Annotated in this window: 49 protein-coding genes and 1 tRNA gene; 30 read left to right on the forward strand and 20 right to left on the reverse strand. The window is 43.3% G+C overall.

Going from position 1 to position 57,671, the window contains the following annotated elements; translation table 11 throughout:
• The 3 genes from MSG34_RS00005 to MSG34_RS00015 all read right to left on the reverse strand — a co-directional run bounded on the left by MSG34_RS00005 (window position 1) and on the right by MSG34_RS00015 (window position 3,386).
• Window positions 1-74 (reverse strand) — tRNA-Cys (locus MSG34_RS00005).
• 199 nt (window positions 75-273) lie between these two features.
• Complete coding sequence (viaA, locus tag MSG34_RS00010; RefSeq protein WP_248335916.1) at window positions 274-1,719, reverse strand: ATPase RavA stimulator ViaA; 1,446 nt, start codon at window positions 1,717-1,719, stop codon at window positions 274-276.
• Window positions 1,720-1,730: 11 nt separating this feature from the next.
• Entirely contained in the window at window positions 1,731-3,386 is a 1,656-nt protein-coding gene (locus MSG34_RS00015) for an ATPase RavA domain-containing protein (protein WP_017067123.1), read from the reverse strand.
• 288 nt (window positions 3,387-3,674) lie between these two features.
• Here MSG34_RS00015 and MSG34_RS00020 point away from each other — a divergent pair, with 288 nt between their 5' ends.
• The 12 genes from MSG34_RS00020 to MSG34_RS00075 all read left to right on the forward strand — a co-directional run bounded on the left by MSG34_RS00020 (window position 3,675) and on the right by MSG34_RS00075 (window position 15,830).
• Window positions 3,675-4,190, forward strand: coding sequence for an NUDIX hydrolase (locus MSG34_RS00020; protein WP_050648378.1), 516 nt, complete (start codon window positions 3,675-3,677; stop codon window positions 4,188-4,190).
• 39 nt (window positions 4,191-4,229) lie between these two features.
• Window positions 4,230-5,234: a low-specificity L-threonine aldolase gene (gene ltaE, locus MSG34_RS00025; protein ID WP_048613482.1), complete on the forward strand. Its 1,005-nt coding sequence runs from the start codon at window positions 4,230-4,232 to the stop codon at window positions 5,232-5,234.
• A 790-nt stretch (window positions 5,235-6,024) separates the two neighbouring features.
• Entirely contained in the window at window positions 6,025-6,552 is a 528-nt protein-coding gene (locus MSG34_RS00030) for a hypothetical protein (RefSeq protein ID WP_248335917.1), read from the forward strand.
• 77 nt (window positions 6,553-6,629) lie between these two features.
• The gene (locus MSG34_RS00035; RefSeq protein ID WP_048615316.1) at window positions 6,630-7,127 is read left to right on the forward strand and encodes a hypothetical protein; all 498 of its coding nucleotides are present in this window, start codon (window positions 6,630-6,632) and stop codon (window positions 7,125-7,127) included.
• Window positions 7,128-7,222: 95 nt separating this feature from the next.
• Window positions 7,223-7,948, forward strand: a complete 726-nt coding sequence (locus MSG34_RS00040) for a molecular chaperone (RefSeq protein ID WP_248335918.1) — start codon at window positions 7,223-7,225, stop codon at window positions 7,946-7,948.
• A gap of 2 nt (window positions 7,949-7,950) precedes the next feature.
• Window positions 7,951-8,637, forward strand: coding sequence for a molecular chaperone (locus MSG34_RS00045; protein WP_248335919.1), 687 nt, complete (start codon window positions 7,951-7,953; stop codon window positions 8,635-8,637).
• 91 nt (window positions 8,638-8,728) lie between these two features.
• Complete coding sequence (locus MSG34_RS00050) at window positions 8,729-11,113, forward strand: fimbria/pilus outer membrane usher protein (RefSeq protein WP_248336491.1); 2,385 nt, start codon at window positions 8,729-8,731, stop codon at window positions 11,111-11,113.
• Window positions 11,103-11,984 (forward strand): hypothetical protein, encoded by an 882-nt coding sequence (locus MSG34_RS00055; RefSeq protein WP_248335920.1) that lies wholly within the window; start codon window positions 11,103-11,105, stop codon window positions 11,982-11,984. The genes MSG34_RS00050 and MSG34_RS00055 overlap by 11 nt, the downstream gene beginning before the upstream one ends.
• Before the next feature lie 95 nt (window positions 11,985-12,079).
• Window positions 12,080-12,769 carry a response regulator transcription factor gene (locus MSG34_RS00060; RefSeq protein WP_248335921.1) on the forward strand — a complete coding sequence of 230 codons (690 nt, stop codon included), beginning with the start codon at window positions 12,080-12,082 and terminating at the stop codon, window positions 12,767-12,769.
• Window positions 12,770-13,104: 335 nt separating this feature from the next.
• Window positions 13,105-13,419: a cytochrome c gene (locus MSG34_RS00065; protein ID WP_248335922.1), complete on the forward strand. Its 315-nt coding sequence runs from the start codon at window positions 13,105-13,107 to the stop codon at window positions 13,417-13,419.
• A 167-nt stretch (window positions 13,420-13,586) separates the two neighbouring features.
• On the forward strand, window positions 13,587-14,522 hold the full coding sequence (gene ylqF / locus MSG34_RS00070; protein WP_029405588.1) for a ribosome biogenesis GTPase YlqF: 936 nt from the start codon (window positions 13,587-13,589) through the stop codon (window positions 14,520-14,522).
• A 282-nt stretch (window positions 14,523-14,804) separates the two neighbouring features.
• Window positions 14,805-15,830 (forward strand): GGDEF domain-containing protein, encoded by a 1,026-nt coding sequence (locus tag MSG34_RS00075; protein WP_248335923.1) that lies wholly within the window; start codon window positions 14,805-14,807, stop codon window positions 15,828-15,830.
• 178 nt (window positions 15,831-16,008) lie between these two features.
• Here the strand turns inward: MSG34_RS00075 and MSG34_RS00080 are convergent, their stop codons facing one another.
• Window positions 16,009-16,554, reverse strand: coding sequence for a GNAT family N-acetyltransferase (locus MSG34_RS00080; protein ID WP_048613495.1), 546 nt, complete (start codon window positions 16,552-16,554; stop codon window positions 16,009-16,011).
• Window positions 16,555-16,720: 166 nt separating this feature from the next.
• Here MSG34_RS00080 and MSG34_RS00085 point away from each other — a divergent pair, with 166 nt between their 5' ends.
• Together MSG34_RS00085 and MSG34_RS00090 are read left to right on the forward strand one after the other, a co-directional pair.
• Window positions 16,721-17,863 carry a fatty acid desaturase gene (locus tag MSG34_RS00085; RefSeq protein WP_050620701.1) on the forward strand — a complete coding sequence of 381 codons (1,143 nt, stop codon included), beginning with the start codon at window positions 16,721-16,723 and terminating at the stop codon, window positions 17,861-17,863.
• Window positions 17,864-18,100: 237 nt separating this feature from the next.
• A complete protein-coding gene (locus tag MSG34_RS00090) occupies window positions 18,101-18,391 on the forward strand; it encodes a putative quinol monooxygenase (protein ID WP_048615323.1) in 291 nt (96 codons plus the stop codon).
• 230 nt (window positions 18,392-18,621) lie between these two features.
• On the opposite strand, the gene manA is transcribed toward MSG34_RS00090, so the two are convergent.
• The 4 genes from manA to mngA all read right to left on the reverse strand — a co-directional run bounded on the left by manA (window position 18,622) and on the right by mngA (window position 25,849).
• Window positions 18,622-19,809: a mannose-6-phosphate isomerase, class I gene (manA, locus tag MSG34_RS00095; RefSeq protein ID WP_248335924.1), complete on the reverse strand. Its 1,188-nt coding sequence runs from the start codon at window positions 19,807-19,809 to the stop codon at window positions 18,622-18,624.
• Window positions 19,810-19,811: 2 nt separating this feature from the next.
• A complete protein-coding gene (locus MSG34_RS00100) occupies window positions 19,812-20,978 on the reverse strand; it encodes a glycerate kinase (protein ID WP_248335925.1) in 1,167 nt (388 codons plus the stop codon).
• A gap of 45 nt (window positions 20,979-21,023) precedes the next feature.
• Complete coding sequence (gene mngB / locus MSG34_RS00105) at window positions 21,024-23,678, reverse strand: mannosylglycerate hydrolase (protein WP_248335926.1); 2,655 nt, start codon at window positions 23,676-23,678, stop codon at window positions 21,024-21,026.
• 236 nt (window positions 23,679-23,914) lie between these two features.
• A complete protein-coding gene (mngA, locus tag MSG34_RS00110) occupies window positions 23,915-25,849 on the reverse strand; it encodes a PTS 2-O-a-mannosyl-D-glycerate transporter subunit IIABC (protein WP_054545553.1) in 1,935 nt (644 codons plus the stop codon).
• Between the two features lie 317 nt (window positions 25,850-26,166).
• Between mngA and MSG34_RS00115 the strand changes: the two genes are divergently transcribed.
• The 4 genes from MSG34_RS00115 to MSG34_RS00130 all read left to right on the forward strand — a co-directional run bounded on the left by MSG34_RS00115 (window position 26,167) and on the right by MSG34_RS00130 (window position 30,114).
• Window positions 26,167-26,883, forward strand: a complete 717-nt coding sequence (locus MSG34_RS00115; protein WP_009845448.1) for a GntR family transcriptional regulator — start codon at window positions 26,167-26,169, stop codon at window positions 26,881-26,883.
• A gap of 232 nt (window positions 26,884-27,115) precedes the next feature.
• Window positions 27,116-28,012 carry a hypothetical protein gene (locus MSG34_RS00120; protein WP_248335927.1) on the forward strand — a complete coding sequence of 299 codons (897 nt, stop codon included), beginning with the start codon at window positions 27,116-27,118 and terminating at the stop codon, window positions 28,010-28,012.
• A 190-nt stretch (window positions 28,013-28,202) separates the two neighbouring features.
• Window positions 28,203-28,967 carry a DUF481 domain-containing protein gene (locus MSG34_RS00125; RefSeq protein WP_248336492.1) on the forward strand — a complete coding sequence of 255 codons (765 nt, stop codon included), beginning with the start codon at window positions 28,203-28,205 and terminating at the stop codon, window positions 28,965-28,967.
• Window positions 28,968-29,202: 235 nt separating this feature from the next.
• The gene (locus MSG34_RS00130) at window positions 29,203-30,114 is read left to right on the forward strand and encodes a 2OG-Fe(II) oxygenase (protein WP_248335928.1); all 912 of its coding nucleotides are present in this window, start codon (window positions 29,203-29,205) and stop codon (window positions 30,112-30,114) included.
• 96 nt (window positions 30,115-30,210) lie between these two features.
• On the opposite strand, the gene MSG34_RS00135 is transcribed toward MSG34_RS00130, so the two are convergent.
• From MSG34_RS00135 to MSG34_RS00150, 4 genes are all read right to left on the reverse strand, one after another.
• Complete coding sequence (locus tag MSG34_RS00135) at window positions 30,211-33,288, reverse strand: efflux RND transporter permease subunit (protein WP_248335929.1); 3,078 nt, start codon at window positions 33,286-33,288, stop codon at window positions 30,211-30,213.
• Entirely contained in the window at window positions 33,275-34,612 is a 1,338-nt protein-coding gene (locus MSG34_RS00140) for an efflux RND transporter periplasmic adaptor subunit (protein ID WP_248335930.1), read from the reverse strand. Before MSG34_RS00140 ends, MSG34_RS00135 begins: the two co-directional genes overlap by 14 nt.
• Before the next feature lie 194 nt (window positions 34,613-34,806).
• Complete coding sequence (locus MSG34_RS00145) at window positions 34,807-36,000, reverse strand: outer membrane protein transport protein (RefSeq protein ID WP_248335931.1); 1,194 nt, start codon at window positions 35,998-36,000, stop codon at window positions 34,807-34,809.
• Window positions 35,990-38,215: a lipase gene (locus tag MSG34_RS00150; RefSeq protein ID WP_248335932.1), complete on the reverse strand. Its 2,226-nt coding sequence runs from the start codon at window positions 38,213-38,215 to the stop codon at window positions 35,990-35,992. The genes MSG34_RS00145 and MSG34_RS00150 overlap by 11 nt, the downstream gene beginning before the upstream one ends.
• A 358-nt stretch (window positions 38,216-38,573) precedes the next feature.
• Between MSG34_RS00150 and MSG34_RS00155 the strand changes: the two genes are divergently transcribed.
• The 3 genes from MSG34_RS00155 to dcuC all read left to right on the forward strand — a co-directional run bounded on the left by MSG34_RS00155 (window position 38,574) and on the right by dcuC (window position 41,609).
• A complete protein-coding gene (locus tag MSG34_RS00155; protein WP_122081016.1) occupies window positions 38,574-39,278 on the forward strand; it encodes a winged helix-turn-helix domain-containing protein in 705 nt (234 codons plus the stop codon).
• Window positions 39,271-39,777, forward strand: coding sequence for a hypothetical protein (locus MSG34_RS00160; RefSeq protein WP_248335933.1), 507 nt, complete (start codon window positions 39,271-39,273; stop codon window positions 39,775-39,777). Before MSG34_RS00155 ends, MSG34_RS00160 begins: the two co-directional genes overlap by 8 nt.
• 464 nt (window positions 39,778-40,241) lie before the next feature.
• On the forward strand, window positions 40,242-41,609 hold the full coding sequence (dcuC, locus tag MSG34_RS00165; RefSeq protein WP_009845449.1) for an anaerobic C4-dicarboxylate transporter DcuC: 1,368 nt from the start codon (window positions 40,242-40,244) through the stop codon (window positions 41,607-41,609).
• Window positions 41,610-41,778: 169 nt separating this feature from the next.
• On the opposite strand, the gene MSG34_RS00170 is transcribed toward dcuC, so the two are convergent.
• Together MSG34_RS00170 and narQ are read right to left on the reverse strand one after the other, a co-directional pair.
• Window positions 41,779-42,411 (reverse strand): response regulator, encoded by a 633-nt coding sequence (locus tag MSG34_RS00170; protein WP_008219279.1) that lies wholly within the window; start codon window positions 42,409-42,411, stop codon window positions 41,779-41,781.
• Window positions 42,398-44,128 carry a nitrate/nitrite two-component system sensor histidine kinase NarQ gene (gene narQ / locus MSG34_RS00175; RefSeq protein WP_248335934.1) on the reverse strand — a complete coding sequence of 577 codons (1,731 nt, stop codon included), beginning with the start codon at window positions 44,126-44,128 and terminating at the stop codon, window positions 42,398-42,400. The genes MSG34_RS00170 and narQ overlap by 14 nt, the downstream gene beginning before the upstream one ends.
• A 253-nt stretch (window positions 44,129-44,381) precedes the next feature.
• On the opposite strand from narQ, the gene napF reads away from it, so the two are divergent.
• The 6 genes from napF to MSG34_RS00205 all read left to right on the forward strand — a co-directional run bounded on the left by napF (window position 44,382) and on the right by MSG34_RS00205 (window position 49,023).
• Window positions 44,382-44,861, forward strand: a complete 480-nt coding sequence (gene napF / locus MSG34_RS00180; RefSeq protein WP_048606369.1) for a ferredoxin-type protein NapF — start codon at window positions 44,382-44,384, stop codon at window positions 44,859-44,861.
• Window positions 44,862-44,884: 23 nt separating this feature from the next.
• Complete coding sequence (locus MSG34_RS00185) at window positions 44,885-45,190, forward strand: chaperone NapD (protein ID WP_019824440.1); 306 nt, start codon at window positions 44,885-44,887, stop codon at window positions 45,188-45,190.
• Window positions 45,187-47,676 carry a periplasmic nitrate reductase subunit alpha gene (napA, locus tag MSG34_RS00190; protein ID WP_248335935.1) on the forward strand — a complete coding sequence of 830 codons (2,490 nt, stop codon included), beginning with the start codon at window positions 45,187-45,189 and terminating at the stop codon, window positions 47,674-47,676. The genes MSG34_RS00185 and napA overlap by 4 nt, the downstream gene beginning before the upstream one ends.
• 125 nt (window positions 47,677-47,801) lie before the next feature.
• On the forward strand, window positions 47,802-48,263 hold the full coding sequence (locus MSG34_RS00195; protein WP_017062614.1) for a nitrate reductase cytochrome c-type subunit: 462 nt from the start codon (window positions 47,802-47,804) through the stop codon (window positions 48,261-48,263).
• Window positions 48,264-48,292: 29 nt separating this feature from the next.
• Window positions 48,293-48,874, forward strand: coding sequence for a NapC/NirT family cytochrome c (locus tag MSG34_RS00200; protein ID WP_009845456.1), 582 nt, complete (start codon window positions 48,293-48,295; stop codon window positions 48,872-48,874).
• 11 nt (window positions 48,875-48,885) lie between these two features.
• Window positions 48,886-49,023 (forward strand): TIGR02808 family protein, encoded by a 138-nt coding sequence (locus MSG34_RS00205; protein ID WP_010430103.1) that lies wholly within the window; start codon window positions 48,886-48,888, stop codon window positions 49,021-49,023.
• 127 nt (window positions 49,024-49,150) lie between these two features.
• Here MSG34_RS00205 and phaC read toward each other — a convergent pair whose 3' ends face one another.
• From phaC to MSG34_RS00230, 5 genes are all read right to left on the reverse strand, one after another.
• A complete protein-coding gene (gene phaC, locus MSG34_RS00210) occupies window positions 49,151-50,977 on the reverse strand; it encodes a class I poly(R)-hydroxyalkanoic acid synthase (protein ID WP_248335936.1) in 1,827 nt (608 codons plus the stop codon).
• 75 nt (window positions 50,978-51,052) lie between these two features.
• Window positions 51,053-51,400: a phasin family protein gene (locus MSG34_RS00215; protein ID WP_017062616.1), complete on the reverse strand. Its 348-nt coding sequence runs from the start codon at window positions 51,398-51,400 to the stop codon at window positions 51,053-51,055.
• Window positions 51,401-51,530: 130 nt separating this feature from the next.
• Window positions 51,531-52,742, reverse strand: coding sequence for an acetyl-CoA C-acetyltransferase (locus tag MSG34_RS00220; protein ID WP_248336493.1), 1,212 nt, complete (start codon window positions 52,740-52,742; stop codon window positions 51,531-51,533).
• Window positions 52,743-52,768: 26 nt separating this feature from the next.
• Window positions 52,769-53,509: an SDR family oxidoreductase gene (locus tag MSG34_RS00225; RefSeq protein ID WP_048606360.1), complete on the reverse strand. Its 741-nt coding sequence runs from the start codon at window positions 53,507-53,509 to the stop codon at window positions 52,769-52,771.
• Between the two features lie 530 nt (window positions 53,510-54,039).
• On the reverse strand, window positions 54,040-54,723 hold the full coding sequence (locus MSG34_RS00230) for an SH3 domain-containing protein (RefSeq protein ID WP_050654114.1): 684 nt from the start codon (window positions 54,721-54,723) through the stop codon (window positions 54,040-54,042).
• Between the two features lie 96 nt (window positions 54,724-54,819).
• Between MSG34_RS00230 and MSG34_RS00235 the strand changes: the two genes are divergently transcribed.
• Both MSG34_RS00235 and MSG34_RS00240 read left to right on the forward strand, forming a co-directional pair.
• Entirely contained in the window at window positions 54,820-55,395 is a 576-nt protein-coding gene (locus tag MSG34_RS00235) for a hypothetical protein (protein WP_248335937.1), read from the forward strand.
• A gap of 269 nt (window positions 55,396-55,664) precedes the next feature.
• Window positions 55,665-55,907 (forward strand): hypothetical protein, encoded by a 243-nt coding sequence (locus tag MSG34_RS00240; RefSeq protein ID WP_017062621.1) that lies wholly within the window; start codon window positions 55,665-55,667, stop codon window positions 55,905-55,907.
• Between the two features lie 169 nt (window positions 55,908-56,076).
• Here the strand turns inward: MSG34_RS00240 and MSG34_RS00245 are convergent, their stop codons facing one another.
• Entirely contained in the window at window positions 56,077-56,535 is a 459-nt protein-coding gene (locus MSG34_RS00245) for an Lrp/AsnC family transcriptional regulator (RefSeq protein ID WP_017062622.1), read from the reverse strand.
• 149 nt (window positions 56,536-56,684) lie between these two features.
• On the opposite strand from MSG34_RS00245, the gene MSG34_RS00250 reads away from it, so the two are divergent.
• Window positions 56,685-57,614 carry a DMT family transporter gene (locus MSG34_RS00250; RefSeq protein WP_248336494.1) on the forward strand — a complete coding sequence of 310 codons (930 nt, stop codon included), beginning with the start codon at window positions 56,685-56,687 and terminating at the stop codon, window positions 57,612-57,614.
• The last annotated feature ends 57 nt before the right edge of the window (window positions 57,615-57,671 follow it).

Genomic DNA, 57,671 nt, shown 5'->3' on the forward strand with positions numbered 1-57,671 from the left:
TGGAGGCGCCTCCCGGAGTCGAACCGAGGTCCACGGATTTGCAATCCGCTGCATAGCCACTCTGCCAAGGCGCCTTTTTAATTCAACACTTTAGGGACTTAAGTAAGCCGCACCGCTGTGTTCGGGTGCCTACTTTACGGATTGAGGGGAGATAGTCAAACAAAAAAGTGAATTTAAATTCCGTTTGCTGACATTTAAATCAAATTGCTGCATGTTCGATCTCTTCAATCAAAAAACACACAGCAAAATGGAGTTAAACAAGATGTTCTAGCGTTACCACTTCTTCATGAAACGACCGACAAGACTCGGATGATATGCCCAGCAGTGGTCAAACATCGTCATAAGTTGAGGGTTACCATACTTAGAAAGACTAACCGCATGGAAACGGTTTTTGTGTTCTTTCAACTTTTCAACCTGAGCAATCATTTCGTCAGATTGTTTCGGTGCAATAAAGTCAGAAAGTACGATCAAATCTGCGTTCTTGTATTTATCACCCGTCATCAAGTCAATCGACTTCATAAGAACAGGTTCCAAATCCGTACCACCGTGGAATGAGTAACTTAGGAAGTCACTCGCTTCACGTAGGCCATCCTGCCTTGTTAACTCATAGGTAATCTGCTCAGAAGAGAACAGAATCACGTAACAGTCTCTCTCTTCCGCAAGAGCAATTTGCATTAAGGCATAAGCCATAGCTTTAGCTGACTGCTCGGGGAAGCCACTCATAGAGCCCGAAGCGTCCACACAAACGATAAACGGACCCTTTTCAATATCGATGTTCTTGCTATCTGGTTTTTGCGCTTTCACTTTGCGTAACGTGCGTGATTTACCTTGCGAGCGATAGCTCAGTAAGCGCTTGTCGGCCAAGTGCTTGTAAAAGATAACCTCAAGTTCAGGATAAGCTAGGAACATGGTTTCGTTTGGCAGCATTTTGTTCAGGTCATCACTTTCATGAATCCCTACAATATCATCGACGGCTTCATCACTTTTCTCTTCAACCATCTGCAATTCTTCTACAGGGGCTTTGTATAGCGAAGGGTCATCTTCCTCACCTGCCATACGGCCTAGCTTTTCAGCGATCTCTTGCAAGCCCTTGTGCTTATTCAAGAACTCAGCATGACGCTTCATGATGGTAAGATCTGTTTTGCTTAACTTGGCAGATGCCATGTCCCACAAGCGCCCTACACTGCCTTCATCACCCGACTCTGTCACTTTGTCCATGTTTTTCATGGTTTCCATGCGCTGATAAAGATCGGCTAAGACTTTTTCTTTGCTCGTTTCAAGTTCAGTTACTTGAGCTTGCTTAATCGCATCAGAAAGTGATTGGTACCATTGGTCACAAAAGTAGTGTGGAAACATCGCGTTATAAACGCCCTTGTTGTTCTCCATAAGGCGTCGAGCTTGTAGATAAAACGCTGAGTGCCACTCCAGCTTTTTGATAACGCTGTCAATCTCATCAAAGAACTGAGGTTCATCCCAGTAAATCACTTCTTGATAAAGGGCGATTTCCTCTTGGAATCGATCAGTTTCACACACCTTGGTGACGCGTTTTTTTACTTTACCGCGCCATTTGACTAAGTGGTTTTTCACTGAGGTTTTCACGCCTTTGTTCTCTGCAGCCATCATGACTTGAGAACGAGCGATGAGATCATTCATCGCGGTATCAATGATTCCTGAATCAGCCACCATCAAAGCGAGGTTTAAGCCGTCTGCTCCTAACATATGCTCTCCTCTTACTCGAAGTACTGGCTCATAAACTTAATACGCTGAGCGATCTTGGCACTCTTCACTTTCGTTGTTTCAAGATCTTGCGTTACCGATTGCAAACTTGCTTCCATCGCTTTCGGTAAATCAGGATCAATATAGTTATGAGGAAGCGCATCATGGAATTCAGTACGAACGCGTTTTAACTTGAATTCAGCTTCAGTTAACTGTTCTAAGGCTTTCTCAGCGCCACTCAACCACTTGTTGTACAGTTCTTGGTCTAGACCGTCAGTAGTAACCACACTCACCAATACAGAGCGATTGGCGATGTCTTTAATCACTAATTGGTTTGATGCATCCAAGTCGAGTTTTAAACGGCATAGATTTTTATTTTCGTTTACGTAACCGTAAATATCACCGTGACCTTCTTTAAGAACACGATCAAAATCATCTTTGGCTACGTATACCCAACGGCTATCGCCTTTCTCAGATTCAGACACCGACATGTTGCTTTGCAGCATAACCAGTTTCACTAGATTGTAAGCACTACCCACGCTGTACATTTTCGCGTTCTTGATGTCATTCTGGTAAACGTCTTTACGCAACAAGCCACTGGTTGACTCCATAGAAAGCGACACAGACAACGTTGATTCAACATCGTCTTGAATCTCTTCTAGCTCTTCACGAGACATTTCAATTTGCGCTTTTGACTCTTGTTGATCAAACGCTCGGTTCAATGCAAAGTCTTTCACCACGCTACGAACCACATCACGTGACTCTGGGCTATGCCACAAACAATCTTGCAGAAGCATGATATCCAACGGGTTCACGCTATCGCGACCACTGAAGAACGCACTCGCTTTCAATAGTTTAACGGCCTTCTTCCAGCGTCTATCTGATACATACAATTCTGACTCTGACGCAGAGCCTTGCTTCTTAACCGTCTCTTCAAGCATGGTTTTCAGTTCAAACAACTTATCAAACGAATTGTCCGTCAGTTCGAGCTTATCGAGCTCTTTCTGCCATTGATGGTATTCAATATCCGTAATCGCCAAACCTTTGGGAATTACCGCTTCTTGAGAAGTACCCGTTGTCAGCATCGATTTGAAGTTTTGTTTGTTTTGAATACGGTTTACGAACACGCGTACCAACATACGGTCGTAAAGTGCTTCCAAGCCGCTGTCTTCATCTGGAAGTTCGTTGGATGCCGACACGAGTAGACGCATCGGTACACGCTCAATATCACTGCCGTTTTTGAAAGTCTTTTCGTTAACGACAGTAAGTAGCGTGTTTAGGATTGCAGGGCCGGCTTTCCAGATCTCATCGAGAAATACAACTTGTGCAGTTGGTAGGTAGCCTTCGGTTAGTCTTACGTAACGACCGTTATCTTTTAATTCTTGGATACTTAGTGGGCCGAAGACTTCCTCGGGAGTAGAGAAACGAGTCATCAAATATTCGAAATAGCTGCTGTTATCAAAAGCCTGAATGAGACGTTTCGCGATAAGGCTTTTTGCGATGCCCGGAGGGCCTAATAGAAACACGCTTTCACCAGCCAAAGCAGCCAGTAAACAAAGCTTAATTGTGTCTTCTCTTTCGTAGACACCATCAGAGAGAGCATGCGCTAATTTATTGATTCTTTCAGAGAGTAGCGCCTTGTCAGCATGTGAAGAAATAGAAGGGTTCATGCGTTACTCCGAAAATCTTTGAACAGTTGAGAGTGTAGAATTGTTTTTATACATTTGTTAGCACTTTGTTACAAGTGTATTTTATTATTGAGTTGCATTTATATCAGATGGTTACGTCGGTAATTTTGGTGCAATCATAGATTCCAATTATGAGAGTAACATCACGAACGGCGTGAAACTAAATCTATTGCGAAACCTAATTTTTCTTTTATTTTCGACACCATAGACGTTATGGTGGTGCACGTCTTCCGTTATACGAAAAATTGGCAAGGAATGTGGCCAGACTGCATGAGTAAAGTTATCCATAAATGGAAAAGTATTTCTCTCATAGAAGAGAACGTGACGCTCCCTACGAACGTCGTGGTAAAACATACAACAATCAATCACCCTGGCGCGGCAGTTATTCTTCCTATCACTTCGTCTGGAAAAATCATCCTCATAAACCAGTTTCGCCCTTCTCTTAAGAAATGGCTTTTGGAATTACCCGCAGGCACGATGGAAATAGGTGAGACACCTCTTCAATGTGCCCAGCGCGAACTGGAAGAAGAAACAGGTTACAGTGCTACTTCTTTTCAAAGCTTGGGACAAGTCACCCCTTTGGCTGGATTCTGTGATGAGATACAACATCTGTTTGTCGCAAAAGACTTAAGCCTCACTACCCGCTTTGAATGCGATGAAGATGAAGTAATAGAAGTGATCGAACTGAGTTTAGAAGAACTGCAAGATAAAATACGACACGATCAAATCACTGATACCAAAACTATCGCTTGTTTAAGCAAAGCCCAACTATGTGGCCACCTATAGCCAATTATATGGCTACCTAAAGTACTCTAGGAGAGAAACATGGACTTTCGTTCTGATACCGTAACTAAACCTTCGCAAGCTATGCGTGACGCAATGGCAAACGCAGAAGTGGGCGATGATGTTTATGGCGATGACCCAACCGTCAATGAACTAGAACAGTGGACAGCAAATGAGACGGGCTTTGAAGCGGCAATGTTTACCTCTTCAGGTACACAAGCCAACCTTCTTGGCTTAATGGCGCATTGTGAGCGTGGTGATGAGTACCTTTGCGGCCAACAAGCGCACAACTATAAGTACGAAGCTGGCGGCGCTGCGGTCCTTGGTTCTATCCAACCTCAACCAATCGAGAACAACCCAGACGGTACTTTAGACTTTAAAAAGCTAGCAGCTGCAATTAAGCCCGATGACAGCCACTTTGCTCGTACTAAGCTTCTTAGTTTAGAAAATACGATCAATGGTAAAGTGCTGCCAATGTCTTACCTAGCAGAAGCGCGTGAGTTCGTAAACCAACACGGCTTACAAATGCACCTAGATGGCGCTCGCGTCTATAACGCAGCCGTGGCGTTAGACGTGCACATCAAAGAGATCGCACAACATTTCGACTCTATGACGATTTGCTTATCAAAAGGTTTAGGCGCTCCAATCGGTTCACTACTTCTTGGCAACAAAGAATACATCGCCAAAGCACGTCGACTGCGTAAAATGGTCGGCGGCGGTATGCGCCAAGCAGGTATTCTTGCCGCTGCGGGTAAGATGGCTCTAACAGAGAACGTCACCCAACTTAAAGCAGACCACGAGAACGCAAAAAATCTAGCGATTGGTTTAAGCAAGCTAGAAGGTTTTTCGGTTAACCCTGATTTCATTCAAACTAACATTGTATTTGCTAAGTTAGATGAATCTGTAGATATCAACCGAATCGCTCGCGATCTAGGTGAACAAGGCATTACGATGTCGCCTGGGAATCCTGTTCGATTTGTTACTCATAGAGATATCAGTTCAGAAGACATCGCTACTTTCCTAACTAAGTTGGAAAATGCGCTTTAACTCTTTTAACGAGATTAGCCTCTACCGTAATTAAGACTAAAGCTTCCTGTGAGAAGCTTTAGTCTTTCAAAAAATTCATTCAACAATTCCACAGTAAATCATCTTCTCGATACAGACTAGTTTTCTAATAAGCACACTAAATTGACTGGAACAGAACGCGATCTCGTTTTGGCCTATGTGAATACCTTCTAAGAATCATCCCCCATATTTCAGCATTCTGTTATCGCTTAAGTTTAACTTGTATTAGTGACGTAGAACATAGAATGGTCGGTCAAGGTAAATAATTCAGCGCCAAAAGTTTATTTTTCGATCAAGACACATACGGTAATTAAAAACAGATTACATCATTCCTAAATATTTTTCTGTAAACACCTAATTTTAATTGATAAATTCCCACCAGCCTAGGCAAACACTCTCCGATAATAAAAATCTTAATTACTACATTCATCTTTAAAATTAAATTATCAAATCCTTATTTTCTTAACAATACTGTCAATTTTAAGACACAAAAAACAGTGGCTCATCGGAAAATTCGATACAAATCATCATCGGTAGACCATAACCCTATTTTTATCAATTAAATAAAAAGCCTTCATCATCCAGAACCTTTAACGAAAATAACCTATCTAATTGAATATTATATTATTATCTAATTCTTAAGCCTCTACTCCTCAGGTTAAAATCATACTAAAACTCATACTTCTCTTAAATAATAAACTTTTTTTACTACTTCACCATTTTTTAAAGCACATATAGTTTTCAAAGTTAAGCAACAAGTTACATTCAATCGTTGGGGGGGGGTAAAATTATGGTCAGAGTATTTAGGAGCCTTAATACCTTCACCGAATCCGTATTAATCTTTAGTCTATCGCTTTCATTCTATGTCAGTGCTAACAGCTTAACGTTAGGAATTAGCGGTCAGATCAAGGATCGATGCGAAATAAACTTTTTTTCTGGCAACATTATGAATTTTACGGAACACCGTGATGTGCAATCGTTGCCTTTTAATATCTATTGTAACCGTCCGTTGGGTATAACGATCAACTCAAAATATGGAGGCTTAAAATATCAACATCAAGGGGTTGATATTATTGAGAGTTACAATTTGTCATTACAAATAGACGAAATTCGTCTTTATGAAAGTAGGCACAGCAGTCAACTTACTTCACCAGTAATGATAGACAGTTCTGGTGTTATTCCGTTCTCTAAACATGGGAGTCTTGGGGTAGCACTCGAAAATAGCTTGCGTTTCGCAGGTTATTATCAAGACGTTATTGAGATCGAAGTTTACCCTTCGATTCATAGCGTGACAAAGTGAAAACTCTGCAATGTATCTGCAGAACAACATACGCTCAGCAGTATTCGAGCCAATCATTTAAGATAAAGGAATTTCTAATGAAAAAGCTAACACTCTATGCAGCAACAGTCACAGCTATTTTTGGTGCTCAAGTCCAAGCCGCTCCTGGTGATGTCCAGTTAGTTGGATTTGTTTCACCTGTATGTGAGGTTACTGGTCTTTCAACACAATTGATGGACTTTGGTAACGTATCTCAAATTCAAAACCTTTCTGTTAGTGGCCTTAACATGAAGTGTAATGACGTCGATGGTGCAACGGTGACACTAACAAGTGCTGAAGGTGGTCTAGAGTCAGACGATAGCGAAGACTACGCTCTTACATATGATGCAACATTCAACCCGTCAGGCTTAGCTCCTTTCACGCTTAATGCACCAGGAGGCCCAGGTCTAAATGACGTTTCAGTCAGTAATTCTTATGCCGGTTCTGGCGCATTAGCGACAGGTGTTACTGCATCCATTGATATTGTAACGACAGAAACCTCCCCATGGGCAGGTGGTTACTCAGATACATTGACCGTAAATATCACCTCGAATTAGAGGCTAACAAGTCGGGGGCTTTTGTTTAGCCTCCGACTTAATCTCAGTCTCAGTCTCAGTCTCAACGACATAAGTTTAATTTGGAGCTCTTCGCTATGTATAAATGGACCATGCATAAATGGATCGTTCTTTTCCTATTGTCATTCACTTGTTTGTCCGCTCATGCGTTCAAAGTAGAACCGATGTCTATGGAAATGACACCGCTTGGCAAAAGAGCTCAAATGACCATGAGGGTTGAGAACTCATCTCAAGAACCACTCACGGTTGAGCTTTCTCCGGTCTACATGACAATGGACAAATATGGCAAAGAGACCACCACTCCTGCGGATGACGAGTTACTAGTGATTCCAGTGACCGCAATAATAGAACCTGGACGATCGCAATCCATTATGGTGCGGTATTTGGGCGATCCTTCAATCACAGAATCTATGGCGTATCGCATTGCTGTTAAGCAAGTAAAAGTTCAAAGAGCAAGCAGTAATCAAGGGCAAGTAAGTCTTTTACTTCAGTTTAATACGCTTATCAACGTGCGACCTCAGAACACAACTTCCCAGTTAGAAATTAAAAGCATCGAGCAAAATGACAAAAAGAACAAATGGGTTCTTGAAGTACTTAACAGTGGTAATAGTTATGGTCGATTAACCAATACAACATGGAAGATATCTGATGGTAGAAATTCAACATATTTAAAAGGCGTAGAAATCGCTAAACGTATTCCGGGTACTTTGGTCCTTCCCTACTCCACTCGCTTTTTCGAAATGCAGCCTCTTAAAAATTATGACGTGAACACCCTATCGATTGAAATAGAGCAGGATCAATAGTAATGAGACGTTATATTTGGGGAGCGCTCATTTCTTGCTTTCTGTGTGCACAAGCGTTTGGCATAACACTGTTTCCAACCGTCATCGAGCTCAACACCGATCACCGGGCAGCATCTCAACTGGTTGTGACTAACAACTCAACACAAGCTCTCCCACTTGAAGCTAACGTTCGTCGTTTGAACTTCTTATCAGATGGCACGTTCGAGACATATGATCTAGCGAGTGAAGAGATGTTTGTGTTTCCACCAGCCGCGATGTTAGCCCCCGGAGAACGTCAAGTATTCCGTATACAATGGTTGGGAAACAGAAAACTCGAAACCTCTCAGAGTTATTTTATTCGTTTCAGTACCGTAAATATTGGCCAGAACAACGCGAGAATAGATAAACCCATCGGTTTAGCAACCGGTATCAATTTACAAGTTCACTACAATGCGTTGTTGCACATTCACTCATCCTCGTTAGAACCTGACGTGAAATTGCACGTAGATGAACAAGGCAAACTAACACTTACTAATTCAGGGTCACGATTTACCTATACATCGTTACTTCATTTTGCGGGGCTCGAATCTCAGAGCCAAAAAGTACATGCGGCTTTAGGTGAGCAGTTTATTCCACCACGCTCCACTATTACTTTGCCCTCTTCTTTAAATTACTTACCAATGGGCACATACCATGGGCATGAAAACTGAAACCCATCACAAGATGTGGCAAGTTTTGTATGTCTTGGGATTAGTACTTTTTTATTGTGCCGCCTTAAGCCCTGCAGCTTGGGGCCAGGAAATGGTCTTGAATCCAACAGGGCGAGATATTCAACTTACCTCTTTGCTAAGGATAAGTGACACCATACTGGGGGAAGCGGACATTATCATTACCGCAAACAACGAGATCTTGTTACCGAAAGAAAGTACGCTTTCTCTCCTTTCTTCCGTCGTAACTCAAGAAGGTATTCGGAAACTCAATGACACGACAGACGATGAGATGCTGTCTCAGCATCATTTTGAGAGCGTAGGATTAAATCTGAGTTTCGATTTCTCGTCATTAGAATGCATCGTGACAGTACCGCCTGAATTTAGCTTAACCCAACAACTTTCTATGAACGGCGCAGATGATTTTTATAACTATGCCGAACCAACTTTATTAAGTGGATACGTTAACTTTGCTCTTTCAGCCAATGAGACCCAATATGTGGATCAAAATTCGTCAAGGCAAGATCTCTATCGCGGTCAATTCGACTCAGCACTTAACATTGGTTTTCTAAACTTTGAGTACGAATCCTATTTAGAAAACAGCTCATCACAAGATTCGCGATACGTAAGAGAAGGAACTCGTCTTAATATTGACTTTGCAGAACAAGGCACACGACTTGTCCTCGGCGATATGTACAACAGTGGTCAAGCTTTTCAGGACAGTACCGACATACTTGGTATTGGGTTAACGCGAGATTTCACACTCATTCCGACCAGAAATGCGCGACCACGAGCCAATCAATCATTCACCCTTCAAAGGGCTTCAAATGTCGATGTCTATATAGATGGGATCGCAGTCCAACGATTAACCCTAGGCGCTGGTAGCTATAACCTTAGTGATATCCCCCTGGCGCAAGGTAGCAATGATATTGTACTCGTCATCACCGACCGCTCCGGGAATGAAGAGCGTATCGAGTTTTCTATTGCAACCGGTAACGACTTGCTCAATAACGGTGAGTTTGAATATAGCATCATGTATGGAGCGCCTTCTGAATTACAAAATGGACAACTAGAGTACCTAACCGACGAGCGTATTTTCCATGGTTATATTGATGTGGGTATTAGCCCTTGGTTAACGCTGGGTACGAACTTTCAAACCCGTGAAGATCTTTATCAATATGGTGCCACCGCGTTACTCGCTTCTACATGGGGCGTGACTGAACTCACTGCCTCTCGTAGCGTACACCCTACATTTGGAGCTGGCGACGCTTACAAATTTGCGTTCGATGCGGAGTTTTCCAATACGAACACGCTGTCTCCACAACTGAGTTTTAGCTATGAATATCTGGCCAACAATTTTACTGGGGTCTCAGGGGTTGATGCTTCCGATATCGATATCAACTTGACCACTCATTATGTGTCTGCATTCAGCTCCATTTATCTTGGTCAGTCTTTACGTGCCGCCATGACCCTCAATTACAGATCAGGAATAGACAAAGAGAACGATTATTGGCTGATTAGCCCGAGTTTATCGGACGGACTGTTTGATACTCCCGCTACCTGGAGTGCACGCGTTAACTATCGGCATAACGCAAGCGAAGACGATGACATCAGCACGACTGTCACCATAAGCTGGCCCCTGAGTCGACAAACTCGTGTTGTCGGTCGTTACACCACAGAGCTCAATGAAGCCGCCTTAGATTACAGCTATCAGAATAATATTGGTAACACAGGAGGTGTGTCGGCGTTTGCGAGTGTTATTACTAACGAAGAGACGGATGCCGATATGGATGCCGGGATCAACTATACGGCAAACCGTTATGAATTGAATGCGACCCACGCTTCTCGGCTTGAAGAAATTAGCGGTGAAACACGAAGCCACAGTACCGACGTAACTATTAGTAGCGCACTTGCTTTTGCAGGTTCATCTGTGGCACTCGGCAGACCAGTACGCGAAGCATTTGCGATTGTCACCAAACATAAGAGTCTGAAAGAGAATGACGTGGCTATCGATCCTACAAAAGACGGTAAGCACGCACGCGTTTATCTTAAAGGCGATGCAAGTGCTATGGTCCCAGACCTTGTTGCTTACAATGGCCAAGTAATCAGTTACGAGGTTGATAACTTGCCGCCAGGGTATGACTTAGGTGACGGCGCATTTTGGATTAAGCCGGGTTATAAACGGGGCTTCCAACTTCAGATTGGATCTGACGCTGTATTAACCGTTATTGGCAAGCTATTCGATCGTCAAAGTAACAACCCTATTTCACTTGTCGCTGGTGTAGCACATTACCTTGGTGAGGCAAAACAGTTGCCAATTGACTTCTTTACCAATCGTAACGGTATATTCGCTATCTCAGGTTTAAAACCGGGGAAATATCAATTGGTACTAGACACTAAAGAACAAGAGTCAGTCATCATTTCCCTCAGTGAACGCAGTGACAATTTGATAAGACTAGGAGATGTATATGTTGAATAAACAAGTACTTTTGGGATCCTTGTTCCTTATCGCCATAAACCATCTGCCTTATGCATTTCCGTGTGAAGCTAATGCGTTGACTATTCAGCCCGTCTCATCTAAATCGCAATATGATGTTTTCAGCGCAGGCACGTTCGCAACAATTAACACTTACCGAATAGATGCGAACATAATTGGCGAACCATGCGAGTTAAGCTTAATTTTGCAGCTTAACGATACCAGTCGCTCGTTAAAAGGGTCGAATCAAGACAAGCTCAACTTTGAGTGGTCAGGGCAGATTGGCATGCCGGTGGCTAATCAATGGCACTTATCATTAACCGATAGCCACCCTTCAGCAACGATACAAATGCGATTTCCGAGCAAGCAATGGTTAGCGTCAGGAACCTATCGGGGGCTTTTAGAAGTTTCGCCTTCTTATACCTCTGAGAGTAAACAAGTAGAAATTAGCCCTAGCTCCATCCCGGTATCGGTTAACGTTCCGCCTGCTGCGAAAGTTCATTTTTATGGATTAACCCAACAACATTATGACCTTGATCTAGGGACATTATATTCAAACAAGATTATTCGCTCTGCACCTAACCTATGGGTTCAAAGCAATACAGCTTATACCATCGTATTCGAATCATCCCATCAAGGAATGCTACGTCATGAATCTAATGAGACTAAGTGGGATATTCCATACCAACTTTCCCTCGATAGCGACAGAATAAACCTTGAGCAACTGGATGCGCGAATTCAACGTCTTTCCGCAACGATTGGTCAACCTATTCCTTTGAATTTTGTCATTGGTGAAACAGAGAACAAACCAGGAGGGAAATATGACGATACATTACAAATTTCTATTGAACCTCGACTTTCACAGCAACCATAATTATGCAATTATGTAAAAACTAAGCCGCAGAGCTCAATTTTATAAAACACAACGTCATAGAATCAAAACTTGATTTACCAGGCTCGGGATAAGTTATGCATAGAAATAATTTAAAGCACATGCTCCTAATTGGTGACAACGGTATTAACAACCAGTTTATTCAGCGCGAAATAGAAAAATACAGTGATTTTTCTTTTAGCAGAGAATGTATGACAAGCATTGGGCGCTCGTGTAACCGTAAGACTTTCGATGTCATCCTTATTAGCTACTTACTATTAGCAAATATCGAAGATATCAACATCATTTTATCAAAAATAGAATCAAATAAATGGGTAGTCTACGATGTTCCTTCTGACATTACCGGACAGAGTATTACCGTAATGCAATTATTCAACTTGTTTAATATAAAAGGAATCATCTATCAGGACGCTCCTATTGATCACCTTACCCGTTGTTTAAAAACAGTGTGTGACGACGATTTGTGGCTACCGAGAAAGTTAATGTCACATATTCTATCTAATAGACACGATTACACTTTCAAGTCGAAAGTAATACTATCTAGCCTAACGAAAAGAGAGGTTCAAATATTCAAGCGCGTGATTAGAGGAGATTCAAATTTAGAAATTTCAAACGAACTATTTATTTCAGAAAGTACGGTAAAGACACACGTATACAATATATATAGAAAAATAAATGTAACAAACCGTAAAGAAGCAATAAGAAAAGCATATTTTATCAATAGCTTAGAGACTATTATACAACCTGATATAAAGCTCAAAGTATAACTACAATCCAAATATAAAAGTAAATTAGAGTCACCATCAGGCTCGATAACAGTTGACGAAAGTTTCCTTTCAAAGCTTGGTGCAAGTTCCCCCTTAACAAGTTTCTGCCCTGAGATCCAACAACTGCGCATTATAAAAACTTAATCCTCACGACACATTTCGACTCTATGACTCACGGCTTTTCAAAAAGCTTAGCAGCTCCCATGTGCACACGACTTTCCTAACTAAGTTGGAAAATGCGCTTTAAGCCATACTAAATGTTCACCTAGAACAAATAGAACTTGAGCTTCCTCTTAGGGGAAGCTTTATAATCATGTTTTTACCGGAGTAAAAACGTGCATAACCCATCCTTCGCTCTAATATTACTAGCGCTATCCTCTAGCCTTCATGCCTCTGATTTTGGCGACCCTGAACTAGGTAAGGTCAAATCACCAAGCTGCGTTTTTTGTCATAACCCCACCAGCCCGCCGACTGATAACTCCTATCCCAAGCTTTCTGGACAAGATCCAACCTATCTCTTTAATACAATGAAAGCTTATCAAAATGGAGATAGACAAGGTGACTACGCGGATATGATGCGAGCACAACTGAGTAAGCTCAATGATCAAGACTTGAGAGACATAGCGGCTTTTTACGCTTCACAAGATTAACGGCTCCAACCTACATTAGCTCAAACATCAGTTAAATAATCATCACCAAGTCGCCTATACTTCAAGCAAACTCACTGAGCTCATTGAAGGTCGGGATAGATATACCTTTACACGTATCATCCAACCCTTACAATGTGCAGCAAATATATTTATCAAGGTTTATCTCTATGTCTATTCAATGGTTTCCGGGTCACATGCATAAAGCCCGCAAAGAAATCGAAGAAGTTATCCCACAAGTTGATGTGATCATCGAAGTACTGGACGCTCGTATCCCGTTCAGTAGTGAAAACCCAATGATCTCCTCACTGCGCGGCGATAAGCCTTGTGTAAAAGTGTTGAACAAGCGTGACCTTGCAGATCCTGAACTGACTCAACGTTGGATTGAGCACTTCGAGAAAGAGCAAGGCGTTAAAGCGATTGCGATTACGACTAGCGTAAAAGAAGAAGTGAACCACGTTATGGAGCTAGTACGTAAACTGGCGCCGCACCGTGAACAGATGGGCAAGAACATTCGTACAATGATCATGGGCATCCCGAACGTGGGTAAATCGACCATTATCAACTGCTTGGCTGGACGTACGATTGCGGTAACGGGTAACCAACCTGCGGTAACTCGTCGTCAACAACGTATCAATCTGCAAAATGGCGTAATCCTTTCAGACACTCCGGGAATCCTTTGGCCTAAAGTAGAAAACCCACACAGTGGCTTCCGCTTGGCTGCAACAGGTGCTGTAAAAGATACAGCAATGGAATACGATGAAGTGGCATTCTACACAGTAGAATACCTAGCAAAGCAGTACCCTAACCTTTTGCAAGAGCGTTACCAAATTGAAGAGCTGCCAGAGTCTGACATCGAATTGATGGAAGCGATTGGTCGTAAGCGTGGTGCACTTCGTGCCGGTGGACATATCGACATTCACAAATGTTCAGAAATCCTGCTTCACGAATTGCGTAATGGCACTTTAGGTAAGGTAACGCTTGAGTTGCCAGAAATGATCACACAAGAGCTGATCGAAGTTGAAGAAGCGGCTGCGCTGAAAGCCGAACAACAAATTAAGAAAAAAGAAGAGCGTCGTAAACGTTACTTGAAGAACAAGCGTTAATAGCGATTAGTTTTTATAATCTGCTTTAGTTTCTGTTTACCACTCTTACACCAGCCTCTAAATATTCACGTTCTATCGATAATAGAGCGTGAATATTGCCTGCTACCGTTTGTTGATCTAGCTAACATACTGACAAATCTATAGAAACGGTCGTTTACAATCCCAAACACTGTGACATACTACGCAAATTATTGTGTATCAATCTCGGCTAATTTCTCAATGCGCTCCTATTCTGGGTTCAAGAATCAAAGATTTAAAACCTATTTCGATAATGAAATTTATTTGCCGTACATAAATTTCATCTACATCCCGATCTCAATATTCTGTGCATTCATCATCACTGACTACATCCACTTTGGTAGTGAGAGCCTTACACCTATCATTTTCCGAGTCATACTTTTTCTATTGATGGTGACAGCTGCCAGATATTGCATCACCAGCAAACCCAACGTTTTAGAACCAGTAGAAAGTGCCTTTCTTGTAATTAGCTCACTTTTTTTGGTCTATGTCGGTCGGCTTGCGATTGAGTTAAACAACTTCGATTACCAAGGTGGCGTCATTCTCGTCATGATCTACATTGGTACGTTTTCACGACTGTCAGCCAAATACAGTATCTCTACGCTGTCGTTTATCTTTTTGGCTTATCTCATCGGCCTTGCACCATTGCTTTACGAAGCAGAGCCAAAGAATGAAATTGAAACAATTTCCGTTTATATTTCGGCTTACATCCTCATCTCGGCGGCCTGTATAAGACGTGACTTGGAAGTACACAAGCGTTTCGCTCAATCCGAGCAACTCCGCAAACAAGCGATTCAGCTTCGCAAGCAATCCAATATGTTCGAGGCCCTTTCCTATCAAGACGCACTAACGGGCTGCTACAACCGCCTTTATCTTCATCAGGTGATAGAACCGAGCATAGACCGTCAGCGATCCATAACATCGATCATGATAGATATTGATCATTTCAAATCGATTAACGACACCTACGGCCATCAAATGGGCGATATGGTGATCAAAGAACTGGCCGATGAGATTCAAAAACGACTACCGACCAGCAGTAACTGCTTTCGATACGGCGGTGAAGAGTTTTTGGTGATGGTCCAAGGAGAAACTAAGGCGTCAATTGAATCGCTCGTTAATTCCCTTTTAGAATCCCCTGCTCGCCTTAGGTTAGAAGTAACGATTTCAATCGGTGTTAAACATGCACCTCAGGCCCTTGGTTCTGTTGAGCAACTTATCGACGACGCCGACCAAGCACTCTACATTTCGAAGAAAGACGGTAGGAATAAGATTACATGGTGTGATTAGTCGGCCAATATTTCACGCGCCTTTGCGAATCATTAAAACGACCACAGATCCAATCAAAAAAGCCCCGAGCAACTTAATGCTCAGGGCTTTTGTCTTTGTTCTTCTGCTTTAAAATAGCTTCGTTAAGAACCGTTAAGAACCTGCTACTCAGCAAATAAACAGTACTCACATGAATCGACTAAGAATACACGACGCTTGCTGTTTTCTGTTCAAGTTCAACGGGAGAGTTCCAAGAAATCACTTTCTCGTTCACTTGGCTGCCGCATGGCGCATTCCAAACTTGCTCGAGTTCTTCTTTACCACCAATCGCTTCATAAAAAGCAATCGCTTGGTGGTTCTCAGACATCACCTCTAGGTAGAGCCCTGAGTCCGAATAGTATTGCTGCAACCACTTCGATAATTCAGACAACAGACGCTTACCTACACCTCGACCGCGATAATTATTGTCTACGTGTAACGCATCAATGAACGTGCCACGCTCAAAGTTGTGATTACCAAACGCGCAGACGAAACCAACCAGTAAACCACCTTCTTCAAGCAATAAAACATGTTGGTTGAAAGGAGGATTAATCAAACGAGTCTGCCAAATAACAGATCTGTCCTCCAAAACATCATTTTCTAAGTAATCATCAGCAAGAATGCCACGGTAATATAGCTTCCAGCTATCCGCGTGTAATTGGGCAATCCGCTCATAATCTTTATATTCAGCTACCTTAATTTCCATTTATTAGCCCTTAGTACTTCCATTTATGACTTGCTACTACATTTCACACTACCTTTATACAATATTTAAGCAAAACATACTAATACACGTTTACACTTTCAATATTGACTTACACGTGTACGCTGATATTCTAGCGCACAGATGTAAGCCCAATGGAAATTTGCTAATGAATAGTGCCGACAAACAATCTACAAAAAAGCCGCCATTAATCTGGCTCAATATTTTTGTGTTCTCTTTTAGTATGCTGCTTGCTGTTGTAGCGGCTCCCGTTTATGGCTACTTTTTTGGCTATGGCATGGAGCACTGGATATGGCTAGCAATCTGCTTTACGTTCTGTAACCTTTCAATCACGACAGGTTATCACCGCTTATGGTCACATAAAGCGTTTGAAGCGCATTCAAGCCTAAGATTCCTGTTTGCATTAGGTGGTGCATTTGCCCTGCAGAACAGCGCGCTACACTGGTCTTCTGATCACCGTGTTCACCACAAGCATGTCGATAACAACGACAAAGACCCATACTCTGCAAAACGTGGATTTTGGTACTCACACATTGGCTGGATGATTCGTAATTACAGCACCTCAATGTACGAAAACTACGAAAACTGCCGTGACCTTAAAAAAGATAAGATTGTTATGTGGCAGCACAAGCACTATGTTCTGTTAGCATTACTAATGAATTTCGGTGTTCCTATCGCTTTAGGTGTTATTTACGGTGATGTACTTGGCATGTTGTTAATCGTAGGCGCGGTTCGTTTGGTACTTAACCACCACACAACATTCTTCATTAACTCTCTTGCTCATATCTGGGGTAGTCAACCTTTTACCGATAAAAACACGGCGCGTGATAACGGTGTGTTAGCGGTTTTAACTTTTGGCGAAGGCTACCATAACTTCCACCACATCTTTGAGAACGACTACCGTAACGGCATCTACTGGTGGCAATACGATCCAACAAAGTGGTTGATCAAGAGTGCTTCGTTGATGGGACTGGCAAGTAAGCTTAAGAAAACCCCTCAAGCTCGTATTGAGAAAGCCGAAGCGTCAATGTTACTTAAACGCACCCAGCAAAAAATCATGCATCGTGCCGACAAGCAACAAATCGCGGAGAAGCTTCAACAAGAGTTTGATGCTCTAGTATCAAACATGAACGAGTATTACGAAGTTAAAAAGCAGCTACTTGAAAGCAAGCGCGAAGACGTTGTGAAGAAGTACGAACACTCTGTTCTTAAGGTTCGTTATCAACAAATCAAGATGAACTTTGAACAGCAGAAGAAAAATTGGGCAATGACGGTTGAGCAATACGCTTAAGGTAAAACAGTACGCTTAACACCCCAATAACAACACAGTTTGATTCTTATTCAAAAGCCCTCATATTGCTATGAGGGCTTTTTTAATAAGCTTAACCGCTTGCCCTTGGCTTTATGCTCTCGAGTTAGAATTGTGGATGCTAAGAACCATAGTTATTGGATTTTAGAACTCTTTCATCAGTCTGAATTTATACTTATATTACTTGGACTTATCGAGTTTAAAGCCGAGGAATTGAAAATGAGCAAACTGACTATTATTGCAACGATCGTCTCTAAAGAAGACAAAACTGAGCTTGTAAAGGCTGAGATGATTAAATTGATCGATAAAACCCGTGTTGAAGACGGCTGTATTAACTATGATCTGCACCAAGATAACAGTAACCCTGCTCACTTCGTTTTTCATGAGAACTGGGAGTCTGAAGCTCATCTAGAGAAACACTTAGCGAGCCAACACATCGCTGACTACATGGCTGCTACTGAAGGTTGTATTGAAACCTTTGTGCTTAATAAAATGACGCACATTGCTTAACCAGTCACTCAGTACTGATTCAATAAAAACCCTGCTCTGATCGCAGGGTTTGTCTTTTCAACAGGCTTATATTTGCTCATTCTAACAATGAAAAAACCCGCCAGAGTAGCGGGTATGGTCAATAATCATGACTGTCAAAGACAGATAGGTAACAACCATCAATCCAATATTGAGTACCACTTTACAGTGGCACTCTGACATTTCTTTTGCTGATCGCTAGCACGGGGGCACTAGTTAAAAGCACGAGCCAAAATGCCATTCCCTTGATATTGGTAAACACTTGAATTACTACTTACAAAGACCGATTCTCCGGGCTTAAGAGAAACTGTACGACCTTCTGAGGTGATGGTCGCCTCTCCTTCCACACAGAACAATATCTCCGCGCTACGTAAATACTGTGACTTGCTCTCATCAGTCGCAGATAAGATATCAAAGCCAAAGTCATCCACCGGAATCGGATAGCTCATATTGCCCTCTTTCAATACAGGCTTAAGACGAATATCTTCTGGCTTAATCGGCTCAAAGATCGTGTTGTCGATAAGCTCAGGGACATCGATATATTTGGGTGTGAGACCTGCACGCAGCACATTGTCTGAGTTTGCCATGATCTCCAAGCCTGTGCCCTGAACATAAGCATGTGGGGTTTCTGCGAACAGGAACATCGCTTCACCCGGCGCCAATTCAACCGTGTTGAGCATCAATGGGGCGAACAAACCAATATCACCCGGATAGTGCTGTTTGAATTCAATGCTGTATTGCAAAGCTTCACGTCCCATGACCGTTTTTGCTGGTCGCGCATGTGCAGCATAAAGTTCATTAAGCGCAGACGCTTTGCGGTCACCTTCAAGAGACATAATTGCGCTAAAGAAAGACTTTAGAGAATCACTGTCGGCATTGGCTTTTAGTACATTAAGTTCAATCGCTAACGAAGGAATATCCGCTTCTTCGAACAAAGCAATAATATCTACGATTGGACGAAAGCCATTCATCGCTTTGTAAAAGGTCAACGCATAAACCAACTCAGGTTTATGATTTGGATCTTTGTAGTTACGATTAGACGCATTCAAAGGGATGCCAAGTGCATTCTCTCGCTCAAAACCTAATTCTGATTTTCGCTTGTTCGGGTGAACCTGAATTGATAATGGTGTTTCAGCGGCCAACACCTTAAACAGGAAAGGTAATTCACCAAAACGTGCCGCCGTGTACCCGCCTAAGACATCGATTTTGTTTTCATCAATCATGTGAGAAAGCGACTCACCGGTATCACCTACTTTTGAGCAACCATTAGGATGAGCACCCATCCAAATTTCTGCTTGCGGTTCTTGGTTTGGGTTCACAATACCAAACAGTTGGTTGATGGAGTCTTTGCTTCCCCATGCGTAGTTTTGAATAACGTTGTCGAGTTTAAATAGAGACATAATTACTTCTCATTAAAAATCTGGCTGCCAAGCTTGAGCGTGGCGGCGATATTACGGGCAGTGCGAGTCAGGTTTTGATTCGCTTCTGATAAAACTTGATCTAAAGACTGAGGTGAACGTACGGTTCCAAATAAGCTAGACATTGAACCGTAAAGCTTTTCAACGTCTTGCCCCAAAGAGCCCGCAATTCCAATGGTTGGAATACTCAACTTTTGAGCTCGCTGAGCGATGCCGAAAGGTGTTTTACCTTGCAGGGTTTGGTTATCCATCTGTCCCTCTCCGGTCACGACCAGTGAAGCACCTTCAAGAACCTTATCTGCATCCAAAGCATCTAATACCATCTCAATACCCGCTTTAATTTGGATATTGAATGCAAGACTTAACCCCAGAGGTGTGCCACCAGCAGCACCAAAACCAGCTGTGTCGCGATGATTGGTACCCGTATGTGTTTGAGCGATATCGGCAAAGTGACCGATCGCAGTATCAAGTTGTTCAACTTGAACTTTTGATGATCCCTTCTGCGGACCAAACACGGCACTGGCTCCGTTTTCACCACATAGAGGATTATTCACATCACATGCGACAACGAACGTCACTTCGTTGCATCTCGGGTGCAGTCCATCAAGATCGATACTTGCTAATTGACTTAGTGCAGCACCGCCACCAGATAGCTCGTTGCCTTGCTTGTCTAATAGCTTGCCTCCCAACGCCTGTAAGATGCCAGCACCCGCGTCATTGGTCGCACTACCGCCCAAGCCGATAATGATTTGTTCCACGCCTTTATCTAGCGCATCTCTCATCAGCAACCCTGTTCCGTAAGATGATGCTGTAAGAGGTGATCTTTCTTCTACGGTTAATCGGTCTAAACCCGACGCTTGGGCAAACTCTACCAAGGCAGTGTTTACGCTTTTGCTATCAACCTGTTGTACAAGTGAAGCCCAATAAGCCTTACATTCGCGACCGATTGGATCCGTCGTTTGCAGCCCTTGCGTCTTACCATTGAGCGCTTCTAGCAACACGTCTACTGTCCCTTCACCGCCATCGGCGAGTGGCATTTTCACAAACTCTGCGTGAGGAAAAACGTCAGCAAATCCACGCTCAATACAAGACGCAACTTGGTGAGCGTCGAGTGATTCTTTAAATGAATCGGGGGCAATTACAATTTTCATTGTCGTTCACCATTCCCGCCCACCAAGGTGAGCGGGTGATTGAAATTAGAATTTGATTTGGAATGTTTTCGCTTGGCAAGATGCCAATTCACCAAAAGACAAGTCACCAAAGGTTTCAGTTGCTACATCACCTTCGCGTACACGCTCATCCATACTTGTTTCTTTCCAGCTTGAAACGTTTTGAGTGAAGGAGATTGAATCTGACACTGAACCTGTTTCTGCCGGGTTGTAGACACGCATGATCAGTGCATCTTCGTCTTCCGCTTTCTTCAGTACACTCAGTACCGCTCCTGATTGTTGCTTAGACAGAAGGCTAAAGCTCATTGGTAGGTTTTGCTCACCCACATTCAGCTTCATCGCGTTGTAAGGGATCTTGTTGTAGCATTCGATTTGAGTGACATTGTCACGTGCTTGCGCCATGATGTTCGCGTCAATGTGGTTACCAGAGAATCCACACAGCGTGAATTCACACACTAACTTGCCGCGCACTTGTGAATCTGGTGTCGGGATCTTGATACCTGAAGGACGACCCGGACGAAGCAATAGCTCTTCTTTACCTAACACGCCGATACCGCGGAATAGTGTCAGTGCGAAGGTATCTCGGTTTTCGTCACCTTGAGATGCAATCACTTCAAATTCACGTAGACCATTCGACATGATTGCGATGCCCGCGTTACCGTTTTCTAACGCAGCGAAGTTCATCAGTTGATAAACCGGAACCGGTGCTTCTTTCCACTTCTCTTCTTCCCAAACCGCCATTGCTGGGTCATTGGTTGGTCGAGTAATACAACCGAACTGGTTATCTGCAACCACAGTTTCAGAAACGAATGGCGTTGGTACTAGCACACGTACACGATGGTCGTCGGCTTGGTTGTCTAGTTCCATGCGTACTTCGATGCGGCGAGAACCTTGCTTCAATACCACTTGGCATTGCGCTTCAACGAACCCATTTTGACCCGTGCGTTCTTCACGCTCTGTTAGGTTTGCAGGCACGTTCATGCGGAAAGCGATGTTCGCTACCGATTGGAAGCCTTGGTGATCAATCGATGTTTCCACTGGAAATTCATCTGAGTACAGCAACCATTCTTGACGAGATGGTGAGTAATCGTACTCATCGCCGTCATCAGAACCGTCTTCTAAACGAAGGACTTGGTCGAATACTTGCTCTGTCTCTTTATCGAAAATAGTCAGAGTACCATTGTCGTTTACATTGATTCGGTAGTACTCGTTCTCTAGCAAGTAGTCTTTTTGTTCTGCAACTTTTACAGCGCCCTTCTCGTTACCTTGGATATGTAACGTGGTGAAGCCCATAGCTGGAACAGTGCGTTTGATTTGAATATCAAACTCCATGAACGGGTCGTAGTTACCGTAGTGAACGATTTGGCGGTCTACTTTACCTGGGTCAATTTGGCGCTTGTCTTGGATGAAGTACTCAACAGGGTTTTCGTTTTCATCAAAGATAGAGAACTCTTGTGCACGGATAGTAATAGTCGTGTTAACCACTTCTTCACGCTCGTACGGAGAAAGGTTGAACATTGCTAGTTTGTCGCAACCTTCGCGATCTGGCATGTGATCAACAATCTTACGCTTGTAGAAGTGAATCAGGTTGGTCGCCATGTCGTCCGCAAGGATGTAGCGGTTTAGGATCTCAGCGTGAACCTTGTCTGAACAGCAGCAACCAATCGAGTCATGAGCGTGGTTCTTCATGCTCTCTTTCCACATTTTCTCAATCAAACCGTGGTGGTATTCAAAGCCTAATGTCCAAGCGATAGATGCTAGCGGTTCTAAGATATTTACAATCTTGTTTTCAATTTCTGCATGGATCAGTTTGATGTCCATACGCGTAGAAGAAATCGTACGGTGAACACGCATGTATTTGCCGTCGTTGAATTCGCCTTTGATTGTGTCGAGTTGGTCGCGTGCCGCTTCTACTTTTTCGAACACTTCTTCAAAGCGACTCATTGAGAATTCGCGATCTGGGTAGATTTCGCGAAGTTTGTCCATTACTTCAAAGATGTCTTTCTGAATCGGCATTTGATCGTGGCCGTTCGGTAATAGGATGTCTTTCGTTACCGATGGTTTTTCTAGCACTGGGAAGTACTTATCTAAACGAGCGCGTAGACCTTCTTCATCTTGCGGAAGGTATTTACCAATCGCGTAACCCAGTGGAAGCACTTGTGCAGTCACTTCACTGCCGTCATTAGACTGCCATAAGAATTCTGTTTTATTCGTGCCATGACGCTCTGAACAACCACGCCAGAACATTGCACGCGTGATGTCGAAACCGTTGTAGATCATCGGCAGCTGTGAGCTCATGCTGAATGAATCTGGTAGGTAACCGATCTTCATTGCATCGCCAAATTTCATACAGTCACGAATGCCATACATCATGTTACGCACAATCGACTCACCAGAAACTTGCATTGTGTCGGTTTGAGAATACCAAGGGCCAATAATAAGCTTGCCCGCTTCAACCAATGCTTTTACGCGTTCTGTGTTCTCTGGTTTGATCGCAAAGTAGTCTTCTAGAACAGCGGTTTGACCATCTAGAACGTAGTATTTGTATTCTGGATCACTCTCCAGACGGTTCATGATTTCTTCCATGTTGTTCACAAGAAGAATGCGAGACTCTTCTGTTGTGAAATACCATTCACGATCCCAGTGCATGTGTGGAGTAATATGTACGCGTGATGTAGTCATAATCATTTACCTAAATGTGTCGCTTCGAGTAAAACTAAAGTTCGAACCCAAATACGACTAAATTAAAGTTTTTCAAGGGGTTAAAATTGGCTGCCACTAAATTTAGGGTGCAGAAAACCACGCCCAGAATCTGTGTGAATAAAACCGTTAGGAGCACAGGTATTTAGGACAGCCAGTTGTTTGTTATTTTTTATATATTGATTTCGCAGTGAGTTAGGAGCTAACTCAAAATTCAGTTAGTTCTGTGTTGCAGTACTTGCTTCAAACTTACCCTTTTTTACAGCATGACCACGCCACATCAGAAGAGTAACAGTTGAAATCACTGTGCCGACAATCGCAGCACCGAACCAGATTGCAGCAGCAGAGAATGCGCCTAAACCTGAATCGTGTAACAAGAAGATAGAGAAAATACCTGCACCCGGAGTTGATAGACCAATACCTGCCGCGCCAACCATCGCACCTGTAACCACTGATCCTAGTAAGAATGAGCCGATTACACGGATTGGATCTTCAATCGCCATTGGTATTGCGCCTTCGGTAATACCCGCTAGGCCAAGTAGCCATGTAGATTTACCGGTTTCAATCTCAAAGTCTTTAAATAGGCGTGGAGCGATCATGGTTGAAGCCGTTACGGTGAACGCTGATACCATTTTTACTGAACCAAAGATTGCGTATGGGCCATAAACACCGTTCGCCATTGCACCTAAACAGAATGCGTAAGCGGCTTTGTTTACCGGACCACCTAAATCGAATGATACAAACAGACCAAGAATCGCACCCAATAACAGCGCATTGGTGCCTGACATACCGTTCAACCAGTCCGTTAGACCTTGGTTTAGGAACGCTACAGGTTTACCTATAACAAATAGCATCAAGCTACCTGCCACTAAAGTACCGATCACCGGATAAAGGTAGAAAGTAAGGAAGCCGTTAAACGCAGGGCCTAAGCGAACATGCTCTTTTACCCAACGCATCACGTAACCAGCAATCAAACCACCAACAACACCGCCTAGGAAACCAGAGCCAATGATGTTTGCTGCAATACCTGCGGCAAAACCAGGACCAAGTGCCGGTTTATCTGCTAATGAGTAAGCTGTGTAAGCTGCCAGTACTGGCACCATCAATGTACCCAGTAGGCCGCCACCTAGTTTGCGATACATCCATAGCCAAGAATCTTTTGTTGCGTAGAGCTCTTGCAGGTCAAAAATTTGCGCGATAAGAACAGCAACCGCAAGAACAGTACCACCAGCAACGATAAGAGGAACCGCGTAAGAAATACCAGAAAGCAGTGCTTGTTTAAGCTCAGTTTTCAACGGCAGTTTCTTCGGTTTATCATCAGTAGCTACTTTACGCTCTGCACCGTTGCCTTTTTTCGACTCTTCGATCGCTTCGTTTAAAATGCGTTCACCGTGTTTAATCGGTTCTGCAACTGGCGTTTCTACACGAGGAATGCCGTTAAAGCGCTCAGATTCTTTAATCGCAACTTCAGCAGCAAATACACAAGCCACTGCATTGTTTAATTGCTCAGCCGTTAAGCGATCTTCAATACCGTTTGCGCCCTGTTTTTCAACATGCACGTTATAGCCAAGCTTTTTTCCCGCCTTTTCAAGATATTCTGCCGCCATATAGGTATGAGCAATGCCAGCAGGGCAAGCAGTAACACATACAATTGTCGGCGCATTTGTATCTAAGTTGTCTTGTTTTTCTTCTTGTTGATTGTCGCCATCAAGAAGCGCAAAGATTTCTTCAGCGGTTGTCGCTTTTAATACCGCTTCGCGAACATCGTCATCAACCAATGTAGTTGTCAATGCAGTGAGCAGATGCATGTGGGTAGAACCCGCTTCTGCATTTGGAATCGCAATTAGGAAGATAAGATTTACATCTTCGTCTTCATCCAAGCCTTTCCATTTCATGTCTTCTTTAAGCGTTGCTACAGCGAAGCCAGCTTCTTTAACCGCGTCAGTCTTGCCATGCGGTACTGCTAGGCCTTCACCAAGCGCTGTCGGGCCTTGCTCTTCACGAGCAAATACTGCATCAAGATACTCTTGCTTGTTATGCAGTTTGCCTTGCTGATCCAGTTGGTCAGCAAGTGCGTAAATCGCTTCTTCTCGACTGCTAAACGTAGTTTGCAGATTTACGAGCGACTTATTCGTTAGAGTAGTAAGTTTCATAACCTTTGTCCCATAGTCACGGATTAGTACGACAGTCGTCCCTGCCGACGAGAAGAATAATACAACTTCAAGACATTTAATCCGTGATCACGATCTCACCAATACATATTTGTATTTAATTTGTATTTAAATCGTATTGGTAAATCCTTTAAGAAAGCTTGTTATGTATCGTTTAATTTGTATTATATGTACTACAAAACGCCGATACGATGCTCACACTAACCTTTAAAGCAAGGCTTATATAGAGCAAATTTACGTATTTAAGGTACAGGTTCTTAATCAAAGTCTAGTTGTCCTAGCGCACAAATGAGGCAAAAATGGCAAGACTCCCTATGTATCGCCAAATCGCCGATGCAATAAGAGAAAAGATCAGTTCTGGAGAATATAAAGTTGGAGAAGCACTCCCAACAGAAGCGCAATTGCGTGAAGTATTCTCGGTCAGTCGTGTAACGGTTAGACAAGCGCTGAAACTACTGATCGAAAACGATGAGCTTGAAAGCGTTCAAGGCAGCGGCACTTACGTCAAAGAGAACAAGATCAATTACGACATCTACAAACAGTCGAGCTTTCAAGAAAAGTGGGCGCATTTGGATGTGGTTACACACAGTGAAGTTCTGGCCTTTGAAATGAAGCCGTGTTCTTTGGCGATGTCTGAACATTTAGATATCAAAGAAGGCGAATTGGTTTTCTACGTAAAACGTGTTCGTTTCATAGACAACAATCCAATCACGGTTGAAGAAACTTGGTTACCTGTTGCCCTATTCCCAGATCTCACCTATCAAGTGATGCAGACATCAAAATACGACTTTATTGAGAACACCAAAGGCATGGTGATTGATCGAAGTGAGCAAGAACTGGTGCCGATTCTTCCACCTGAAGACGTTGCTAAACAGTTAGGTATTGACCCAGCTCAGCCTATCATTGAAAAACGTACTCGCGGTTACCTCGCCAATAACACGGTGTTTGAATACAGCCGCAACTACTTCACGTCTAACGATTACCGATTTACTTTGGTCGCAAGACGCCAGAGATAATGCTCATCAGCAAGTTTCGATAGTAGCAAAATGACCAACACAGAGAGCGCCTTGCTCTCTGTGTTTCTATGCTGTTATCTCAATAGTAAACCCAACTTTCTCTCCAAAATATTCCTAAATCAATATCAAGCAACCTCACGAAAGATCATTCACATTCATTTAAATACTGTTCGCGCGCTTTGACCATAAACTAAGCGCCAAATTACAAGAACAACAGTCGACAGGAATGTAGATGAATACCAAACAACTTGAGGACGCTGTAAGTGAAGTGAGCTTATTCAATCAGCACCTCCACTTAATCCAATCCGTGCATACCATTCCGACCCCAAAAATGAATTGGGAGTCGATTGCGATGGAACCTGCACCGACAATGCCAACGGTTCGATTCGATCATAAAGTCAAAGCAATGGAAGCACTCGATGAGTACAAGCCTAACTGGCTAGATATGCTGCTAGGAAACAAGTCGAAGCTCTATACCCTCACCAACAATATAGAGCGTGCCGCCGAACAAGACATCGAGCAATACAAGACAGAGTTTGTGCATTGGGTTCAAAACTACAGCTACTGGGCCAAGGGCAATCAATTATCGAAAGGTATTTTAAACAACGATAGTGAAGCAAAACTATCAGCCCTTTCCGAAGCTCAACAGAACCCGATTAACGCCGCGGTAGTCGACACTAAGCTGATTAACCATAACTTCAATACCTATAAGAATGGTCACCTGCTGGAGGTCAATATTCAGGTCAATAAGCATAACGTGATCCCTAAAGAAAAAAAGGTATTGTGCCAAGGCGAAGTGAAGCTTGAAACGATGTCTCTTTCGGAAAGCAATACCTTATATCGAGAGTATGTCTGCAGCTGTATTCTTAAGTGCGCGCAAGATGCTTTCAATGTGTTACCCGAGACGAGCGTTGTGATCAATGTTGAACAGATTTCAGCTGATCAGTCGAGCGAAACCATCGTTTCATGCCATGTCGAACAAGGGCTACTCGAATTCTTGTTAATCGAAGACGATAAACCCTCTGAGATACTTGAATTCTTTGTCCACATTGAAGATTTCAATCCTCATCGAGGTAACGGATTCTCTGCGATCAAAACGATTTTTTCGCCTTTGCCTATGGCGTCATAACTCACTCGCATTTTCGATTCAATCATTGACGACTCTTCACGACTAGCCTTGCGTTCGTCGTGTTCAATCACTTATATACCTAACCATTATGTCGACCTACGCTACCTCACAAACAACGCGCCCATTAACCAGCCTAGCTTCATACACACGTTATCTAACAAAGCTGCCTCTATTTCTCATCGCTTTCTCTATGCCCATATTTGGAAAAGAGGCTGGAGAAGAGGTTGAGGAAGTGGTACTCGAGGATGAAGTCGTGTTAAGCGAAGGTTCTGAGTTAAAAGAAGAAGCTGAAGAATCTCCTTTTACGACCCTGACCAAGCTCGGTTTTATCTACTCACAAAACACCAGCTCATCTTTGTCGATCAATTCTGGAATCTCTGTTGGATACAAAAAAGAGAACTGGGGCCAACGAGTTCAGTTTGATACCTACTATACCGATGCAGAAAACGACGAAGACGGCACCAATCGCTATACCACCAACTATGGCATCAGCTATGACTTGAACGAAGTCACCTATTTGGTCGCCACAACACGTTTTGAACACGACCACTTTGGTACTTATCGTAAGCAATTCATAACGGCTACAGGGTTGGGTCGCCACTTTTATGATACAGAAAGAATCAAACTCCAAGGATCTGCCGGTCCGGGTTACCGAATCAGTAAGCGACAGTCTTCTGATGAAGAGTTTCCAAACAAAGAGAACTATGAACTGATCGTCAATGCCAATATTGATGGATCATTAACCCTAACAGAAACGTTTTCTATGGGGGCAACGGCTAACATGGCTTACGGTGAAGAGAACACCAATTACAACCTTAAAGGCTATCTAAAGAACATCTTAATGGGCAATTTGGCGCTAACTTTTGATACCGAATACATCTACAACACTACTGTCGCATCAGACCAAAGTAACGCCGAAATCTACAGCTCAATGAATCTAAACTACGATTTCTAAATAACGCTTCCCCCATCGAACATGCAAAAGGATTTGCATGATCGTCTAAGCTTCTCCATCACTCCGTAATTTGTTCGTCACTAACTATTCCTGACGCTTATTTACTTAAGCAGAACCGCTAAGCCGCTATTTGATTATATAGAAAAGGTTAATTCTGTTTTGCCCAGCACCCCGTTTATCTACAAACCTTGGTGTAATAGATTGTTCGCAAGCAAACAAAAGGAGCGAACACATTATGTTATCTAATCAACTAGAGCGCGCACGCGCCATCGATTTACCGACACGAGAAGCGATGCTTCAACGAGCTCCTTCTGTACAACAGTTTTGGGACAACAATAAGGGCTTGTTCAGCGAAGCCTGGAAAGAATGGGAAACAAGTGCGGAAGGCAGCCAATTGGATTTCGATGATTCGCTGTTAGATGCCCGCCTTCGTGACGCTGTTAGAGAAGCTTGGCAAGATCCAACGAAAGAAATCGCGGTAAAAGATTTACTCGAAGAGATCTCTCCTGGGGTGTTTAAGTTTCAGTTCTTTGATGCTGAACGTCTCGCTGAGTTGCGTGATTACTTGGAAGCGGTCTCTAACGCTCAAATCCCGCTGCGCCCACCATATGGTATAGTGCTTAACCGCGGTGGAGCAATGTTAGACAGCCGATCTGAAGGGTATTTAGCCGCGCCAAGTTTCCAAGCGTTTTACCGAGATTTACTCGACAGTTACATGCGCCCTATCGCTCGCTTATTGTTCCCTGAAATCATGGGTTACGACACGCAAACTTTTGGGTTCTCGATTCAGTATCAAGCGAACAAAGATACGTCTTTACGCCTGCATACTGATGCGTCTTCGGTCACGCTCAACATTAACGTAAATATGCCAGATGAAGAGTTTTCAGGCTCAGAACTTAACTTTTATGACCCTGCTACGGGTAAGATGAACGAAACGACATTCACGCCCGGTGTCGCTATGATTCATCGAGGAAACGTTGCCCATGCGGCGCTGCCGATAACAAGTGGTGAACGTTCAAACTTGGTATTGTGGTTGTATGGCGACCGTGGACAAATACCACACCACAACTCGGTACTAGAGCCTATAGATGCGCATCAACGCTGGACAGTACCAACAGTGGTACATGACAATTTTGCTCCGTTCTAGGCAATTGAGATAATAAATACAAAACGCGCCTACCATGGTTCATGGTAGGCGCGTTTTAGTTTTCACTTCAATTGACTGGTCAATCTATATGGCGAGTTATGCGGGTTTCGTTCTCAACCGAGTCAATATATCCATCTGTTTTAGATTCGCCATGCCAACGTAAGCCACTGGCACTAAGAACAATGAAAAGAAGGTTCCGGCTGTCAAACCGCCGACTAATACCAAACCAATATTGATTCGACCTAATGAACCCGGGCCGTCCGCCAATGCCAATGGCAATGAACCGAGGATCATCGTCAGTGAGGTCATCAAGATTGGACGTAACCTTGAACGTGCACTGCTGGTCGCCGCTTCTTTGGCACTAGCGCCAGATTTGCGCTTCTCGTTGGCAAACTCCACCAGCAAAATACCGTGTTTGGTCACGAGACCAACCAGTGTCAGCAATCCTATCTTGGAGTAAATATTGAGGCTTTGACCAAATACCGAAAGCGTCAATATCGCGCCCACAATACACAGTGGAACCGTCAGCAAGATGATCATCGGGTCGACAAAGCTTTCAAACTGCGCCGCCAAGATCAAGAAGATAAAAATCAACGCCAATACGAACAGCACTTGTGCGCCCGCGGTTGAATCAACTAGGTCTTTAACTATGCCATTAAACTCGTAGCTCTGAGCAGGTTTCAACAGGTTTGGTACCGTGTCATCAATGTATGCCTTTACGTCGCTCGCCGTATATCCGGGCATCAAGTCCGCGGTAATTTCAGCGCTGTCTTTACCCATGAACGTCTTGAAGTTAGATTCCGATGTCACTTGTTTGATGGATACAAACTGAGACAAAGGAAGCCTCTGACCCGACTGTGAATCCACATACAGCTTATCGAGCACCTTGAAATCACCAAGGTCATTTCGGTTCACTTGAACTTGAATTGGGTATGTATAACCGTCGTCCGCTTGCAAATCTGCGGCTTTAACAGAACCAAGGAATGTCGATAACGCATTGGTTACGTTACCGTAATCAACACCAGACAATACAATCGCATTGCGATCAATCGACAAGTCGTAACGTAATTGGTCACGCAACATTGAGTTCTTAATGTTGGTCACGCCCTCGTAATCTTCAAGCGCCTTAACGACTTCGCTCGCGGTTTCAGACAGCACAGTGGTATCACGGTTAACTGTGGTCAGTTCAAGGATCATGTTGGTAGCGATGTTCAAGTTATCTGCTGAGCGAACCTTGAAAGACATGCCGTAAGCAGAGACTGAACTTTGTGCCTTAGCGATAAACTCGTTTACCAATTCATCCGCTGACTGGTCACGTTCGCCCCATGGTTTCAATAGAACGTGATTGGTCGGTGTGCCTTCGATGTAAGACAAGTTAGCTTCTACTGAGCTATCACCTTTGAACACACTGTTAAGTTGCTCGTTGTTATCTAGATGATACTGACGACCAACACCTGTTGGTGGCGTAGAAGTCACCTCAACAAAACCGGTATCTTCTGTTGGAAGCAACACTTGAGGCATTTTCCAAACCGCTAAGGCCGATAAAGCGATCAGCACTAAAGCAATACCACTCATCAGAGCCTTACGATCAAACCATTTGCCTAACTCTTTGGTGTATAAATCCGATAACACATTCAGTTTCGCATCAACTTTTTGATACCACTTCGCCGGGGTTGATACTGGCTTCATTAAGTAAGCACTCATCATTGGTGAGAGCGTTAACGCCACAAATCCAGAGATGATCACCGCCGCAGCAAGTGTGAACGCGAACTGCCTGAATAGATCGGCGGTTAAGCCAGCCATCAAGCCAATTGGTAAGTAAACAACCGCCAAAGTCAGCGTCATCGCAATCACTGGGAAGACAATCTCTCGACACCCTTTAATTGCAGCATTGAACGGCGTTTCACCCTCTTCGATATGACGGTAACAGTTTTCAGCCACAACAATCGCATCATCAACCACCAAACCAATGGCGAGAATGATAGCCAGAATCGTCAGTACGTTGATGCTAAATCCAAGTAAATGCATGACGGCAAATACGCCTATTACGCACACAGGAATGGTGATGATTGGAATTGAAGCAACTCGAAAAGAGCCAAGGAACAGAACCACAACCGCTGAAACCAAAACTATCGCTTCAACTAAAGTCATGAAGCCTTCATCTATTGCGGTTTTAATGAAATCCGCTTGGTTGTAGACCATCTTCATCTCAATGCCTTCTGGCAACTGAGGCTGAATCAGATCAATTTGTTTCTTAACTTTATTCGCAACTGTGACTGGGTTTTCACTTTTCAGTGGCAACACCTGAATCGACATTGCTAGGTTGTCATCAACACGAAGAATACTCGGCGTAAGGCTCTCCTCACCCATTTTGACTTCAGCAATATCACCTATACGAATGATCTTGCCGTTATCAACACGAACCACTAAGTCTCGTACATCATCAACGCTGGTTACTTGGTTTACTGGGTTGATAGAGAAATCTCGCACCTGCCCCTTGATGGTACCTGCGGTAAACGTTGCATTGTATGAGCTCAATGTTCCAACAACATCGGATGCACTCATATTGAGCGCCATCATGCGATCCGGTTGCAACCAAACACGCACCGCCTTCTCGCTGCCACCATACGGTCCCCAAATACCACCCACACCTTGGATGTGCTTAAATTGAGGCACGACTTGCTGACTAATGTAGTCGTACATGTCTTGCTTAGACATCTTGCCAGTATTCACAAACGTGATGATGTTACTCGGCATACTGGTGTCAGAAGAGTCATCCGTGACCGTTGGCTTATCCGTCATGCTCGGCGGGAAATCACCAATCGCTTCGACGCTGCTGCGCAGGTTGTTCATCAAGCTAGTGTATTCGACGTCATTGATGTCATCTTCAAAGATGATTTTTAGATTACACGTGCCTTCCTGACAGTCGGTCGTCATGGTTTTCACGCTGTCGAGGCCCGTTGCAGCGGTAATGAGCTTATCTGCCACATTGCGCGACATAAACTCAGCACTAGCGCCATTGATCGCAGCCGTTACCGTTGCTGACGGTGTTTTATGTTCTGGAAAGTATTGGATTGATAGCTTTTGAAACGACAAAAGCCCAAGTAAAACAATGGTGATACTCAGAACTGAGGCAAACACAGGGTGCTTGATACATATCTCAGGAAGCTTCATTCAGATTCTCCTTCGTTCCAGCTTCCTTGCTTAATGTTTCCTTGCTGTGAGTTTCCTTGCTTTGAGCTTCGCTCGATGAATCCTCAACAGTCGCGCTAGTCTCTGCTTGCTCGCTGTTTTCGTTGATCGCTTCATCTACACCTTTCGATGCTTCCGTCCAATCAACTGAAGGTTCAATTGGATGTGCTTCGTCCACCTGTGTTACGGTCTTTTCTACTTTAGGCTCAGCGGTCTGTTGAGTTTTCTCTTTGCTTGTCGGTTCCGTGATTAGCTCAACGGTTTTCTGTTCAGCATTTGGGTTCATGACCTTAACTAACGACGCTTTCTTAAGGTTCTGTTGTCCCGTGACAACGACGTTATCGCCAAGTTTCAAGCCTTTCTCTACCACAACGTAACCATCGTTAGTATTCACGCCTAATTCGACAATACGTTGCTCGATTTTTTCGCCATTCACGACCCAAACAAAACGCTCTGCATCTTTTGCTTGAACGGAGTTTTGAGAAACCACCATCTGCGTTGAATCTTCGCTGGTCATCTGACTTACTTTGGCAAACATACCCGGAACTAAGCGATGTTCTGGATTAGTCACGTGCGCGTGTACTTCTACACGGCCTGAGCTTTCGTCCACCGCTGGCGCAATGTAATCCACCACGCCAGAAAACGCTTCATCGACAAATGCATCAACTTGGATGGAAACATTCTGGCCAAGCTTTGCGTTGCCTAAGTCCGACTGGCCAATGGAATACTGAACTTCAACAGGATCGAGTTTGATTAAGCTCACCAACGCAGTTGCGCTATCAATCTTACTGCCCACTGAGTGGGTGAAATTAGTTAGCTGCCCATCAAATGGCGCGACCAATAAATAGTCATTCATCAGCGCTTCTTTCTGACGGAAATCAGCTGCGGCTAGGTTCGCCTGTTCTCCCAGTTCTTCCACATCTTGTTGGGACATAGAGTCAGGCTGTTTCTTTAGTAATTCTTGTACTCGCTTTAATTTCGACTTTGCTAACGCTAGAGAGCTTCTTGCTTTGTCTAAATCGGCTTTCGCTTTGGTATTATCCAGTTGAGCGATCAGTTCGCCTTTTTTTACTGAATCTCCATCTTTGAAATGGATGTTGAGAATTTTGTCGGAGGCACTAAATGTCAATGCAGCAGAGTCCGTTGCCCTGATTTTGCCAACCTCGTTGATTGAAGAAGTGAATGCTTGTTTGTGAGCTTTTTCGATAGTCACAGGAATCAAGTTTGAGTCTTGAGCAAACGATGGAGAGATATGTAAGGCAAACAGTGCCAAACAGATTGTTTTACTAAGCTTTGTAAATTTCATTTTTAATAACCATAACCGTTGAATTCGTCTGAATTAAAACGTTTTTCTAAGCAGCTATTTCTTACTTAATGAGCTTCCAGCTATTTAAATAATGCTAAAACAGCTAATAATGAGAAAAGGGCTCAACTCACTGTCGAGCCCTGCAATTTTTATATGATTCCTAAATTTTTACGTTCTGAACTCCAAAGTAAAAGTTAAAAACGATGCTGATACTGAACACCGAGCAAGAGAGCATCGGCGGTCACATCAGCAGTTATATTGGAACTCGTTTCTGGGATCGTCGTCAGGCTTTCGTCAATATCTTGTGATTCTCCGATGATAAAACCGACACCAATATCCACAGAACTGGCAGCCGTTAAGTTATATGTCCCTCCGACCGTAAGCCAATGACGATTAACGTCAGGAATAGATAACGACGTGAGTTCGTCAGTTGGGGAAATGTCGTACATGTAACCCGCTCGCAGAACGATGTCTTTGGACATGGTGTACGTACCACCGACAGAAACATGCCCTGCGTCTTTCCATTGATACTCTTTAATTGAGTCGTCATAAGAGTCAGATGTTAGCGAATCAAATTCAGACCAGTTCACCCACTGCAGGCTGTAGTGAAAAGCCCACTGTTCGTTGAGCTGGTGCCAACCGGAAAACTCTAGAGTGTCTGGTAGAGGTACATTCATCTTATCGGCAGAGACACCGCCTTTCGTAATATCCCCTTCAACTTCTATATCCGGACTATATCGATAAGTAATACCAAACTTGTTATGTTCGTTGACTTGGTAAGTCGCCCCAACGTTAGCCCCCAAACCGAAGCCATCGGCATCAACATCTAGAAGGTTTTTCCTGTGAATTTCGCCTTCCCCGTAGATGACATCGAGTCCAGCACCTAAATTGATTTTCTCAGACAGCTCATAGGCAACCGCAAAACCTACATTAATACTCGATAACGCTGTTTTCCCACCAAACTCATCCGCTTCGAACGAATCATCAAACTCCACATCGGTACCGAAGTTAGAATGCACGGTGGCACCTAAGGTAAATTTAGAGCCTTGAATAGGATGAACATAGTGAAGGTTCGGAACTAATGTTCCGGCATCTAGAGATTGATCATCGAATGTTTCTGTATCGCCTCTCATCGGCGTGTAGCTCACATTAGAGACATCGATATCACTATCGATATAGATAGCGCCGACAGAGAGTGTTGGTTGCTCGATGTAAGCCATCGCAGCACTGTTCTTAGCAACAATCGCAGCGCTATCTGCCATCACTGCATCACCGGCAAATGCACGACCTAACCCCGTAGCTGACTGCGCGTTAAGTTGAAAGCCAGCCGCATTAGTCAGGCAAGGGACAAGAGCAGCGGCAGTGCCCAATAAAAGTTTATTCTTCATCTTGAGGCACCTCTGTTTCGATATGATCTTCGTTATTAATGACGACTACTGCACCGTCACTCATTACCATTGAAGCAACAGCAATTTGTTGAGTGCCCACAGCTTCAAGTACATCAGACATGTTTTCACCTGGCATACCCGGCAGTCCATCTTCATCAACAGGGCCTTCGTACGGGAACAAATACGTACCATGTCCGCCGGTAGTTGTTCTCACGGCTCCACGCTTTTCATTAATATTTTCTGAGGTACCTGTTATTGGGTCTAAGCCAAGCGCAGTAATCAGTGGTTCAGTACCAGTACGAATGTTATCTGGCGCGGTATTCGGAATTACGCTATCTGGGACGTAATCAACACCAACGTCACAAGTCTCCCCGCAATCTCCAACGGCAGCTAACAAAAGAGTTGGTTGCTCAGCAGCGACTTGGCGAGAGATAAAGCTAGCAGGGTCTGCACTATCAATTGTGGCTTGGACCCCTTGTTTAAGGTCTGTCACAACTAAATCGAAGATGTCATTCTCTAACTGACTAACAAGTAGCGCGTTATCAGATGAAAGTTCGACAAACTCTCTAAGTGCTTCAATACATTGTTTATTCGTTGCTTCTGTTGTACATGTATCTGGTATCACCGTTTCAGCAATACCGCGCTGAACATCAGGAGACTTCTTAACACCTTCAGACATTTCAGGGCCTAAGGTTTGAGAAGACAGAACTAGGTTAGTTAGCCCCTGCCCCGGAACAACAAAGTTCACTGTATTAAATGCAAAGTTAGAATTAGAGTGAAAGTCAGGACTAGCTTGGCTAAACTCACTCACCATTACCGACATAATTCCACCCAGCGATTGTCCAATTAAATGAACGTTATCTTTTTTCACCCAAGCTTCTTGGCTCAACGCATAGCGTAGACCCAGAAAATCTGAAACAGACTGCTGGAGGTTAGAACGAAGTGCTAAAGGGGAATCAATATTGATGAAGAACGCTTTGTTTGCTCTAGCGCTTATTTCTACATGTTCAGGACTTGAGTCATAACGCATGCGTTCCCCGTGATATGGCATGTCAATCGCAACCACGGCATAGCCTTTATCCGTATATTCTGCAGCCATTAAAGAAGCAGTGCCTCGCTCGGCTGTAACACCATGTATAAAGATGGCTGTAGGCAGTTGTTTAGGTATAACCCAGCTAAAGCTCTTTGGTACGTATATGTCTGCTGTGATCTCGAGTTCTTCAGTTATTTGGGGGATCGGGTTACCAGCCGTAGGGAAACCACCGTCAGTGTTGGTGATCCATTCATAAAGTGGCGGGCAATTTTCTTTCGGATCAAACTCATCAACGATACATTCCGCCTCCCTCTCTTTTGTAAAAGGTAAGTAAGACGGAATTTTGAGCACTTTTGTATATAGGTTGTACCCGCGTTTTTCCTCTTTAAGTTCAGGAAGTGCACTAGAGAAAGAACTTCCATACAATAAATGGCTTCTTCTCATCGCATCCAGAGGGGAATAAGCGCTCTGAGTTTTAAATTGAGCTGCATATACAGGAATACCGTTATCTGGATATAACGCATAATATGAATCAATAGCGCTCAATACTTGCTCTTGAAGAACTTCTTCTTTTTCGCTATTTAATGGAACCTCTGAATAAATCAATTCATCAAAACTAGTGTCTGCTTTTAACGGTTCATTAAATTCAGTTTTTACCCCATCCGTTACTACAAGCGAATAAGTACGATTCTCTACTAAGCCTGATTCACATTGAATTTTAATATTGGAACCATCAGCGGATATTTGAGTACCAACTTCCTCACCTGTTACGTCATCAATTAATACAACATTCCCGGCTAAGGTTTCGTTATTGAGTGGATAACGTTTGTCCGAATTAACACTTTGTAGAGGAATTAAAATCGGTTCTGCACAAAGTCCCCAACCGTCTAAGGCTGCGTATGAATTGTTGTAGTCCTGATAATAAGCATCATTGGTCGATGACATTGCGGCAACGTCTTCACCGACACCGGATATTGTTCCATCGTCGTCATACCCATACCCATCGTTTGGTTTTGGTAGTTCATTAATGTTGTAGGGAACCAATACCGAAACGGGATCTTGAGTCGAGTCTTCAGACTGACAGCCGAGTAAGGCAAGCGTAATTAGTCCACATATATATGGCTTATTGAAATCTTTCAAAACAGCTCCTTCGTAGCTTTCGCATTTAACTGGTGTGGTCATGCGATTTATCGTTATTTGAGTTGCCGATTGAGTCGGAGGTAAGCTCGACTTTTTATTCGTAGAGAGCAAGGCAACACAGAGTTGGAATGACACGTTGATAAAACTACGTAAGAAATTTGAGCAATTAACCCACACCCACTAAATCAGCGTCACCCGTTAATGATCCAATAGCTACTAACGGCAAGCACCTGAAACCGCATTAAACAACCTCAAAAAGGTATATAAGGAAATCTAATTCGGCTAATAATCAGAATAAATTCAGACACTTAAACATCAAAGACGATGAAATCAGTAAGTTTATGTTTGTTGTAAGATTTGTTATATTTAGGTTAGAACGCTTATAACAATGAGAACCCAGATGTCTGCTGAATTTATTATCAATGATGATATACAGGTCAATTTAGAAGAGAGTGAAATCCATCACTTTAAGACGGGCCGTACCTACCCAATAGGTTCTAATGAATCAGAGCTGCTTAAGTTTTTTATCTCGAGACCCAATGAGGTGATCACTCGCCAAGTTCTTATTGAACAAGTGTGGGTGTCTAAAGGTATATATGTTGAAGATGGCAGCCTAATGCAGACCATCTCGATTTGCCGAAAAGCGTTAGAAGATAAGAGCGGGATGATCATCGTCACTGAGCGCGGTAAAGGTTACCGGTTTGCAGGACAAGTGACACAAGACAAAGAACGCGCGCTGAGTAAAATTCAATCACAACCAAAGCAAGAAACGACACAACCTGAAAACAACACAGCGCCTGAAAGCTCAGCAACCGAGACAACGGCCGCTACGAAAAAAACAAACAGTCTATTAGCACTGGTTACATTATTTGTAGTGGCTGCAGGTTTATCCCATTATTTGTTTTCTTATTTAGATAGAAATAGCCTAGGCGAAGATCTCGTGGGTCAGCATTTTATCTCATGTAAAATCGAATCCGATGAATTCACATTTAATGAGTTATTCAACGTAACGCTATATGAATATAAAGGACGAAAAATCATCATCGATAATTCAGGAAAATCTCTGAGCTTCCCAGCCGGATTTAAAGGAGTGACTTGTGAATAATAAAACGAATACAGCAATTTTTGTGGTACTGCTTGGCGTATTAATCGGCTGGGTTTCTACCTTTATTCCCAAGTCACATCTTGAAGGGCATTATTTAGCCAATACAGCGTCGATTATTAACCCATCCAATAATATGATTCATAACCAGTCTGCTATTAACATCGAATTTAAGAAGAATGACAGTTATGACTTATTGTATGTATCAACTAAGCAAGTCGGTTTTACGTCGTCGGGCTCTTACTCTGTCACTCAACACGACATCTCACTGGATGAGAACCAACACCAACAAATCATCCCGAATCGCGAGTTGTCGTTTTACGAAAAGGTGATGATAAGTGAAGGGTCTACCCTATCTTCTGACGCCATGCCTTACATTCCATTGAATAAAGAGGAGTTTTTACTCATTACTCGCTATGGGATGATTCATTTTTGTAAGAAGGTTATCTGTTCTGAGCTGCCAACGTATTCAAATGACACTCCTGACGTTGATATAAACTAAACTCGCTCGCTATATTTTTAAACATAATTATATTTTAGTGCCAGCTTGTGTTTTAGCGCTTACTTATGGGAAGTAAGTAGGCGTTAAACATAAGTCATCTTTAAATGTAAGTAGGCTTAAAAGCTAAGATTCTCACCTCTTTACTCCGATAAATACCCACTTCGTTACACGTTTCCTTCCAAAGTACAAAAAACACTCACGATTTATAAAACAACACCTCCATATGCAACTAGAACAATCAAAGGTGATCCAAGTTATATTCTAACGAGTTACAAAATTTGTTTATTAACATCTAAACAACAGTAGTTAATCACGATTTACAACCACAATTAACATCGAAAAAAATGTTTGTCTTAGATCATATCAACCTCAACTATGCCTCGTGCCACAGTGCAGTTTTCTGTACATTCATTGTCATATTCTGAAACACTTTCTTATATTTTTTAAACTTTGTGGAGATTTCTATGTTAGAGCTCTTGATCGGATTAGTGATTACTATTGCTGTTGGTTACTTTATTGTAAAAGGCTATAAAGCGGCGGGTGTATTACTAACTGCTGGCCTTGCCCTACTTCTTATCACCGGCCTTATTGGGCACACAGTCTTACCAGCTAAAGTCGCTTCAACAGGTAACATGGTTACCGACTCACTAGAATTTGTTAAATACATGCTTCAGTACCGCGGGGGCGGCCTAGGCATGCAAATCATGCTTCTTTGTGGTTTTGCTTCTTACATGACGCACATTGGTGCTAACAACGTGGTAGTGAAGCAGTTCTCTAAACCGCTTGCTGCTATCAAATCTCCCTATGTACTTCTTGTTGCGGCTTACATCGTAGCGTGTCTAATGTCTCTAGCTGTAAGTTCTGCAACGGGTCTTGGTGTGCTATTGATGGCAACCCTATTCCCAATGATGACGGCAATGGGCATCTCTCGCCCAGCGGCAGTTGCAGTTTGTGCGTCACCTGCAGCCATCATTCTTTCACCAACGTCTGGTGATGTGGTTATCGCGGCAGAAAAATCAGGCATGTCTCTTGATGTGTTTGCTGTTCAAACGGTACTGCCTGTTTCTATCTGTGCGATCATCGTGATGGCGGGTGCGGCTTTCTTCTGGAACAAATACCTAGATAAGAAAGAAAACACACCAATGGAAAAAGTAGACGTTTCTGAAATCGAAACAACGGCTCCAGCTTTCTACGCTGCACTTCCATTCCTACCTATCATCGGCGTTTTCCTATTCAACGGTCGTACGATTCCAGGGCTTTCACTTGATATCTACACCATTGTGGTAGGTTCTATCTTCGTGGGTGCAGTTATCGATTACGTTGTTAAGAAGTTTGACGGCGAGAAAACACTAGAAGATTTAGACTCTTGCTACCAAGGTATGGCTGACGCGTTCAAAGGCGTGGTAATGCTGTTGGTTGCGGCAGGCGTATTTGCTCAAGGTCTAATGTCTATCGGTGCAATTGATAACCTAATCGGTCTTGCTGAATCTGCAGGCGCAGGCGGTATCGCATTAATGCTTATCCTAACAGGTCTAACGGTGGCTGCTGCTATCGCGACAGGTTCTGGTAACGCGCCATTCTATGCATTCGTAGAACTAGCTCCATCATTAGCGGCGAAAATGGGCTTGAACCCAGCGTTCCTAATCATCCCAATGCTTCAAGCATCGAACCTAGGCCGTACCATTTCACCAGTATCTGGTGTAATTGTAGCGACATCTGGTATGGGTAAAATCAGCCCATTTGAAGTCGTAAAACGTACGTCTGTACCCGTAATCTGTGGTCTTATTACGGTTATCTTCGGTACGCTTGTTCTAGTACCAATGGCAGCTTAATTCTCAGTAAAACAGATATGATAATCTAGATATAAAATGCGTAAACAAAAAGGCGCTGAACCTAATAAGTTCAGCGCCTTTTTTAATATCACTTTCTCAATATAGTTAAAACTATCGAGACATGTATAACAGTAAGGCTTGAAATAGTGTTATCTCAAAGGACCAAGCCCTACTTCATTTCACCATAGCGTTCTAGATACAGAACCGTGGCAGCGGTGCGAGAAGGCACTTGCAGCTTTTTCAACAAGCTTTTCATATGTACCTTAACTGTCGATTCAGAAATGAACAGGTGATCAGCGATCTGCTTATTACGGTAACCTTTCGCGACTTCTTGAAGGATTTGCATTTCGCGTTCAGTCAGTTGGTCGAAGATATCATTGCGGCTACCAGCATCATTTAGGTAACGAGCAACCACACTGCTGTAAGCTTTGTCACCGCTGTGTGCTTGCTTAAGCAGTTCAATTAACTCATCGGGTTCTGTGTCTTTCAACAAGTAGCCATCAGCGCCTGCTTTTACAATCGCTTCAATGTCTGCAGGGCTATCAGAAACTGTTAGAATAACGATGTTAGCGCTTGAGCCATCAGTACGAAGTGCTTTCAGCGTATCAAGCCCAGACATGCCTTTCATATTAAGATCCAAAAGGATCAAGTCAGGTTCTTCTTCATGGGCAAGAGCGACTGCTTCAGTACCGTTACTTGCTTCTGCAATCACTTCGAATTCATCTTCAAAGCTCAGTAATTGGCTTATACCTCTGCGCATCAATGGATGATCATCAACCAGCATTACTTTACAAATCGTCAACTTTAACTTCCTTCAAACTTTTATATTTCAATATGACTGTACAGCCTTCACCTTGAGCCGCTTCAATCGTTAAGTCGCCATTCAGTCTTGCCGCACGCTCCTGCATAATGCTCATCCCGTAGTGGTTCGTCTTGGAACTACTTGAGTCAAAGCCATCTCCATTATCTTTAATCACGACTAATACTTCACCTTCCTCATCGATACAGCATACATCTATCAAGTCGGCATTGGCGTGTTTTATTGCGTTTATTGTTGCTTCACGAATCAATTGAAGCAAGTGAACCTGACTGTGTGCATCAAGCTCTATGGATGAAAGATTATTGGTTAGGTTAATCTTTGCATCTGTTCTTTCACTGAGCTCTTCAAGCATGGTGCTTAAAGCATCTCCGAAGTTGCCCTCTTTTATGGTCAACCTAAAGGTTGTGAGCAACTCTCGTAGTTGAGTATAGGCATCTGCTAAACCGTTGCCGATTTCCGACGCTATTTGTTCAGATTGCTCTCGGTGCTGTTGTTCTGGCAATTTGCCAATCACGCGCTTCAACAACGTCACTTGGATTTTCAAATACGACAGTGATTGAGCCAATGAATCGTGAAGTTCACGCGCAATCGTTGCACGCTCTTCCATTATAATAAGCTGTTCTGCTTTCTTCTGCGCGCGATTATAATAGATCGCTCGTGATAACAGTTGGATAAAGCTCTCAATCAGCGTCTTGGTTGAATGACCATGATGATAAGAACAATATAAATAGCCCAAGATAAGCTCGTTATCATCCAACTTCATTTCAAACTTTTCATAGTCTAAGTTCGAATCATACCCTTCGTCCATAATCAACGAACGACCCGAACTATCAGCAATCTCAAGCCTTAACGACTCTATTCCTTCTAGACTGACCAGGTGCTGCAGAATAGCTCGGAAGTTTTCAGGGGCGATACGCGTAACTGTAAGTTCTTGTGAAGAATGATAAAGCGCCTGCAAAGATTGGTTGGCGTTTTGCAACTCGACCGTCTTAGCGTCGACAACCGACTCAAGGTTTCGATAGAGCACGCCCAAATCTTTGGCCATCGAGTTAAACGTCTTAGTCAGAATGCCCAGTTCATTGTTGTTAGTGACTTTTAACTCTACCTCAAAGTCACTGTTTTTGATCCGCTGACTGGCTCCAACGAGCGCGTGGAGTGGCTTAACAACTTGTTTACGTACAAAGTGAACAACAAAAAGAGATATGACCAGAATTCCACCAAGGCCGATACCACCAGCCCACGCTAACTTTATTAACTTGTCTTCAGAGAACTCTTGCAGCTTATAAACGAAGCCATCGATTTCAGCCACGAAGTTTTCAACCAACACGAGATAGTGATCGCGCTCTTCGCTATTCAAGACCTGTTTCAGCTCATGCCAACGGCCGATAATTAAATAGTAATCTTCTGTGATGTCTGTCGGAACATTCCAACTGACTAAATTGGTCATGGATGGCGAGTAAAGAGAACTTTCGAATTCATGAATATGGGATTCGTAATCGACGGATTCTATTTGAATATCATGGGCTAAACGGTAGCTTTGCATTCGCATTGAACCGGCCACGTTAACCGCTTCCGCATCATTCAAACTTGAAGCCAAAGTAAAGATGGCAAAGCCAGTCGTAGCAACCGACAACAGCAGTATAGAGAGCAAAGATTTTGCTATCGTACTTGTTACAGATGAAACCGGTTTTATAAGCAAAAGTGCCTTCCTATTGATAAATGACTTGCCAGCGATATCGTATTGTCACACATCAAAAATCATAGCTCCATTCAATATGTGATCACTCGCTCCGTAATTTATTGATCTAAGACAATATATACCCCCAATTAGCCCTTAGGGGGTATTTATACAATTGTTTCTAAAACTACACTACTTATGAGGACTCATTACAAGATATTAATAGAATAATGACCTACAATTACAACATCTTAGCAACATCTATAGGTATCTAGTGGTAGATCTATCAAAACGCCGTCTTTTTTCGAGACGAAAAGTTGACTCAAGCCAGATTCGTTTGCCTTGGATTAACAGCCTAGAAAGCTTTACAGATGACTGTACTCGCTGCGGTAAATGCATCGAAAGTTGTGAGACTAAGATAATCATTGTAGGCGATGGTGGTTTTCCCACTGTCGATTTCTCTATTGATGAGTGTACGTTCTGCTATCAATGTGCAGATGTTTGTCCTGAACCCATTTTTAAGCCAAAGCAAGGAGAGCCTTGGCAAGCAAAAGCACAAATCTCTGATAAGTGTTTAGCGCAACAAAATGTTGAATGCCGAAGCTGTGGTGACATGTGTGAACCTATGGCCATTCAATTTCAACTTAGAGCAGGCAGTGTTGCTCTACCAAAAATCAAGTTAGATGAGTGTAGCGGTTGTGGAGCCTGCGTAGCAGTTTGCCCTACTTCAGCTATTCTTGTGAGTAATGCATAAAACAAAAATAACGAGAGCAATTTATGGCACTAAATGAAGTGCATATATCAAGTTTAGTCGTGCATGTGAGCCCAGAGCATCTAGACGAGATCAAAGCACAAATCGAACAGTTCGATAATGCAGAGATTTACGGCAGTAGCCCTGAAGGCAAAATCATAGTGGTCCTAGAAACCGAAAACCAAGGTTTTGTAACGGATACCATCGAAGAAATTAATAATATTACGAACGTTTTAGGGACAGCTTTGGTTTATCACCAAATCGAAACTGGACTGGACGAAACGGATTTAGAAACTGGAAGCAACAATTCTCAACTTGAGGGTGAAGTATGAAAATGACAAGACGTGCGTTTGTGAAAGCAAACGCAGCTGCATCAGCGGCAGCCGTTGCAGGTGTAACTCTACCAGCAACAGCAACCAACCTGATTGCTAGCTCTGATCAAACAAAAATCACGTGGGATAAAGCGCCTTGTCGTTTTTGTGGTACGGGCTGTTCGGTACTAGTAGGTACTCAAAACGGTAAAGTGGTTGCTACTCAAGGCGACCCAGAAGCACCTGTAAACAAGGGCCTTAACTGTATTAAAGGCTACTTCCTTTCAAAAATCATGTACGGTAAAGACCGTCTTGAGACTCCGCTTCTTCGTATGAAAGATGGTGAGTTCCATAAAGATGGTGATTTCGCACCTGTATCTTGGGACAAAGCTTTCGATGTAATGGCTGAGAAATGGAAAGCTGCACTGAAGAAGAACGGTCCAACAGGTGTTGGTATGTTCGGTTCAGGTCAATGGACAGTAATGGAAGGTTACGCAGCCGTTAAGATGATGAAAGCGGGCTTCCGTTCAAACAACATCGATCCAAACGCTCGTCACTGTATGGCTTCAGCGGTAGGCGCATTCATGCGTACTTTCGGTATCGATGAGCCAATGGGTTGTTACGATGACTTTGAACACGCAGATGCATTCGTACTGTGGGGTTCAAACATGGCAGAGATGCACCCAGTACTATGGACTCGTATCACAGACCGTCGTCTAAGCCACCCACACGTTAAAGTAAACGTACTGTCTACTTACTACCACCGTTCTTTCGAGCTTGCTGACACTGGTTACATCTTCGAACCTCAATCAGATCTAGCAATTGCTAACTTCATTGCTAACTACATCATTCAAAACGATGCAGTTAACTGGGACTTCGTGAACAAACACACGAACTTCAAGCAAGCAACGACAGACATCGGTTACGGCCTTCGTGACGATGATCCACTACAGAAAGCAGCAGCAAACCCTAACTCAGGTGAAATGACTGCTATCTCTTTCGAAGACTACAAAGCGTCTGTTGCTGAGTACACAGTTGAGAAAGCGTCTGAAATGTCAGGTGTATCTCAAGATGACCTTATCAAGTTGGCTAAGCAATATGCCGATCCAAACATCAAAGTAATGTCACTTTGGACTATGGGTATGAACCAACATACTCGTGGCGTATGGATGAACAGCCTTGTGTACAACATCCATCTTCTAACAGGTAAGATTTCTACTCCAGGTAACAGCCCATTCTCACTAACTGGCCAACCATCTGCGTGTGGTACAGCTCGTGAAGTTGGTACGTTCTCTCACCGTCTACCTGCCGATATGGTTGTTGCTAACCCTAAACACCGTAAGATTGCAGAAGACATCTGGAAACTTCCAGAAGGCACTATCCCTGCTAAACCAGGTGCTCACGCTGTTGTTCAAGACCGTATGCTTAAAGACGGTAAGATCAACGCTTACTGGGTAATGTGTAACAACAACATGCAAGCTGGTCCAAACATCAACACTGAACGTCTGCCAGGTTACCGTAACCCAGATAACTTCATTGTATGTTCTGACCCGTACCCAACGGCAACAGCTCAAGCGGCTGACCTTATCCTTCCAACAGCAATGTGGATCGAAAAAGAAGGTGCTTACGGTAACGCAGAGCGTCGTACACAAGCATGGTACCAACAAGTGAAAACCGTAGGTGAAGCTAAGTCTGACCTATGGCAAATCATGGAATTCTCTAAGCGCTTCACTATTGAAGAAGTTTGGGGTGAAGAACTGGTTGCGAAAATGCCTGAGTACCGTGGCAAAACCATGTACGACGTGCTTTACAAAAACGGCAATGTTGATGCATTCCCACTATCTGAAGCTCAAGAGCTTAACGACGATGCACAAGCTCAAGGTTTCTACGTTCAAAAAGGTCTATTCGAAGAATACGCAGCCTTTGGTCGCGGCCACGGTCACGATTTAGCACCATACGATCGCTACCACCAAGTTCGTGGTCTACGTTGGCCTGTTGTTGACGGTAAAGAGACACTATGGCGCTTTAAAGAAGGTTCAGATCCATACGCTAAGAAAGGTTCTGATTGGGACTTCTACGGCAAACCAGATGGTAAAGCACTGATCATCAATGCACCATACGAAGCGCCACCTGAAGTACCAAACGATGAATACGATATGTGGCTATGTACAGGTCGTGTTCTTGAGCACTGGCACACAGGTACTATGACTCGTCGTGTACCAGAACTTTACAAAGCAGTACCGGATGCACTTTGTTACATCCACCCTGCTGATGCTAAAGCTCGTGGTCTTCGCCGTGGTGATGAAGTTCTTATCGAAAACAAACGTGGTGAAGTACGCGTTCGTGTTGAAACTCGTGGTCGTAACCGTCCACCACAAGGCTTGGTATTCGTACCATTCTTTGATGCAAGAATTCTGATCAACAAGTTGATCTTGGATGCAACGGATCCTCTGTCTAAACAGACGGATTACAAGAAGTGTCCAGTTAAGATCACTAAGGTTTCTTAAGAGCCAAGCGCTTTTCGAACCTAGATACAAGATCTAACGTATTTAATATTGCGACTACTTTTTTCGTTACTTTTTGAAAGAAGTAGTCCACTCAAAGAATTAGCCTTTAGGCGGAGAAATTAACCATGAAAAAACTGATTACTGCCCTACTATCAGCTGGTCTTTTGCTAGCTGGTGCAGTTCAAGCTGAAGCTGAACTGGATAACCCAGGCGGCATTGGTGGCGTAGAATCTCTACGTGGTGCAAGTGAACTTGAAGCAACTCGCGCAGCAGATGACTTCAAAAAGTTCCCTCGTGACCAAGTACTTGAGAGTGACTACGTATACCAACCACCTCTAGTGCCTCATACTATTCGTAGCTATGAAGTTTCTCTTAACGCTAACAAGTGTCTTTCTTGCCACAGCTGGAAAAACGCAAAAGAAATGGGTGCTACTAAAGTGAGTGTAACTCACTACATGAACCGTGAAGATGCGGTACTTGCAGACGTATCACCTCGTCGTTACTTCTGTCTACAGTGTCACGTACCTCAAGCTAATGCTAAGCCACTAGTTGAGAACGAGTTCAAACCTGTAGATTCACTGCGTTAATCGTAGCCGGACTGTAAGAGAGGCTATATATGATAAAATTACTTAAAGCGTTTTGGAAAAGACTCGCGACACCAAGTAAAGCAGCCGTAGGCGTTGTTTTGTTCTTGGGTTTCTCGGGTGGTCTTTTGTTCTGGGGTGCATTCAACACGGGTATGGAGGCAACCAACACGGAAGAATTCTGTTCTGGCTGTCACGCACCTATCGTTGCTGAAATCCAAGAGACAATTCACTACTCTAACCGTTCTGGTGTTCGTGCTATCTGTTCAGACTGTCACGTACCTCATGAATGGACAGATAAAATCGTTCGTAAGGTTCAAGCATCTAAAGAGCTATACGCACACTTTATTGCGAAAACCATCAATACTGAAGAAAAGTTCAAAGCACGTCGTGCTCACCTAGCGGAACGCGAATGGGCTCGATTGAAAAAGAACGATTCACTTGAGTGTCGTAACTGTCACCAGTTCGATTACATGGACTTCTCAGAGCAGAGCCCTCGTAGTGCGAAACAACACTCGACTGCGCTAGCTTCTGGTGAAAAAACGTGTGTAGACTGTCACAAAGGTATTGCACACAAACTACCAGACATGCACGGCGTTGAAGGCTGGCAATAAGGAGCGATTGAATGAGTACTTTAGAAAGCGTAATTTGGCACATCCTAGGTTACAGCGCTATGCCAGTTATCATTCTTGGCGGCTTCGCAGGTGTTGCAGCCGTATCTCTTTGGATTTTATCTATGGGTAAAGACAAAGAAATCGATTAACAATCGAGATTACATCAACTTCTACCAGATAATTCTGATATGAGTTGATACGAAAAAGCCACTGATTTCAGTGGCTTTTTTATTATCTGACGTTGTGTATCTTTATAATTGAATGTGACTTAACGCCCTAAACTTCGTTTTCTGGCGCTTCTTTCTCTGCGGTCTCTTTATCAACCTGCTCTTGATCGACAAGCGGCAGCACCTGTTTTACATAGTTGCCTGGCGCTTTGCCTATCACAGGATTAAGCTCTGAGCCTTGATTGAAAGGTTCGATTTTTTCGTCAGTTTCAAAACCTTGCAGCCACTGATTCCAGTGTGTCCACCAAGACCCCTCATTATGAGTCGCATTCGTTAGCCACTCATCCGCCGAGTCGTCTAGGTTGTCATTCAGCCAAAACCCGTACTTGTTCTTGTCTGGGTGATTAACAATACCCGCAATATGACCAGACTCGCCCAGCACGAACGTCTTATTGCCACCGGTATTCAAGGCACCACGGTAAGTCCCCTGCCACAACGCGATATGATCTTCTTTGGCTGAAATGAAGTAGCTTGGTATTTTTATCTTATTGAGATCAATCCAAACACCGCCCACTTTCACGCCTTTGTCTTGAACCAGTTTGTTTTCAAGATAAAGCTCTCGCAGCAAGAAGTTATGACACTTGGCCGCCACGTTTGTGCTGTCACTGTTCCAGTACAGAAGATCAAACTCCATCGGGCTGCTGCCTTTGAGGTAGTTATCAATGTAGTAGTTCCAGTACAGGCTGTTTTCACGAAGCAAACTGAACGTCACGCTCAATGAGCGACCATCCATATAACCTTTGCCATCGTTCTGCTTCTCAATCGCGTTGATGATTGTCTCATTGATATACGCGCCCACCTCACCCGGCTGCGAGAAATCCAACAAGGTGGTAAAGAACGTCGCTGTTTTAATACGTTTCTTCATGCGTTTCGCAGCGTAGTAAGCCACCGTCGAAGCCAACACCGTGCCGCCAATACAGTAACCGGCCGCGTTGATTTGCTCTTTACCTGTGATGTCTTCAATCGCAGCAACAGCTTTAACCACGCCTTCCGTGACATAGTCACCAAATTCAGTGTCTTTCTGCGCTTCACCTGGGTTGCGCCAAGACATCATGAATACGCTATGTCCTTGCTCAAGTAACCAGCGCACCATTGAGTTCTTCTCACGAAGGTCAAGAATGTAGTACTTATTGATGAATGGCGGAACGATCAACAAAGGCGTAGCGTTAACCTGCGGTGTCTTTGGATGATACTGAATCAGCTCAAACAGCTCGTTTTGAAAGACAACATCACCTTCAGTGTTCGCAACATCCACACCCAATCGGAAAGCGTTATTGTTGGTCATGCGGATCTTGAGTATATCAGCGCTTGCTTCAACGTCTGCTTGTAACTGCTCTAACCCATCGAGAAGGTTTTCACCATTTCGCTCAAGCGTCAGTTTCATCAACTCTGGATTCGTCGCAATAAAGTTGCTTGGAGAAAGTGCATTGATTGCCTGACGAGAAAAGAACGCCACTCGCTCTTTGGTTTTTTCGTCAATACCTTCGATCGAGTTGATGGTGTCGATATAGCTTTTACTGAATAACAAATAGGATTGTTTGATAAAGCTGTAGAACGGGTCGTTTTTCCACGCTTCATCAATAAAGCGCTTGTCGCTGCGGTCTTCTGAGATAACACTCTCGGTGTTGCCCATCAGCGCGGCATTCTGCCAGATCTTAAGTTGCTGTTCCCACCATTGAGATTGTAACTGAAGTAGAACGGCGGGTTGGTTAGCGGCTTGCTCGAAGATTTTTGATGCATCATCAAAGTTCAATTCTTGCATCGCTTGGTTTAGGGGAGATTGCGCGGCTTCCTTGTTTTGTTCAAAGCTTTCCCACCATTGCTGGTTCGTTTGTTGAAGTTTAACAAGGTAGTCCGAAAAGAAGTGTTGAAACATAACATGACTCCAATAATCGGAAAATCGCCACCGAGCCTCACAGTAAACACTGCGCTAACTCGATGGCGATTAAATTTATGCAGGTGTAACTGTTTTCAAGTTTTCAGTTGTTAGTGTTTCAACATCTTCTTTGAACTCTTTTGCTGCAGCTTGCATTTTTGAGCTATCACTCATCATCTGTTGAGACAATTGAGTTAGCGCTGCTAGTTGCTGGCTGTTGAACGCCGTTAGGCTAGTCACGTCTTTGATTTCAGTCACTGCTTTCATTTGCGCAAGACCCATGTTCGTGTAAGTCTGCATTGCATTCATTTGCAGTTCTGTCATCGTTTGGACGTTCTTTGCAACCAACTTATTGAACTTTAAGTACGGTTCAAATTGCTTTTCAGTTTGGTCAGTAATTGTTTTGAAAATATCCGTGTACATAAGTAACTCCTGATGAATACATAGTTTAATAAATTTGTGTCACTATCGTTTCAGCCAACGCTCATCGATTAACTCACGATGCTTTGAAAAGCTGATCCGATATTTAAGCTTGCTACCGATATATCAGGCTCTAACCTTCAATACCTTTTAGCAAAACAGCGGTTCCCATTCCTCCACCCACACAGAGTGAAGCAACGCCATAAGTCGTTTTCTGTTCAAGCATTTCATGGATGAGTGAAACAATAATTCGATTGCCTGACGCACCTAAAGGATGGCCAAGTGCGATTGCACCACCATTCACATTGACCTTTGGCTTGAACTCATCAAGTGGTAAGTCATGCTGCTCTGACAATTGGTACATTACGCCAAGAGCTTGTGCTGCAAACGCTTCATTCAATTCAAACAAATCTACTTCTTCTAGAGTGAGATTCGCTTTATCAAGCGCTTTAGATACTGCTTCTACTGGCCCTAGCCCCATAATCTTTGGGTCCAAACCTGACTGTGCGTAGCTGGTCAGTTCCACTAAAGGTGTTAGACCGTATTTCGCGACTGCACTCTCTGATGCCAAGATAATTGCGCTCGCGCCGTCGTTGATTCCTGATGCGTTGCCCGCCGTTACGGTTCCTTCACGGTCGAATGCCGGACGAAGTTTTTGTAGGCCTTCGAATGTTGCGTCAGATTTCGGATACTCATCAGTATCAAAAGTGACTGTTTGTCTGCGCTGCTTCACTTCAACTGGCACGATTTGCTCGGTGAATTTGCCTGCTTCGATTGCCGCGACCGCTTTCTGTTGACTCTCTAACGCATAGTTATCTTGGGCAAGGCGTGAGATGTTCAACGCATTCGCGATATTTTCAGCTGTCATGCCCATGTGGTAGTGATTAAACGCATCGGTTAAGCCATCACCAACCAGTAAGTCTTTCATTGAGATATCACCCATTTTGTGACCATTACGAACGCTCGCTGGTACCACAAAAGGAATTTGTGACATCACTTCAACGCCAGCAGCAATAACCACTTCAGCATCTTGTGCTTTGATGTGCGCCGCTGCGTCCATCACTGATTTCATGCCGCTTCCGCAAATCATGTTCACACCGTATGCTGGTGTTTCTTCAGGAAGCCCTGCATAGATGGAAGCCTGACGAGCAACCCCCATGCCTTGACCTGCCGAAATCACGTTGCCGACGATCACTTCATCAATCGCATCTAACGAAAGAGCGACAGACTCAAGTGCACCTTTGATCGCAACACCAGCCAGTTCGCCCGCAGATACGTTTTTTAGCGACCCGGTAAATGCACCAATAGGAGTGCGCTTAGCCGCAACAATAAATACTTTTTCCATCATTCCAATCCCTTGAGTTTCGCCAATTAGTGCATGTACAAGCCGCCATTCACAGACAATGTCTCGCCTGTAATGTAAGCACCTGAATCACTCGCTAAAAAGCCCACTGCATCTGCAATCTCAACAGGTGTAGCCAAGCGTTTCATTGGGATTTGATTCTTGATTGAATCCAGTACTTCAGGCTTCATTTGCTCAACCATAGGTGTTGCAGTGTAGCCAGGGGCAATCACGTTCACTGTTACGCCGCTACGAGCGCCTTCTGCAGCCAAGGCTTTAGAGAAACCAATCATTCCCGCTTTAGCCGCGGAGTAGTTGGTTTGTCCGAATTGACCTTTAAGACCATTTACTGAAGATATATTGATGACTCGACAGTTACCCTTTTCACACATAGGAGCGAACAGAGGTTGAGTCACGTTGAACAAACTGTTTAAATTCGTTTCGATAACCTCTTTCCACGCTTCGGCATCCATCTTTTTAAAGACGCTATCACGTGTAATACCTGCGTTATTGACCAACACATCCACCGTGCCTTCTTCTTCTAACAACTTGCTTAAGCTCAGCGCACATTCCGCAGTATTGGTAACATCTAATTCAAACAATCTCACTTGATCTTCGGTGAATTGTTTTTCGTTAAACCAATCCAATGCACATTGGTAGTTTCCAGTAAAATAAGTCGCGATAACACGATAGCCGTCTGCAACTAATTTAGAGGAAATTGCTGATCCGATACCGCCTTTTGACCCTGTAATTAAAGCAAGCTTTTTCATTAATGGTTCCATCCCTTACAAGCAATTAAATAACAATGATGTTAATAAGATAATGTCTTAGTTGATAATTAAACTTTACGTTTTGCTTTAATTAAACCCTACAGCTCAAAATCAAAAAGTATTATTACAAATATAAAATATTTTCGTATTATGATTAAAAACTAGACTTGCATCCCAAAACCAATGAAATGTTACGCATATGTAAATAAACGCAAAGCTCTGATATTAATAAGGTTTATTTAATTTTACTTTTATCATCAAGCAGATAAGCCTTTGTTAATACGAGATAAATCTATATCTCTCAGCTTGTTTCAAGAATAATGCAATGTGGGAATTTGAAATGATTGATCACGAGAATAATATCAAAACTCTTATTAGCTATTAATAAATGGTTCCTAATAATTTTATATAAGCTTCAATATAATTAACGTTCCAAATGGGCAAGATGAGCATTATGAATAGACAAAAAAAGCCCACTCAATCTATGAGTGGGCTTAAGTAAATAGCATTAATAAATAGAGCGTGGGATCTTACTTCGTAAATATTTCATTTGTATTTACATCAAGATAAATTTTGTTTTCAAGGGACAACCCACCACAATAAATAAAATAGACATCTCTGTGACTGTACTTAACAGATTTCACCCATCCGCCTAATTCTTCAAAATCACTTGGGGCACACTCCCCCTCAGAGATCAGTTTAGCCACCGAATTACGGAATTTTTCTTGATGGATCTTGAGGTCATCAGACTTAACCAAATAGGAATCCAATATCTCTTTGCTTTCTTTTTCCGAAATAATGACTTCATCATTCGATAAGCCTGACATAGAGACCCATTCCGCCGTCTGTGGGCCGCCTTCTTTAAGGACTATATAGTCTGAGATACGTGCCCATTCGCCTTGTTTCTCGAGTACCACCACCTTTTCCCCTTTATAGAGGTAATCTGTTATCAAGCCATCAATTTCAGGTTGTTCGACCACTTCAAGCTTTCTCTCCAAAACGTAAAATTCCGTCTGCTCTGGTTCAGGCTGAAGATCCATGATGGGTACAAGGTCAGATTCAGATTGCTCGGTAGCTTCTAACGCCGGCTCTTCCGTTTTCTCTTGTGGGATTGGGTCTTTATTCATGACCAAGAAGTAGTATGCCGCTCCTCCCCCTCCGCCCAATATCAACAACACAAGTAAAGCGATCAGCGCTTTTTTCATCAAATCCACCAGCTCTTCCGTTATAGGTATGTCTCAAGTGTACATCAACTCATGCTGCTGCTCATCTATACTCTCAATAGAGCGCACGGTAAGTAGAGGAAAGTCATGAGTTTTTGGGGGAAGGTTATCATTGTAAGCGTAACTTTGAGTGCCAAGGTCGCTCTAGCGAATCATTGTGACCGTGAAAACTGGCAAATGCTGTTGGATCGTCAGCTCTCTTTTGAAGGTCGCTATAATCAGTACACCAAAGAGTTCAACCAAGTTCTCTCAACCTATGAGTCACAAACATTATTATCTAAACACTTTAATGAAAAGCAGATCATTGAGCTTTGGGCAAAGTACGAAGAAAGGTTTAATGTGCAGCTCAATAGTCATATGAATACCGCGTATGACGTCTCTGAGGTTTTGTTACAACAGGCATATGTTGTGTCTACAGAACTTGAAGGCGCTCAATCTCTAGCGTATTCATGGAAAGCCGTCGCCAAACACTGCACCAAAGCAAAACTCCCGCGCCAGGCAGAAAGCGCAAAGGTGCACGTGCAAAGCTCACAATCACTCTCCCGAGATCTCCATACACTCAGTGAAAAATTCCGTCAGCTGTCTTCAAAATACCGCAGAGAAGCGACGATGATTGATGAAGCGCGCCACATAAACCAACCAGTAAACGATGCGTCAAACTGAAATCACCATTAGATTCTCTCACTCGTTCGACTGGACTTTTCCGATAAATATGCTCAATCCCATTCATAATATTCTAAGAACTCGTTAATCAAAGCTTTATCAATAGGTTGTAAAAGTAATGTGCTATCTATCAACAATGAAGTTCAATTTCCAACCAATGCAAGCGAGTATGTGAGATATTCATCACAAAATAGATTTACAAACGCCAGAAAATTGTTATCATGAATATTCATATAACTTAATAACAAGAAACATTTTGGCTAGGTAATATGCAAAAAACTATGGCTTTCAACTGCTTGAGTAACACGGAATGGACTGCAGAGATAAGAGGTAAGCTTTTATCTGTAGCTAAACACATGGAAGAGTTCGGTTCAGTAAGTGAGCTAGAGCTATGTAAGATATTTGGAGAGACAATTTGGAATGACGGCGTGGATTATCATTCACATGCTTTTTCATTCAGAATTAATGCACAAACTGGGGATTGTTCAATCTCTAACTTTAAGTATCACTAAGTTTTGCACCTATCATATACGGAGTACCTTTCACGAGGTGCTCCGTTTTTTATTGCCTGAAGCCTGACACTTAATGGATGATTTTTGATATTGACCGCGCTTCTACTTCAGGAGTAAACCATTTCGTTTTCAGCTCATTCTGACTTCGTGTTACTGCTCAGACTTTGGCTTAATCGGTATAAATTGGCAGTGGTGCATTGCCTTTTACTTGTCTTATCGCAAGATGGGTATGAATATCTTTCACGTTAGAGAGCCTTTGAAGTTTTCTTGTAAATGCCTCGTAGGCCATCAAGTTCGGGCTAACCACTTCTAGCAAATAGTCATAAGCCCCAGATACAACGTGGCAACTGATCACCTCTTCCATCTCTACAACAGCCGCTTCAAACTTATCGATCGACACTTCTTGGTGGTTGTTTAGGCTCACCTCAACAAACACACTCATTGCGATGCCGACTTGTTCTCGTGACAAGCTCACACGATAACCGTCAATAATGCCCTTTTCTTCTAGCCTTTTGACTCGTCTTGCACAAGGCGAAGGTGATAAACCCACTTCATCAGCAAGTTCAGCAGTGGTTAACCTGCCATCTTTTTGTAGCAGTTCGAGAAGGTGCCTATCAATTCTATCCATAGCAAATACCAAAAATTAGTTGAATCCATTAATTATTTGGTGAATGTTAGCAAAAATCATCAACGATAGTTAAAGTTAAGCCAAAACTTGCCAACCTGTGGCACAACAACTATTCCATAATGAGTCATCACTCACTCTCCTTCAATATTATGAATCTTGGCTACTTATCTATTACTGTCACCCTACTCATTTGGGCGAGCTTTTTTCTTTCTCTTAAAGGCGGCGCAAATTCAGATTTATCACCTGCGGATATCGCTCTCACAAGATTTCTCATACCGGCTTTGGTGTTATTGCCTTTGATGTGGAAAGCACGCAGCACGATTGCCGTCGTCCCTAAACGGTATCTGACGGGTATGTTTGTGGGTAGCGGATTGCCATATCTGCTTGTTGCGGGAACGGCGATGCAGTTTGTTCCGGTATCTCATGGCAGTGCTCTTGTTCCGGGCACGCTTCCTCTGTTCGTTACAGGAATTGCGGTACTCTTTTTTAAGCAGCCACTCAGCCGACACCGTGTTGTTGGTTTAGGTTTGGTTTTACTCGGCATACTGCTGTTTTTGGGGAGTAGCTTAAGCAGCTTCAACTTTGAATACACCAAAGGCCATTTGTTGTTTTTATGCGGAAGCTTAATGTGGGCGACGTTCACTATCTCAGCCCGTGTCGCTAATCTTAATGCGTTAGTCAGTGCCGGTTTTATTTCTCTCTGTTCTACTTTGCTGTTACTCGCCCTAATCTTTACTGGAACCCTCCCAAGCCACCTAATGGACACACCAATCGTTAATTGGCCCTTTACAGAGCTTGCCGTTCATTCAGCAGTGCAAGGCGTTGGAGCGGGTTTAATCGCGGCGTTCACTTACCTTTATGCGGTTAATACCTTAGGGGCTGAACGTTCTGCCGCTTTTGGCAGTGCAACACCCGCTGTGGCAACCTTGTTGGCGATCCCGCTCTTTAACGAGATTCCAGATGCGATGACTTGGCTCGCCCTTAGTTCTATTTGCATCGGCAGTTTGGTCGCGAGCAACATATTCATGAGAAACGACCAGTCGATGCAGTACCAACCGCCAAGCCATAGCAAAGCCTGATACTGCGTTCAAACCTAAATACAGTTCCCCTAAGCATCGATTTTAGGGCTTGTAGTA

The organism is Vibrio sp. 1CM2L (assembly GCF_023161695.1).
Taxonomy (GTDB): Bacteria; Pseudomonadota; Gammaproteobacteria; order Enterobacterales; family Vibrionaceae; genus Vibrio; species Vibrio coralliirubri.

Bases quoted from the DNA above. Each gene is read 5' to 3' on its own strand.
- viaA (WP_248335916.1), bottom strand. From the start codon at position 1,719: ATGTTAGGAGCAGACGGCTTAAACCTCGCTTTGATGGTGGCTGATTCA.
- MSG34_RS00015 (WP_017067123.1), bottom strand. From the start codon at position 3,386: ATGAACCCTTCTATTTCTTCACATGCTGACAAGGCGCTACTCTCTGAA.
- MSG34_RS00020 (WP_050648378.1), top strand. From the start codon at position 3,675: ATGAGTAAAGTTATCCATAAATGGAAAAGTATTTCTCTCATAGAAGAG.
- ltaE (WP_048613482.1), top strand. From the start codon at position 4,230: ATGGACTTTCGTTCTGATACCGTAACTAAACCTTCGCAAGCTATGCGT.
- MSG34_RS00035 (WP_048615316.1), top strand. From the start codon at position 6,630: ATGAAAAAGCTAACACTCTATGCAGCAACAGTCACAGCTATTTTTGGT.
- MSG34_RS00040 (WP_248335918.1), top strand. From the start codon at position 7,223: ATGTATAAATGGACCATGCATAAATGGATCGTTCTTTTCCTATTGTCA.
- MSG34_RS00045 (WP_248335919.1), top strand. From the start codon at position 7,951: ATGAGACGTTATATTTGGGGAGCGCTCATTTCTTGCTTTCTGTGTGCA.
- MSG34_RS00050 (WP_248336491.1), top strand. From the start codon at position 8,729: ATGGTCTTGAATCCAACAGGGCGAGATATTCAACTTACCTCTTTGCTA.
- MSG34_RS00055 (WP_248335920.1), top strand. From the start codon at position 11,103: ATGTTGAATAAACAAGTACTTTTGGGATCCTTGTTCCTTATCGCCATA.
- MSG34_RS00060 (WP_248335921.1), top strand. From the start codon at position 12,080: ATGCATAGAAATAATTTAAAGCACATGCTCCTAATTGGTGACAACGGT.
- ylqF (WP_029405588.1), top strand. From the start codon at position 13,587: ATGTCTATTCAATGGTTTCCGGGTCACATGCATAAAGCCCGCAAAGAA.
- MSG34_RS00080 (WP_048613495.1), bottom strand. From the start codon at position 16,554: ATGGAAATTAAGGTAGCTGAATATAAAGATTATGAGCGGATTGCCCAA.
- MSG34_RS00085 (WP_050620701.1), top strand. From the start codon at position 16,721: ATGAATAGTGCCGACAAACAATCTACAAAAAAGCCGCCATTAATCTGG.
- MSG34_RS00090 (WP_048615323.1), top strand. From the start codon at position 18,101: ATGAGCAAACTGACTATTATTGCAACGATCGTCTCTAAAGAAGACAAA.
- manA (WP_248335924.1), bottom strand. From the start codon at position 19,809: ATGTCTCTATTTAAACTCGACAACGTTATTCAAAACTACGCATGGGGA.
- MSG34_RS00100 (WP_248335925.1), bottom strand. From the start codon at position 20,978: ATGAAAATTGTAATTGCCCCCGATTCATTTAAAGAATCACTCGACGCT.
- mngB (WP_248335926.1), bottom strand. From the start codon at position 23,678: ATGACTACATCACGCGTACATATTACTCCACACATGCACTGGGATCGT.
- mngA (WP_054545553.1), bottom strand. From the start codon at position 25,849: ATGAAACTTACTACTCTAACGAATAAGTCGCTCGTAAATCTGCAAACT.
- MSG34_RS00115 (WP_009845448.1), top strand. From the start codon at position 26,167: ATGGCAAGACTCCCTATGTATCGCCAAATCGCCGATGCAATAAGAGAA.
- MSG34_RS00120 (WP_248335927.1), top strand. From the start codon at position 27,116: ATGAATACCAAACAACTTGAGGACGCTGTAAGTGAAGTGAGCTTATTC.
- MSG34_RS00125 (WP_248336492.1), top strand. From the start codon at position 28,203: ATGCCCATATTTGGAAAAGAGGCTGGAGAAGAGGTTGAGGAAGTGGTA.
- MSG34_RS00130 (WP_248335928.1), top strand. From the start codon at position 29,203: ATGTTATCTAATCAACTAGAGCGCGCACGCGCCATCGATTTACCGACA.
- MSG34_RS00135 (WP_248335929.1), bottom strand. From the start codon at position 33,288: ATGAAGCTTCCTGAGATATGTATCAAGCACCCTGTGTTTGCCTCAGTT.
- MSG34_RS00140 (WP_248335930.1), bottom strand. From the start codon at position 34,612: ATGAAATTTACAAAGCTTAGTAAAACAATCTGTTTGGCACTGTTTGCC.
- MSG34_RS00145 (WP_248335931.1), bottom strand. From the start codon at position 36,000: ATGAAGAATAAACTTTTATTGGGCACTGCCGCTGCTCTTGTCCCTTGC.
- MSG34_RS00150 (WP_248335932.1), bottom strand. From the start codon at position 38,215: ATGACCACACCAGTTAAATGCGAAAGCTACGAAGGAGCTGTTTTGAAA.
- MSG34_RS00155 (WP_122081016.1), top strand. From the start codon at position 38,574: ATGTCTGCTGAATTTATTATCAATGATGATATACAGGTCAATTTAGAA.
- dcuC (WP_009845449.1), top strand. From the start codon at position 40,242: ATGTTAGAGCTCTTGATCGGATTAGTGATTACTATTGCTGTTGGTTAC.
- MSG34_RS00185 (WP_019824440.1), top strand. From the start codon at position 44,885: ATGGCACTAAATGAAGTGCATATATCAAGTTTAGTCGTGCATGTGAGC.
- napA (WP_248335935.1), top strand. From the start codon at position 45,187: ATGAAAATGACAAGACGTGCGTTTGTGAAAGCAAACGCAGCTGCATCA.
- MSG34_RS00195 (WP_017062614.1), top strand. From the start codon at position 47,802: ATGAAAAAACTGATTACTGCCCTACTATCAGCTGGTCTTTTGCTAGCT.
- MSG34_RS00200 (WP_009845456.1), top strand. From the start codon at position 48,293: ATGATAAAATTACTTAAAGCGTTTTGGAAAAGACTCGCGACACCAAGT.
- MSG34_RS00205 (WP_010430103.1), top strand. From the start codon at position 48,886: ATGAGTACTTTAGAAAGCGTAATTTGGCACATCCTAGGTTACAGCGCT.
- phaC (WP_248335936.1), bottom strand. From the start codon at position 50,977: ATGTTTCAACACTTCTTTTCGGACTACCTTGTTAAACTTCAACAAACG.
- MSG34_RS00215 (WP_017062616.1), bottom strand. From the start codon at position 51,400: ATGTACACGGATATTTTCAAAACAATTACTGACCAAACTGAAAAGCAA.
- MSG34_RS00220 (WP_248336493.1), bottom strand. From the start codon at position 52,742: ATGGAAAAAGTATTTATTGTTGCGGCTAAGCGCACTCCTATTGGTGCA.
- MSG34_RS00225 (WP_048606360.1), bottom strand. From the start codon at position 53,509: ATGAAAAAGCTTGCTTTAATTACAGGGTCAAAAGGCGGTATCGGATCA.
- MSG34_RS00235 (WP_248335937.1), top strand. From the start codon at position 54,820: ATGAGTTTTTGGGGGAAGGTTATCATTGTAAGCGTAACTTTGAGTGCC.
- MSG34_RS00240 (WP_017062621.1), top strand. From the start codon at position 55,665: ATGCAAAAAACTATGGCTTTCAACTGCTTGAGTAACACGGAATGGACT.
- MSG34_RS00245 (WP_017062622.1), bottom strand. From the start codon at position 56,535: ATGGATAGAATTGATAGGCACCTTCTCGAACTGCTACAAAAAGATGGC.
- MSG34_RS00250 (WP_248336494.1), top strand. From the start codon at position 56,685: ATGAATCTTGGCTACTTATCTATTACTGTCACCCTACTCATTTGGGCG.